Origin of the sequence: Acinetobacter sp. ANC 3929, from assembly GCF_000369405.1 — a bacterium.
Taxonomy (GTDB): Bacteria; Pseudomonadota; Gammaproteobacteria; order Pseudomonadales; family Moraxellaceae; genus Acinetobacter.
The window spans coordinates 57,672-115,342 of the sequence record NZ_KB850000.1 but is presented as its reverse complement, the minus strand read 5'-3'; the positions used below and the strand labels follow the sequence as shown (position 1 = coordinate 115,342).

At 38.0% G+C, this 57,671-nt stretch carries 54 protein-coding genes and 2 pseudogenes (2 of these 56 cut by a window edge); 22 read left to right on the top strand and 34 right to left on the bottom strand.

Features of this window, described 5'->3' with window-relative positions; all coding sequences use genetic code 11:
• The 4 genes from F909_RS07910 to def form a co-directional block, all read right to left on the bottom strand.
• On the bottom strand, positions 1-1,061 hold the 5' portion of the coding sequence (locus F909_RS07910; protein ID WP_005151706.1) for an SIR2 family protein. The gene continues 451 nt to the left of window position 1, outside the view; only the first 1,061 of its 1,512 coding nucleotides appear in the window; it begins with the start codon at positions 1,059-1,061; its stop codon lies beyond the left edge, outside the window.
• A 144-nt stretch (positions 1,062-1,205) separates the two neighbouring features.
• Positions 1,206-1,592: an endonuclease domain-containing protein gene (locus tag F909_RS07915; RefSeq protein ID WP_032878024.1), complete on the bottom strand. Its 387-nt coding sequence runs from the start codon at positions 1,590-1,592 to the stop codon at positions 1,206-1,208.
• A gap of 104 nt (positions 1,593-1,696) precedes the next feature.
• On the bottom strand, positions 1,697-2,974 hold the full coding sequence (locus tag F909_RS07920) for a glutaminase (protein ID WP_005151703.1): 1,278 nt from the start codon (positions 2,972-2,974) through the stop codon (positions 1,697-1,699).
• Between the two features lie 115 nt (positions 2,975-3,089).
• A complete protein-coding gene (gene def, locus F909_RS07925; protein WP_005151698.1) occupies positions 3,090-3,572 on the bottom strand; it encodes a peptide deformylase in 483 nt (160 codons plus the stop codon).
• Positions 3,573-3,704: 132 nt separating this feature from the next.
• Between def and F909_RS07930 the strand changes: the two genes are divergently transcribed.
• Complete coding sequence (locus F909_RS07930) at positions 3,705-3,908, top strand: hypothetical protein (RefSeq protein ID WP_032878021.1); 204 nt, start codon at positions 3,705-3,707, stop codon at positions 3,906-3,908.
• A 45-nt stretch (positions 3,909-3,953) separates the two neighbouring features.
• On the opposite strand, the gene F909_RS07935 is transcribed toward F909_RS07930, so the two are convergent.
• The gene (locus F909_RS07935) at positions 3,954-4,445 is read right to left on the bottom strand and encodes a DUF2505 family protein (RefSeq protein WP_005151696.1); all 492 of its coding nucleotides are present in this window, start codon (positions 4,443-4,445) and stop codon (positions 3,954-3,956) included.
• Between the two features lie 107 nt (positions 4,446-4,552).
• Positions 4,553-4,843, bottom strand: coding sequence for a hypothetical protein (locus F909_RS07940; RefSeq protein WP_005151695.1), 291 nt, complete (start codon positions 4,841-4,843; stop codon positions 4,553-4,555).
• Positions 4,844-5,092: 249 nt separating this feature from the next.
• On the opposite strand from F909_RS07940, the gene F909_RS07945 reads away from it, so the two are divergent.
• The 3 genes from F909_RS07945 to F909_RS07955 all read left to right on the top strand — a co-directional run bounded on the left by F909_RS07945 (position 5,093) and on the right by F909_RS07955 (position 7,517).
• Complete coding sequence (locus F909_RS07945) at positions 5,093-5,533, top strand: universal stress protein (RefSeq protein ID WP_004805552.1); 441 nt, start codon at positions 5,093-5,095, stop codon at positions 5,531-5,533.
• A gap of 237 nt (positions 5,534-5,770) precedes the next feature.
• Positions 5,771-7,012: an OmpP1/FadL family transporter gene (locus F909_RS07950; protein WP_005151694.1), complete on the top strand. Its 1,242-nt coding sequence runs from the start codon at positions 5,771-5,773 to the stop codon at positions 7,010-7,012.
• A gap of 136 nt (positions 7,013-7,148) precedes the next feature.
• Complete coding sequence (locus tag F909_RS07955; protein ID WP_005151691.1) at positions 7,149-7,517, top strand: hypothetical protein; 369 nt, start codon at positions 7,149-7,151, stop codon at positions 7,515-7,517.
• A 53-nt stretch (positions 7,518-7,570) separates the two neighbouring features.
• On the opposite strand, the gene F909_RS07960 is transcribed toward F909_RS07955, so the two are convergent.
• From F909_RS07960 to F909_RS07970, 3 genes are all read right to left on the bottom strand, one after another.
• Positions 7,571-8,734 carry an alanine racemase gene (locus F909_RS07960; RefSeq protein ID WP_032878168.1) on the bottom strand — a complete coding sequence of 388 codons (1,164 nt, stop codon included), beginning with the start codon at positions 8,732-8,734 and terminating at the stop codon, positions 7,571-7,573.
• A gap of 287 nt (positions 8,735-9,021) precedes the next feature.
• Positions 9,022-10,308, bottom strand: coding sequence for a D-arabinono-1,4-lactone oxidase (locus tag F909_RS07965; protein WP_005151687.1), 1,287 nt, complete (start codon positions 10,306-10,308; stop codon positions 9,022-9,024).
• Positions 10,305-12,053: a neutral/alkaline non-lysosomal ceramidase N-terminal domain-containing protein gene (locus tag F909_RS07970; RefSeq protein WP_005151685.1), complete on the bottom strand. Its 1,749-nt coding sequence runs from the start codon at positions 12,051-12,053 to the stop codon at positions 10,305-10,307. The genes F909_RS07965 and F909_RS07970 overlap by 4 nt, the downstream gene beginning before the upstream one ends.
• A gap of 65 nt (positions 12,054-12,118) precedes the next feature.
• Here F909_RS07970 and F909_RS07975 point away from each other — a divergent pair, with 65 nt between their 5' ends.
• On the top strand, positions 12,119-13,207 hold the full coding sequence (locus tag F909_RS07975) for an AraC family transcriptional regulator (protein ID WP_005151683.1): 1,089 nt from the start codon (positions 12,119-12,121) through the stop codon (positions 13,205-13,207).
• Positions 13,208-13,521: 314 nt separating this feature from the next.
• Here F909_RS07975 and tauD read toward each other — a convergent pair whose 3' ends face one another.
• Genes tauD through tauA form a run of 4 tightly spaced genes read right to left on the bottom strand, consistent with a single transcriptional unit; the run spans position 13,522 to position 17,100 of the window.
• Complete coding sequence (tauD, locus tag F909_RS07980) at positions 13,522-14,367, bottom strand: taurine dioxygenase (RefSeq protein WP_005151682.1); 846 nt, start codon at positions 14,365-14,367, stop codon at positions 13,522-13,524.
• 16 nt (positions 14,368-14,383) lie between these two features.
• Positions 14,384-15,262, bottom strand: coding sequence for a taurine ABC transporter permease TauC (tauC, locus tag F909_RS07985; protein WP_005151679.1), 879 nt, complete (start codon positions 15,260-15,262; stop codon positions 14,384-14,386).
• Entirely contained in the window at positions 15,259-16,050 is a 792-nt protein-coding gene (locus F909_RS07990; RefSeq protein WP_005151678.1) for a taurine ABC transporter ATP-binding protein, read from the bottom strand. Before F909_RS07990 ends, tauC begins: the two co-directional genes overlap by 4 nt.
• Before the next feature lie 9 nt (positions 16,051-16,059).
• On the bottom strand, positions 16,060-17,100 hold the full coding sequence (gene tauA / locus F909_RS07995; protein ID WP_171067317.1) for a taurine ABC transporter substrate-binding protein: 1,041 nt from the start codon (positions 17,098-17,100) through the stop codon (positions 16,060-16,062).
• A gap of 404 nt (positions 17,101-17,504) precedes the next feature.
• Here tauA and F909_RS08000 point away from each other — a divergent pair, with 404 nt between their 5' ends.
• From F909_RS08000 to F909_RS08015, 4 genes are all read left to right on the top strand, one after another.
• Positions 17,505-18,014, top strand: coding sequence for a rhodanese-like domain-containing protein (locus F909_RS08000; protein WP_005151673.1), 510 nt, complete (start codon positions 17,505-17,507; stop codon positions 18,012-18,014).
• Between the two features lie 62 nt (positions 18,015-18,076).
• Positions 18,077-19,015, top strand: a complete 939-nt coding sequence (gene epsC / locus F909_RS08005; RefSeq protein WP_005151672.1) for a serine O-acetyltransferase EpsC — start codon at positions 18,077-18,079, stop codon at positions 19,013-19,015.
• 235 nt (positions 19,016-19,250) lie between these two features.
• A complete protein-coding gene (locus F909_RS08010; protein WP_005151670.1) occupies positions 19,251-20,183 on the top strand; it encodes a family 2A encapsulin nanocompartment shell protein in 933 nt (310 codons plus the stop codon).
• The gene (locus F909_RS08015) at positions 20,158-22,110 is read left to right on the top strand and encodes a family 2A encapsulin nanocompartment cargo protein cysteine desulfurase (protein WP_005151669.1); all 1,953 of its coding nucleotides are present in this window, start codon (positions 20,158-20,160) and stop codon (positions 22,108-22,110) included. The genes F909_RS08010 and F909_RS08015 overlap by 26 nt, the downstream gene beginning before the upstream one ends.
• A 46-nt stretch (positions 22,111-22,156) precedes the next feature.
• On the opposite strand, the gene F909_RS08020 is transcribed toward F909_RS08015, so the two are convergent.
• Entirely contained in the window at positions 22,157-22,798 is a 642-nt protein-coding gene (locus tag F909_RS08020; RefSeq protein ID WP_005151663.1) for a LysE family translocator, read from the bottom strand.
• A gap of 93 nt (positions 22,799-22,891) precedes the next feature.
• Between F909_RS08020 and F909_RS08025 the strand changes: the two genes are divergently transcribed.
• From F909_RS08025 to F909_RS08045, 5 genes and pseudogenes are all read left to right on the top strand, one after another.
• Positions 22,892-23,836, top strand: coding sequence for a LysR family transcriptional regulator (locus F909_RS08025; RefSeq protein WP_005151661.1), 945 nt, complete (start codon positions 22,892-22,894; stop codon positions 23,834-23,836).
• 253 nt (positions 23,837-24,089) lie between these two features.
• Entirely contained in the window at positions 24,090-24,842 is a 753-nt protein-coding gene (locus F909_RS08030) for a GntR family transcriptional regulator (RefSeq protein ID WP_005151658.1), read from the top strand.
• 44 nt (positions 24,843-24,886) lie between these two features.
• Positions 24,887-25,876, top strand: a pseudogene (locus tag F909_RS08035) (fumarate reductase/succinate dehydrogenase flavoprotein subunit); the annotation flags it as partial.
• 690 nt (positions 25,877-26,566) lie between these two features.
• Positions 26,567-27,175: a sortase family protein gene (locus F909_RS08040; protein ID WP_005151654.1), complete on the top strand. Its 609-nt coding sequence runs from the start codon at positions 26,567-26,569 to the stop codon at positions 27,173-27,175.
• Between the two features lie 268 nt (positions 27,176-27,443).
• Complete coding sequence (locus F909_RS08045) at positions 27,444-27,641, top strand: hypothetical protein (protein ID WP_005151652.1); 198 nt, start codon at positions 27,444-27,446, stop codon at positions 27,639-27,641.
• Between the two features lie 311 nt (positions 27,642-27,952).
• Here the strand turns inward: F909_RS08045 and F909_RS08050 are convergent, their stop codons facing one another.
• From F909_RS08050 to F909_RS21745, 9 genes are all read right to left on the bottom strand, one after another.
• Positions 27,953-30,619 (bottom strand): hypothetical protein, encoded by a 2,667-nt coding sequence (locus tag F909_RS08050; protein ID WP_005151643.1) that lies wholly within the window; start codon positions 30,617-30,619, stop codon positions 27,953-27,955.
• A 1-nt stretch (position 30,620) separates the two neighbouring features.
• Entirely contained in the window at positions 30,621-31,490 is an 870-nt protein-coding gene (locus tag F909_RS08055; RefSeq protein ID WP_005151636.1) for a TRAFAC clade GTPase domain-containing protein, read from the bottom strand.
• Positions 31,490-32,503 carry a TRAFAC clade GTPase domain-containing protein gene (locus F909_RS08060; protein WP_005151633.1) on the bottom strand — a complete coding sequence of 338 codons (1,014 nt, stop codon included), beginning with the start codon at positions 32,501-32,503 and terminating at the stop codon, positions 31,490-31,492. Before F909_RS08060 ends, F909_RS08055 begins: the two co-directional genes overlap by 1 nt.
• The gene (locus tag F909_RS08065; RefSeq protein ID WP_005151631.1) at positions 32,500-33,672 is read right to left on the bottom strand and encodes a hypothetical protein; all 1,173 of its coding nucleotides are present in this window, start codon (positions 33,670-33,672) and stop codon (positions 32,500-32,502) included. The genes F909_RS08060 and F909_RS08065 overlap by 4 nt, the downstream gene beginning before the upstream one ends.
• A 19-nt stretch (positions 33,673-33,691) precedes the next feature.
• Positions 33,692-34,228: a hypothetical protein gene (locus tag F909_RS08070; RefSeq protein ID WP_005151629.1), complete on the bottom strand. Its 537-nt coding sequence runs from the start codon at positions 34,226-34,228 to the stop codon at positions 33,692-33,694.
• 162 nt (positions 34,229-34,390) lie between these two features.
• Entirely contained in the window at positions 34,391-34,801 is a 411-nt protein-coding gene (locus F909_RS08075; protein ID WP_005151626.1) for a hypothetical protein, read from the bottom strand.
• Positions 34,788-36,719, bottom strand: coding sequence for a hypothetical protein (locus F909_RS08080; protein WP_005151624.1), 1,932 nt, complete (start codon positions 36,717-36,719; stop codon positions 34,788-34,790). The genes F909_RS08075 and F909_RS08080 overlap by 14 nt, the downstream gene beginning before the upstream one ends.
• Positions 36,716-38,704 carry a hypothetical protein gene (locus F909_RS08085; RefSeq protein ID WP_005151622.1) on the bottom strand — a complete coding sequence of 663 codons (1,989 nt, stop codon included), beginning with the start codon at positions 38,702-38,704 and terminating at the stop codon, positions 36,716-36,718. The genes F909_RS08080 and F909_RS08085 overlap by 4 nt, the downstream gene beginning before the upstream one ends.
• The gene (locus F909_RS21745; RefSeq protein WP_005151619.1) at positions 38,691-40,250 is read right to left on the bottom strand and encodes a tyrosine-type recombinase/integrase; all 1,560 of its coding nucleotides are present in this window, start codon (positions 40,248-40,250) and stop codon (positions 38,691-38,693) included. The genes F909_RS08085 and F909_RS21745 overlap by 14 nt, the downstream gene beginning before the upstream one ends.
• On the opposite strand from F909_RS21745, the pseudogene F909_RS08095 reads away from it, so the two are divergent.
• The 8 genes and pseudogenes from F909_RS08095 to chrA form a co-directional block, all read left to right on the top strand.
• Positions 40,246-40,995 (top strand): annotated as a pseudogene (locus tag F909_RS08095) (fumarate reductase/succinate dehydrogenase flavoprotein subunit); the annotation flags it as partial. The gene F909_RS21745 and the pseudogene F909_RS08095 sit on opposite strands and share 5 nt — an antisense overlap.
• A gap of 10 nt (positions 40,996-41,005) precedes the next feature.
• Positions 41,006-41,251: a 4Fe-4S dicluster domain-containing protein gene (locus F909_RS08100; protein ID WP_005151614.1), complete on the top strand. Its 246-nt coding sequence runs from the start codon at positions 41,006-41,008 to the stop codon at positions 41,249-41,251.
• 10 nt (positions 41,252-41,261) lie between these two features.
• Positions 41,262-42,671, top strand: coding sequence for an ABC transporter substrate-binding protein (locus F909_RS08105; protein ID WP_005151612.1), 1,410 nt, complete (start codon positions 41,262-41,264; stop codon positions 42,669-42,671).
• Between the two features lie 173 nt (positions 42,672-42,844).
• On the top strand, positions 42,845-43,687 hold the full coding sequence (locus F909_RS08110; protein ID WP_005151611.1) for an ABC transporter permease: 843 nt from the start codon (positions 42,845-42,847) through the stop codon (positions 43,685-43,687).
• A gap of 1 nt (position 43,688) precedes the next feature.
• Positions 43,689-44,510 carry an ABC transporter ATP-binding protein gene (locus F909_RS08115; RefSeq protein ID WP_005151610.1) on the top strand — a complete coding sequence of 274 codons (822 nt, stop codon included), beginning with the start codon at positions 43,689-43,691 and terminating at the stop codon, positions 44,508-44,510.
• Positions 44,511-44,522: 12 nt separating this feature from the next.
• The gene (locus tag F909_RS08120; RefSeq protein WP_005151609.1) at positions 44,523-45,515 is read left to right on the top strand and encodes a HEAT repeat domain-containing protein; all 993 of its coding nucleotides are present in this window, start codon (positions 44,523-44,525) and stop codon (positions 45,513-45,515) included.
• On the top strand, positions 45,505-45,789 hold the full coding sequence (locus F909_RS08125) for a DUF971 domain-containing protein (RefSeq protein WP_005151608.1): 285 nt from the start codon (positions 45,505-45,507) through the stop codon (positions 45,787-45,789). The genes F909_RS08120 and F909_RS08125 overlap by 11 nt, the downstream gene beginning before the upstream one ends.
• A gap of 140 nt (positions 45,790-45,929) precedes the next feature.
• Positions 45,930-47,273 (top strand): chromate efflux transporter, encoded by a 1,344-nt coding sequence (gene chrA / locus F909_RS08130; protein WP_005151606.1) that lies wholly within the window; start codon positions 45,930-45,932, stop codon positions 47,271-47,273.
• A gap of 15 nt (positions 47,274-47,288) precedes the next feature.
• On the opposite strand, the gene F909_RS08135 is transcribed toward chrA, so the two are convergent.
• From F909_RS08135 to F909_RS08180, 11 genes are all read right to left on the bottom strand, one after another.
• The gene (locus F909_RS08135; protein WP_005151602.1) at positions 47,289-47,906 is read right to left on the bottom strand and encodes an ATP-binding cassette domain-containing protein; all 618 of its coding nucleotides are present in this window, start codon (positions 47,904-47,906) and stop codon (positions 47,289-47,291) included.
• Between the two features lies 1 nt (position 47,907).
• Positions 47,908-48,600 (bottom strand): molybdate ABC transporter permease subunit, encoded by a 693-nt coding sequence (gene modB / locus F909_RS08140; protein ID WP_032878017.1) that lies wholly within the window; start codon positions 48,598-48,600, stop codon positions 47,908-47,910.
• Positions 48,601-48,604: 4 nt separating this feature from the next.
• Complete coding sequence (gene modA / locus F909_RS08145) at positions 48,605-49,363, bottom strand: molybdate ABC transporter substrate-binding protein (RefSeq protein WP_416202069.1); 759 nt, start codon at positions 49,361-49,363, stop codon at positions 48,605-48,607.
• 469 nt (positions 49,364-49,832) lie between these two features.
• A complete protein-coding gene (locus F909_RS08150) occupies positions 49,833-50,243 on the bottom strand; it encodes a hypothetical protein (RefSeq protein WP_005151593.1) in 411 nt (136 codons plus the stop codon).
• Between the two features lie 257 nt (positions 50,244-50,500).
• Complete coding sequence (locus F909_RS08155; protein WP_005151592.1) at positions 50,501-50,899, bottom strand: NF045616 family extracytoplasmic (lipo)protein; 399 nt, start codon at positions 50,897-50,899, stop codon at positions 50,501-50,503.
• Positions 50,900-51,214: 315 nt separating this feature from the next.
• Entirely contained in the window at positions 51,215-51,364 is a 150-nt protein-coding gene (locus tag F909_RS21740) for a hypothetical protein (RefSeq protein ID WP_005151590.1), read from the bottom strand.
• Between the two features lie 185 nt (positions 51,365-51,549).
• Positions 51,550-51,813: a PAAR domain-containing protein gene (locus F909_RS08160; protein WP_005151588.1), complete on the bottom strand. Its 264-nt coding sequence runs from the start codon at positions 51,811-51,813 to the stop codon at positions 51,550-51,552.
• Positions 51,814-51,846: 33 nt separating this feature from the next.
• On the bottom strand, positions 51,847-52,614 hold the full coding sequence (locus tag F909_RS08165) for an OmpA family protein (RefSeq protein ID WP_005151586.1): 768 nt from the start codon (positions 52,612-52,614) through the stop codon (positions 51,847-51,849).
• Between the two features lie 2 nt (positions 52,615-52,616).
• On the bottom strand, positions 52,617-53,576 hold the full coding sequence (gene tagF, locus F909_RS08170) for a type VI secretion system-associated protein TagF (RefSeq protein ID WP_005151584.1): 960 nt from the start codon (positions 53,574-53,576) through the stop codon (positions 52,617-52,619).
• A 37-nt stretch (positions 53,577-53,613) separates the two neighbouring features.
• Positions 53,614-57,429, bottom strand: coding sequence for a type VI secretion system membrane subunit TssM (gene tssM, locus F909_RS08175; RefSeq protein ID WP_005151582.1), 3,816 nt, complete (start codon positions 57,427-57,429; stop codon positions 53,614-53,616).
• A gap of 28 nt (positions 57,430-57,457) precedes the next feature.
• A protein-coding gene (locus F909_RS08180; protein WP_005151574.1) for a hypothetical protein crosses the window boundary here: on the bottom strand, positions 57,458-57,671 show its 3' portion. Its footprint extends 1,211 nt past the window's final position; the window shows 214 of its 1,425 coding nt (coding positions 1,212-1,425); its start codon lies off the right edge, out of view; the stop codon is at positions 57,458-57,460.

Here is a 57,671-nt window from a genome sequence, read left to right as displayed (position 1 = left end):
GACTTTGACTTAGGAGAAATAGCTAATATTCTTTCTGAGTTTTTTAATTGATCAATATCCTCTGCAATACTAACTTTTATTGTACCACCTGAAGTTATATCCTTAACATTATCTAACACACGTCTAATTTCATAAGTTGATACTGGTAAGCTTAATGACTCTAAAGCACGGTATAATTCAATATAGTTATCTGTTTTAAGTTTATTTATTCGTAAAGGATAACCATGTACATCAATATCATGATCCAATATTTCTAAAGAATCTGACCCCTCTTGGTACTCCACAAGTAAAAAATTATTTCTTATTAATTCTGCTTGTTCTGAATTAAACTGCACATATTTAAAAATAGTACTTAGAATTTTTTTTATATTTGTATCGTTAACACTGTAACCTAGAAATACTATAGGATTATGAACAAACAGAGAAATTAATTGCGCTCGAATTAAATCATATCTCTGGTCAAAATCCGCATAGTCTTCCGTCGTAAAAACCAACTCTTCTGGATTATCTACACTTCCATGAATTTTATAAACTGAACCATAAGGATTACTTAATAATATATTATTTCCAACTAGCGGTTCAAAATCCGTAATATCTTCTATTAATTTATCGTAGTTTGTTGTGATTATTGAGGATATATTTTTTGATAGTAAATTAAATACTTCCAACTCATCACTCTTTCCATTTCTTTTATCTAAATCTTTTAATAATGAAGCTATATAAATTTTAAACTTATCAGAAGTAATACCTTCACTACTTTTACGGTAATATTCATCATTTATATCTTTGAACTTACCATTGCGATCTTCAGAAACTTGACGATTGAATTCCTCTTGTAAAAAAGAAGCTAATTGCATGAAATCATAGTTTCCTGATTTTCTATCGTAAACTCGCCCTTTTAGATCATAAAAAAACTCATTGTTTCCTTTTAATTCAAATGCAATTTTTTTTAGAAGTCCTTCCCACGAATATGAATTTTCAAGGTAACGTAAACTAAAACCTGTACCAATAAAGAGTACAGGATGATTTTTATAATTATTAATAAAATCAAATATATCCATAATTTCTACATAGCAATGCTTGTTGTATTTCTGATTTATAGCATTAAAAATAAAGAACTTCCATCATTTAAGCTGAAATTCCTCCCCAGCCCTCCTTTAAAAAGGAGGGAATAGCATGGATCCACGGTATACATCCTATTCGCACTAAAATTCCCTTTTATCAAAGGGAGATTCTAATTTTTTCTTAGCAATACAATAAATCTGCTCTACTACTGCATCAATCTCAGTCAAAATCTGATGATTAGTAAATCTTAAGGTAATCAATCCTAAATCACTCAAAGTATGATCTCGATTTTGATCAGCCTCTAACCCAAATTCGGTGTAATGTTGCCCACCATCACATTCAATGATCAAATTCACTGCTGGACAATAGAAATCCACAATAAAGTTTAGAATCGGTTTTTGTCGATAAAACTGTAATCCTAGAATCTGTTTACGTCTGATTCTTTGCCATAGCAGTTGCTCAGCATCAGTCATATTGTTCCGCAAATCACGTGATGGAAGTTTTAAGTTTTTATTATAAGGCTTCATCAATACTACTGCTTAAAACAGACGCTCAACCTGATCTAAGCATCTCTAGCACAAAATATAAACTCGATTTAGAGCCTATACCATTAAATATAGGCTCTTTACTCCTACAGCCCTTTATGCTTCTCAATTAAATCTTCAAGATTCTGATAAACATGCAACACGCGATCTTTATGCGTTCGCGCGTTATCCAAACGCTGCTCAGGGTCAACCAAAAGTAAGGTATGACCATCATCAATCAAGCGATCAATCCCTTCTAAAAACATACGTTTTCCGACATCATGAATCAAGGAAATCTGCGATAAATCAATCACAATAGCGCTTTTATCGACAGGCTCACATTGCAATGTCCGTAGCAACATTTCCGCTTCAGTAAATTTCAATACACCACGAAGTACATACACACTCAAAGATGCATCTTTTCCAGTTCGATAATGACTCTGCACAATCGTTTGTGCGGAAGGTGTGCCTTCCATCAAATGCAATCCCATATCACGGGAGAGCCGTTCCATGATATCGATGCCGCGTACACTATTGCCATGTTCATCGAGTCGAGGAGAAAAAGCCGCAATGCTGACCTGACCAGGTAACACACCCAAGATTCCACCAGCAACACCACTTTTGGCAGGTATGCCAACCGTTGTGAGCCAATCCCCCGCTGCATCGTACATCCCACAGCTCATCATCACGCTCAGGACTTGCCTTACCACCGCACGATTCAATAAGCGTTTTCCAGTTTTAGGATCGACCCCGCCATTGGCAAAAACGCTGCCCATCCGTACCAGATCTTTGACCGTCACCAAGATCGCGCATTGGCGAATATAGCCATTTACAATATCAACAGGATCTGACTCTAAAATGCCTACGGTGCGCAACATATATCCAATCGAGAGATTACGGTAAGCCGTTTTCACTTCAGATTCATATACCGCATCATCAAATTGCAGTTCACGTCCAGCCAGCTCACTCATAAACTGACGTAAAATTTCTGCGCCAGATACATCTTCTTTTGGTGGGATCAAAGAATGTGTGGTGATGGCCCCCGAATTAATCATCGGATTTTTAGGACGGCGATCTTTACCCAGTGAAATTTCATTAAAGGCCTCACCCGAAGGCTCAACGCCGACTTTTTCTAATACCGCATCAATACCAAGCTGTTGCAGTACATAGGCATACGTGAACGGTTTAGACATCGACTGAATGGTGAATTCAATTTCATCATCGCCAACAGAATAGATTTCACCATCCACGGTGGAGAGTGCCAATGCCAGTCGATTCGGATTGGCATTGGCTAACTCCGGAATATAATCAGCGAGATGCCCACTGTTATCGATATCACAGGCATCGATCACATGTGCCAAATAATCAGGAAGTGGAGTTTTCATGGTTATCTAGCCTTTGAATGTTTCAAGTTTTACTTTAGATACGTCTTATAGTACAGAGTACGAATCATATTAAAATTATAGCTTTTGTAATGATTTTATGAGCTTACAAACACAACTAACTCAAACGCTCAACAAATAAAATACCATCCAAATGATCCACCTCATGCTGCACAATCCGTGCTGGAAAGCCTTCAAAAGCTGTTTCAATCACTTCACCCTGTAAAGTGTAATAACGTACTTTTATCGCTTGCGCCCGTTCGACCTGTCCACGCTCATCTGGCACACTTAAACATCCTTCTTCACCGAAACAAGACTCTTGAGAAAATGCCAAAATCTCTGGATTGACCATCACCACTGCATCCATTTCAGGTGCATCGGGATAACGTGGATTGGGGCGTGATGCCACAATAATTAAGCGCTTTGAAATATAGACCTGTGGTGCTGCAATCCCAACCCCATTGCGCTCCAACATGGTTGCATGCATAGCGGAAGCCAGTTGCAATAACCACTCACTGTTAAATTCCCCGTTTGCGACAGCTGCCGCTTTAATTTTTAAAACTTCTTCACCACGTTGTGCTACAGGTAGAATTACACTCATCCCACGCCCTTATCGTTGTTTTGACCAAATAGTGAATATTATCGTATTGGATATTTTATCGCGTTACCATAATTTTCATTTAAGAATCTTGTCATAATATATTCGCGAAAAAAATAATGAATGGTAAAGCACATGAATGCAACCCAACTGTTTCTAGGCGTCATCTTTAGCTCCATTGGCTTAGGCTATTTTCTGTATGGCAAAAAGCAGAAAATGACTGTGCCGTTGGTGTGTGGTTTGATCTTGATGCTCTTTACCTATTTTATTGATAGCACGGCCATGATCAGTATTATTGGTGTCATCCTTTCAGTTGTTCCGTATTTTCTGCGCTTCTAAAAACAAAAAACTCCCCAAATGGAGAGTCTTTTATTTATTGAAAAATTAAAGGTGTTTCTTTAATTCATCTGCAACAATCTCGATTTCAAGCGTGCTGAATTTACGGATTTCACCTTCAGCATGCTTCTCTAACATACCGCCAATCAACGGCACTTTCACTTTAACCGTCCAGGTTAAAGAGATATTCACTTTTTCACTATCGCCTGTCACGCTACGCTCACCCTTCGCTTCCAAAGGCAGATTTGCACCCAATTCAACTGTAGAGGTTAAGTTTTTCAAATGCGTCACATCAGCACGTTTTAAGCGGAATGCATTCTTTAATAATTTTTTTGCCACCTCTGGAATATTCACATCCAGATTATATTCACGGCGTAAGGTATAAATATCACCCTGAATATTCGATTCGATAATTTCTAAGTTTTCCCCAGGAATACGTTTACACACTGCTTCATGCAATGAAGTATCCGCCACCAGTCTTGAAAAGTCCTCAATTGAAACACCATGAATTGTTTCATTAACCGTAAATTGATGTGCCATTTTTAAATGTCCATTTCGTTTTATTAGGATTTCATCATTGCGCAAAAGTATAGCATTCTCATTTACATCTCAAAATCTGATCAGACAAAAATGGATGACTGCTCGGATTAGTTATTTTTATTGTAATGATGACGCATGCCTAATTTGACCGTGACGCGTTCGGTTCGGCTGATATACAGATAATGATCACTATATTCAATCATCGCATAAAATTGTTCTGCCCCATCATCCAAACCTGTTGCTGACCATGTCGTCCCTTGAGGAAATTCATCTAACCACGCGGCTTTGTAAAAATCGGAGACCGAGTCAAACGCCAGATAATGTTCTGGATCAGCCATGATTTTAGCCGCCATCTGATCAAATTTTTGTTGTTTAAATGCCTCTAAACTCAATAACACAAAGTTTCCTTATTCATTCAAATACAGCTTAAATTTCATGATTCGATCTAAAGTTAATCTTAAGCCGAATTACAAAAATACAGTGATTTTCTTATCTCTCTATTTTGCTGAGGAATCTACTGTTTTTCTACATTATTTTCAGTTTTATCATCGCTTTTATGGATGCGCTGATTTGCTAGACCAGACTCGATATGTTATCAACTTGTTATGTTTTATATTTTTTACAACGATAAACTATAAGGAGTAAACATGTCTTATCAAAATATTTTAGTCCCTGTGGATGATTCTCCAATTTCCTATGCCGCAGTCGAACATGCACTTTCCCTAGCAAAATTATCAGGGGCAAAAGTGACCATTCTCAGCGTGGTTGCAGTTGATCCATTTGTTGGCGTAGATTTTTACCAAGTCGCACCTGCGATCACGGATCATTTTATGCAGGCCGAAGCACATGCCAAAACCCAGCTTCAAGATATCGCTCAATCTTTCGTACGTGATGGCATTCAAGTGACCACCAAAATTCATCATGGTGTAGCCAGTGAAGGTATTATCTTTGTTGCCGATGAAGTCGGTGCAGATTTGATTGTCATGGGTTCTCATGGGCGTACAGGGGTAAAACGTTTATTGCTGGGTAGTGTTGCCCGTGCCGTTTTAACCGAATCACATATTCCTGTGCTGATTGTGAAGCAATAACCGCTTGCTTTAATTCAAAAAACCTTGTGTCACGGCACAAGGTTTTTTATTGCCTAAAATTACGGATGTGACCGTTTCGCCCCCCATAATGAACATCTCCAACCCTATTCCACACTTGCAAAAGATGCTTCACTCAAGCATAGGCATTGCATTCACTTTCCGAAGAAAGCGAGAAAATGACCATCAATAAAAAGAGCGCTTTTAAGAATAAAACGACGTTTTGCAAGGATGATGAATATGAACCTCAATCGAATTTTGATCGGTATATGTGGAATATGTGCCAGTACGTTTAACCATGCTGCCGCACTGGACCAGTCAGGACAATCCATACTGCCTTTTCTGGAAAATGGCAATTATATCGAGGTCAGTGCCACAGCCGTTGATCCAGACATTTCGGGGAAAATTCGTAACCGTCCAGAACTGGTCAACGATCCGCAAAATCTCAATTCAGGCAATATGGGCAATAGCTTTCAATATTATGCTGCCGCGCTCAAGCTACAACTGACCGACCGAATCAGCTTTGGTCTGCTCTATGACCAACCTTTTGGTGCCGATATTACTTATCCGATGCAGTCGAATAATACCTTTTCGGACAATGAGTTTACTCAGCAAGGTACATCGGTCAATGTCGATACCGAAAGTATCAGCATGATTTTGGGTATCAGTCCTTTTAGCAATTTTCAACTGTATGGCGGTGCAGTCTATCAATCCGTCAAAGGTGATGTCGCTCTGCGTGGTAATTCATACAGTGAAGCCTTTAATGGTTATGATGCCAAATTTAAACAAGATCATGCTGTGGGTTGGTTAGCAGGTTTGAGTTATCAGATTCCAGATATTGCCTTAAAAGCCGCAGTCACCTATCGCTCCAAAATCGACCATGACATGCAAGTGACTGAGACCAAGTTCGGTCAACCTTTGGAAGCAACTACGCCAAGTAAAACCAAAATTTCGACCCCACAATCGGTGAATCTTGATTTTCAAACAGGTGTGTATAAAGACACACTACTCTATACCAATCTACGTTGGGTCAACTGGAAAGATTTTCATATTCGGCCGACTCAATTTGGCGCTGTTACAGAATACCTCACTGGCGTAATCAGTGATGGTGCATATACAGGTGGTTTTGATTTAGACAGCTACAAAAAAGATCAGTGGACGGTGAATGTCGGACTTGGACATCAGTTCACTGAGAAATGGAGTGCATTCACGGAAATCAGTTGGGATTCAGGTACAGGCGACCCTGCATCCACATTAAATCCAACTCAAGGCTCTTGGGGCGTGGGCGTAGGTGTTCAGTTCAATCCAGCATCCAACTACTTTATTGCAGGCGGAATTAAATACTTCTGGCTCGGTGATGTCGTTGCAGAAGATGGTACCTATTACATTCCTGTACCAGGGATTAAACCGATTGCTGAACAGGCCGACTTTAAAGATAACAGCGCCATCGGCTATGGTTTGAAAATTGGTTATCGTTTTTAATCAGTAAATTCGTTCAAGTAGGAACAGGGCTTCAAGTCTTGTTTCTACTTGGCGATCTCCTAGTATCAAATACATGAGTTAGATTAGAATCTCAGCAGCATTATTCTTATAACCCATTTGATCTCTAGGAAAACCAATGAAAAAAACATTGCTTGCCTTTTCTTTGCTTATATTGAGCCTATTCTTGCCGCTAGCGGTTTTTGCCAATTCAACTGATCCCAAAGAAAGTATGGATATTTTTATTGGCACTTTAACCATAAAAGATAAAAAAGCCATTTTGACGCGATGTGATATTGCAGCAAATGAATATGTTCTCAAAGATGCAGACTGGTCTCAGGAAAAGGCTGTATCACGCTTTTTATCTAAAGCGACAACACTCAAACAGCCGATTTATGCAGAAGTGATTGCGGCTTATAAAAGCGAAAAAGATACCAATGTTTTACTGGTCGATTCCATTGACAATCTGACTGAAGCGAAAAGCTGTCATTTGAGCGATTTATTTTAAAACTCAAAATACACGGCAGGCTTTTGGGTTGAATCTTGATGAGTAAAGCTCAATCACTCACTAAAAGTTTGCCATGACTCAAAAGCATGTTGGCTATACAGCTTTAACTCGGAAAACTGAGGAATAATCGCTTCACTTTGTGTGGGTCTTAAAAACACAAAATCATCGACCTGAATATCACAATCTTTCGGTACATTGACCAACTCCTGATTACTGCTACGCCCATACAACGCATGCGTATGTGCTTGATGAGGATAGACATAATCAGCCAACCAATAGCCCCCATAAATAAACAGCGCTTTGCATTTATGCGGCAATTTATCCAGTAAAGACATCGAAGGAAGCTGAGTAAACGGCAGGATTTTTAACACAGGTGCTGCGATCCATAAAGCAGGTGGTAATGCCCTTAAAAAATCACTGTCAAAATCACTCGGTTTGAGCAACATTGAACCAAAAGACAAATCATTACAGACACTTTCAGCGATATGGAAACTAAAGGTTGGACTGCCGCCACCATTAAAACAAAGTTCATCACTCCATAACGTGGGAAACTGTTGTTGAATCAACTTTTGGTAATTGGCATAGGTCTGCTGCGAGCTTTGATAAGCCAGTTCAGGTTTTTTAATGATGGCAGGAATTTTACTGACATGCGCATCATAGCCCATCAAACCTGAGAGTTTTAAATACTGCGGATATTGTTGAATCAGCTTTAATATTTCAGTCAGTTGCGCTGTCGATTGCACCCCACCACGATGTAAACCAACATCAATCTCAATATTCACATGCAGACAGAGAGAATAAAGCTGAGCAATGTCCAGATATTGCTGTAAGCGTTGTTTGGTATCAATCAGCCACTGAATATTGGCATTTGACCATTCTGCATGCTGTTCAAAAAATTGACGAACCGCTTGGGCAGGCATTGGTTTGCCTAACAGGATATCGGCTTCGGCAAAATTTTCTAAGATTGAAATAATATGCGGTTGATGGAACACCATAAAGCGTTGTGTATTGATCTGTTCAGATAACAGTTTGAGTAAATCTAAACTCGCTAAAGACTTCACCACTAAGCGTGCTTTTAAGTGTTTGGCATGAGCAAGACGAATTTGAACATGCTGGATATTTTGTTTTAAAGCCGCTTCATCGATGATCAGTTGCGGTGTTGCAATCCCCTGTTTTTTTAGGTCGAGATTGAGTTGCTTAAAATAATGATCCAACATGGCGATACCTTTTTTCAATCTAAGAAAATTTACTTGCAATTTGATACGCGAAAAAGTCATCTACAACCTGCATGGTATAAAAAAGATAATGTATCTGCGATAAAACCAAATAGGTACAAGTAGAAAACAGGTTTTGTAGATGACAATGCCTTTGCTTACTTTGGGCGAAACCAAAGTAAGGCGAGCCGCAGGCTTATCCTAAAATGGATAAAAACTCGGCAAGACTCCGTTAAGTTAATTATTTTTCAATAAATTAAATAAACATTTAAATCAAACCCAAGTTAAAACTAACCTAAAAACAATTTTTCCAGATAGGGATTTAAAAACTTGGCTTCTGGGTCAAGCTGCTGACGCAAAGCCATAAAATCATCCCACTTTGGATATAAAGCACGAAGCTGTGTCGTGGTCATATGATGCATTTTACCCCAATGCGGACGACCCTGATATTTCTGCAAGATTGGTTCAACCACATCAAATATCAAACGCGGATCTTGTTTATGATATTGATGCACCGAGATCGAAATCGAATCCTGCTGATAAAAAGGACTGAGCCAGATATCATCCCCCTTCACAAAGCGAAATTCGAGCGGAAAAAAAGTCGCAACCTTATTTGCTCTTAAGGCATGCAGCACTTCATCCAAACACTCAATCCCACGATCAACAGGAATCTGATATTCCATTTCATTGAACTTGGTATGACGAGGCGTTGGGAAAATTGTGCTCGACCAATCCACATAGCTCGTCGGTTTAACAAAGATTCCCAAAAGCTTCTGTAAATACGGATTTAATGAAGGAAACTTTTTGGTCAACTCAGAACATAACGTGAGTAAGGTATCATCGGAAGGAAAATTATCCTTACGTGGTAGAATCTCCTCATCAGTCTCATCCAGTGTTTTTAACATCAACTGCTTTTCATAAGAAAATACAAAGCATTCAATATGCCGATGCTGATGCTTCCATTGCTGAATATGCTGCATCATGTCCTCTACAGGACAAAGTTCAATATGCTCTTTTAACTTATAGCGCGGGCGATTCTGCATGGTGATCTGAGTCAAAATGCCCAAACTCCCCAAAGAAACCCGTCCTGCGGCAAAAATTTCAGGATGTTCAGTACGACTACATTTTAGGATTTCACCTGAAGCTGTAAGTAGCTCGAAAGCTTCAACATAAGCTGAAATACAATACAAATCTGCCCCTGTGCCATGTGTCCCTGTAGACACCGCACCCGCTAGACTTTGCTGATCAATATCGCCCTGATTCATCAGAGCTTGGTCAATTTGCTGCTGTTTTAAATGTTGATCTAAATCATACAAACGTGTGCCTGCATAGATACTGCTTTGACATCGATCAATATCAGTCGATGCAATTCCTGCAATATGATCCAGAGACAATAAAGTTGCATCTGTACATACCAATGGGGTGAATGAATGTCCTGCACCCACTACCCTTATTTTTTGATGTTCTCGCACAATGGTCTGTAATTCTTGGATATGGGCAGGTCGAAGAATCTGTTGCGGCTTGGCTTTTTGCAAGCCAGACCAATTTGACCAGATCCCTTGTTTTAAATCGCTCATACTGCCTCTCCTTGGCTGACGGCAGTTTTTAAATTGCCATGATTACTGCGTTTTGCGAGTTCTTGTTTTGCAATGGGTTGTGGTCGTGTCATTTCATCGTAATGACGTTTATGTTTTTCTAATACTAATTGTTCTGCTAAATCTTTGAATTTGCTTTGACAAGCTGCCAAGGTCCATTGCCCGAATAAGGTATGTCCACCCTCATACGCCTGTTGTTGATATTCTTCATAGGTGGTGACATAACCCATATAATCATTGCAGTATGAAGCGAACCAAACTTTTTCAATTGCAGTCTGTGCAGCAAGCGTCTGTTGAACTATAGCGATAACACGTTGCCCTGCAATAGTTGTAAATTCTCCTGGACAACATACCAATCCCAAAGACCCTAATCGCACAATTTGAAAGGGAACAACGCTCGGCACTAAAGGACTGTCTTGAATCGCACCCGCTTTGACTTGTCGATTCATCTCGGCAATCAATGGATCAAGAATACTGGGTGGAAAGCCAATCGGCTGGCCTAAAATCTTTTTAGCGCCTGCTTCCAATACAATCTGCTTTGGCCCTTGCGAAGCATACAGCTCCTGATCAGCAATAAAATCTGCTGAATTTGAATTTTTAAGTTTATGTTTACGCAGTTGATCCGCTAAAAACTGCATCCCGATAATTAATGGTTTGGGCGCACCTAAACCATCCACAGGCGTACCTGCAAAAAATGCCGTGCCATGACAAGGCTGACTGGTTTTTGCATCATGCTGTCCATATGCAAACGCTGCTGGAATTTCAATATTGCTCAAATCAACATAAGACAAAACGGCATCGATCTTGCCTTCAACTTTTTGCAAATTTTTAGGAATATTTGATTGTAAAGCTGTCAAAGCCAGTTCACTTTGATAACGTCCATTTTGTTGCGCGTATTGATATTCCTGCTCGCCTTTAATTTGATTACGAAGCTTGAGCTGATCTTTGCCATGAAAATGCGGTGATACATCCCCTGCGGTGGCTTGAGCAAAAAGCGTAACTGGATTTTGAATGCCTTGTTGAGTTAAAGCCTGCTCTGAAAATGCAGCTGCATAACCTTTATTATCGCCATCATAAGCTTTTAAGGTGTTTCCTAAACAGGTGGCATGTACCCCAAAAAAAGAAATAAAGGACTGCAGTTTTTGCTCACGATAGAAACCTATCAACTGCATTTCTCGGTTCAAGGCCAAATGCGTTTCAGCTTCGGTATGTATTCTCACTTCTGGATTTCGGTTATAGGCTTTAATTGAACGATTCCAAGCGACAGGTGTTTGTTCGGGAAAAAACTGTGTGCTGGTAAAAATTTCAGTATCTTGTTGTTCTGCAATGGCATGTTCAAGACTCAATATAATCGCTTCAACAATGGCATCTAAATGTTCAGGTACAAAACCCGGTGTCGGCATATTATACAAAGCCTCATGCGCGCAGCCACCTGGCCCTGAATGGGTGTGCGTTGCCATTAACACCAATTGATTCTCATCAAATGTCGAGCCCAATCTTTCAGTTAATTGCTCTACTGTTTGGCTACGCATAGCATGCGTAATACAGCCTAAATCAAGACAACACATCAACAGTCGATTGCCGTGTTGATCGACAATGCTCACACTACGGGCATATAAAGCCGTGCGCTGCTCATAGGCACGATGAGACCATTGCCCATAACCAAACATCGCATAGCCTTTCGGTGTGATTTTAATTTGCTGTTTATCCCAACCCACCTGATACATTGGCGCTTTCCTTTCTCAATTCTTTTTCTAACTGTGTTAAAGCATGTTGAAAGTTAATCAAAATTATGCGATACCCAACAGGGTTAAAGGAACTTTTATTTGGGGGGCAAAACGGACTTATGCCTAAACACAGCAGCTATAACAATGACCAACAACAATTTATTCCGCCCACCATTCTGGCGAGCCTAATCCACTACGCTGAACAACAGCAGTGGGATTATGCTGCATGGTTTCAAGATTCAGGTTTAGACATTGTACAAATACAGCAAACCCAAGGTGTGGTTCGTTTTAGTCTGCTTTGCGATGTCGTGCGGCAAGCCATGAACGCCTATCCACAACCCGACCTCGGCTTAAAACTTGGCAGTAGTGAAGGTTTGATTTCAATGGGAATTTTGGGTTTTGCCATGCAATCGTGCAAGACCGTGGCGGATGCTTTAGACATTGCGCTGCGTTACCATCGTATTTCTGGCAGCGTGCTTAATATCAATTTTAGTCTACAAACAGATATATGTGAGCTAGATGTGACTGAATCTCATCCATGTGCTGATTTGAAAGCCTTCTTTTATGATGAATTATTTAGCAGCATCATCACCTGTTTAAACGCGATGCTAGGCGATCATGATGATGTGATCAGTCTTGAACTCAGCTATTTCCCCAACCAATATCAAGAACAATATAAAACTATCTTTGGCTGCCCGATTCAATTTAACAGTCCTAAAAATATCATTCGCTTTAGCAGCAGCATGTTGCAACGTGGCTTAAAGAATTACAGCCAAGCCAACTATGCAACTGCCATCCAAATCTGTGAGCAGGCCCTAAAAGAAATTGATCAGCTCAATCAGGTGGGTTATGTACATTTACTCGATCATTTAATTGAACAACAATTACCTGAACGTTTCGAGATGCAGCAAGCTGCTGAACATTTACGTATCAGCGAACGCCATTTAAGACGGCAATTATTGTTAGAAGGCTTGAGTTTTCAACAAATTCGGCAAAATGTCCTAGAACGTAAGGCCAAGCAACTTATTAAACAGAACCTATCCATGAGTGAGATTAGCCTGCAATTGGGTTTTAGTGAGCTCCGCGAATTCCGACGTGCCTTTAAACGTTGGACGGGACAAGCCCCTTCGATTTATAAACAATATTTAGATTAAAGAAAAATAGAATATTCCTCGAAATTGGCTACGCGGAAAGGTCATCTGCAACCTGCGTGTTATCGACAAGATTTAAGAAATTTGTATCTCAATCAAAAATTATATGAGATGAAAGAATTGAACAGGTTTTGCAGATCTTACGCAGCTTCAATCGCAGCTCAGGTTTTGGTTACTTTTGCCGAAACAAAAGTAACTCCACCTGAAGGCTTATCCAAAAATAAGATGAGATCTCTATAAGATTCCACCGAAGGGATCAAACTATAAAATAAAAAAAGCTCAGGATTTTACCCAAGCTTTTTATCTAAAACTAAATATTAACTTGCTGCTTGATAAAACGGTACATCACCATTAATCGTAGCACGATGCATAATTCGATGCGCATCACCATAATCAAATAAAGCCTTATGCTGTGTACAACGATTATCCCAAATTGCCACATCACCCGCTTGCCACTGCCAGCGCAGATGGAACTGCTCATTGGTGGCATGGGCAAATAGATACTGCAACAACTCAGCACTTTCCGTCTCATCCAACTCATTAATGCGCGTGGTAAACCCTTCGCTCACGAACAAAATTGGCTGACCTGTGACTGGATGCGTTCTCACCACAGGGTGAATAACAGGTGGATTACGCTTAAAGGTTTCTTCCAGTTTTTTACGCTCAACATCATTATGCGCAAAGCGCTCAATCGGGAAAGACTGGCGAATATCATGCGTTGCGGTTAAGCCTTTCAACTTTTGCTGTAAATCTTGATCTAGCGCAGCAAATGCAGCCGCCCCACTCGACCATAACGTATCGCCACCTACAGGTGGTATCTTAATCGCTTGCAATACACAGCCCAATGGTGGCTTCTGGCTAAAGGTCACATCGGTATGCCAAAGCTCATTATCACGTAAGTCTTGTTTCCAACTATCCAATACAATGATTTCAGGTACATTTTCAACCGTTGGGAAAATTGGATGAATATGTAAAGAACCAAAACCACGAGCAAGCTCAGCTTGTGCCTGAGGTGCAAGCTGCTGATTGCGGAAGAAAATCACATGATGATCCAGCAAAGCCTGTTGAATTTGTTGTGTAGTATTTTCATCGGCCGTGTTTAAATCAACATCGTGAATAATTGCACCGATCGTTGGTTTAATCATTTCAATATTTAACGTCATCTTCTACTACTCACACTTATAACTGTTGGCCATACCAAGGAGATAATTGCTTCTGTAACCAACGCAAAAACAATTCAAAACTCACTGCGACAATCGCAATCACAATAATGCCAAGTACCACAGTATCAGTAATCAGAAACTGGGCTGCTGACTGTACCATAAAGCCAATACCTCGATCTGCCGCGACTAATTCTGATGCTACTAAGGTTGACCAACCCACACCTAAACCAATACGAATACCCGTTAAAATATGCGGTAATGCGGTCGGTAAAATCACATGCCAAAATACTTGTGACTGGCTCGCCCCTAATGATAAGGCGGCACGTTCACGATTGAGCTGATGGCTGAGTACACCATGGGTGCTACTGATAATCACAGGAGCAAGAATGGAAAAGAAAATCAAAAGCACTTTGGTGGTTTCGCCAATACCAAACCAGATCACCAATAAAGGTAAATACGCTAAAGGCGGAATCGGACGCAATAATTCAACCAATGGATCAAGTACCGCACGAACCCATTTGTTCAGCCCCATCCATAAACCTAAAGGCACACCAATCGCGATCGCAGCAACAAGTGCCAGCAAAACACGCGAAATACTCGCCGCCAAGTGCTGCCATAAAGTGGCTTTCATAAAGCCTTGCTGGCTGACTTCAAGGAACTTTTGCCATACCGCTTGTGGACTCGGCAGAAATAAACTTGGGACAATTTTTAATGCAGTGATTAAGTACCAAATGATCAAGACACTCAATACGCTCGATAAACTTAATACCAAGCTACGATGGCGAGCGATAAAAGACGCTACTGTATTTACAACTGATCCTGACTGCTTGTCAGATTGTTGATGCTCATCTGCCTTGCTTAGCTCATAGGCCGTATTTTTCGCTTGACCCGTCATACAGCCACCTCATGCCCTGCCAGTTTCTGCACCCGTAAACGTTCAAACAATTGTTCACGTAATTGAATAAATTTCGGATCTGATTTAATTGTACGAATCGATTCGCCCTGCTTATAGCGGTCAGCAAAATCCAGTTTTAAAGTTTCAACAATCTTGCCAGGTCGAGCAGTCATCAACACCAATTGATTACTCAACAATAAAGCTTCTTCGATGTCATGTGTGATCAAGAAGAACGACTTATTTTGCTCAATCCATAAATCCAGAACTAGCTGTTGCATGGTTTCACGAGTAAAAGCATCTAAGGCTGCAAAAGGCTCATCCAATAGGATAAAAGCTGCATGACTCACCAATGCACGTGCAATACCGACACGTTGTTTCATACCACCCGACAATTCCCAAATATTGGCTTGAGCGACATGGCTTAAACCCACAATTTTCAAGATTGCATCGACTTGCTGCTGAATCTCTCGTGATTTCAAACCTTTAAGCTGTAAAGCAAAACCAATATTTTCTGAGACATTTAACCACGGTAGTAAAGCATGATCTTGAAACACGACCGCACGGCGTGCGTCAGGAGCAGTCACCACTTCATGGTCCAGTTTAATCTGACCTGAGCTCGGTTTTTGGAAACCTGCCAAAATATTCAGCAATGTGGTTTTCCCACAACCAGACTCACCCAAAATCACAGTCAAAGTGCCTTCTTCAATCTTCAGATTAATATCTTGAAGGACAGGTACCGTCTGCTTTGGAAAAGTTAAATGAAGATGTTCTGCAGCTAATACGCTCATTTCGATCTCCTATGGCTGCAAGAAATTGGTGGTCACATTCTCTTGATAATCAGGCTTCACTTGATCGACCTTGCCCTGACTTTTTAAGAACGTTGCCGTATCAAAGATATTCTTGGCAAATTCACCCGCCAATGTTGTTTGCTGTTGCGGACGATCTAGATAAATATTTCCTGAAAGCAACAATGGAATGTCTTTTACATCTGAACCCGTCAATTGTGCGATTTTCTGAATATTGTCAGCATTCTGCTCAAAGGCTTTTGGATCTTGTTGGTACGCCTCAACCTGTTTCAAGCTGGTTTGTACGAATGCTTTTAAGAACTCAGGGTTTTTCTCGGCAAAGTCCTTACGTACCACCCAAAGATCATAGGTTGGTGCACCCCATTCACCGACTTGTTTAGAGTCTGTTAAAACATGACCACTGGCTTTGACTTTACTTAATGCAGGTTCCCAAACATAAGTTGCATCGATATCACCACGTTCCCAAGCTGCTGTGATTTCAGGTGGGCGTAAATTGATGATCTTGACTTGGTTATCCGCAATATTCCAATGCTTGAGTGCTGACAACAAGCTGTAATGCGTGGTTGAAACAAATGGTACGGCAATGGTTTTGCCAATCAAATCTTGAGGGTTTTTAATGCCTGATTTGTTACTCACCACCAATGCCTCTGAACCGCCTAATTTAGCCGTCACAAGAAACACTTCTATTGGTAAATCACGACTTGCTGCTGCAGCCAAAGGGCTAGAACCGATATTACCAATCACCACATCGCCCGAAGCCAATGCATTGACCACATCAGAACCTGCATCAAACTTACGCCATTGAATTGCTTGATTACTATTACGTTCATAATCACTATTTGCCTGCGCAACCTTGGTTGGATCAACACCTGTTTGATAGGCAATCACCACCGCTTTATTACTTTTAGATTGAGTTGGTGCAGCATCTTTTTGATTTTGATAGACAATAAAAGCAACAATCGCCACTAGGACGATCGCAGTAACAATTAGCGGCTTGGAGTTCTTGATGCCCATAATTAGATGATCTTTCAACAATATAGGCTTATGGTATGCGGCATGCTTTATGATTAAAAATAAGAAAAAGTGAGTTGCTTATTCCATTATTAGATAAGAATACAGAGTTGATCATTAATTGCTGCTTTTTTCGTCAGATCTAATTTTTGAGTTGTATCGTCTTAAAATCCCAAAGTTACTTTTTTAATATTTATGATTCTCGTTATTTGAAAAGTAAAATATTTAATATTGATAATTTCATCTTGAAATTAAATAAGCACATTCATTTTAAAACATAGTTTTAAACTATATTCCGAATAAGTTAATAAAAAGCTATTATTTATCAAAAATAGATATATAAATAAATTTTGCTTATTTTCCTGAATATAAAAACAGCCCTAAGATAAAAACATCATCCCGCTGATGTATAAAAGGTTATAAAAATGAATGCTCAATTTAATTCTACTGATATAGCAGAATCGACATCTACGATTCACGTTTTATCTACAGATCCACAAGAGATCTTACAACGTGCCCAGCACTATGCTGAAGAAAATGAACTTGATTTCACGGGCAGCATACCACCGACCGAAGCTTGGTATTTGGTTGAACAAGGTCATGCGGTTCTCGTCGATGTACGTACCAATGAAGAACGTAAGTTCGTCGGCTATGTGCCTGAAAGTATTCATGTTGCATGGGCAACTGGCACATCCTTTAACCGTAACCCACGTTTTTTAAAAGAACTGGATAGCAAAGTCGGCAAAGATAAGCCCATTTTATTGTTGTGCCGTAGCGGTAAACGTTCTGCTTTAGCAGCAACAGCAGCATTTAGTGCAGGTTTTGCACAAGTCTATAACGTGCTGGAAGGTTTTGAAGGTGATTTAAATGAACTGCAGCAGCGTAATCAAAGCAACGGCTGGCGCACACATCAGTTACCTTGGTTACAAGATTAATGCTGCTTTTTTAAACGAATATTTTACGATTTATTCAATACCTCGATTTGCAAGGAATTCACGTGAGCCAATGGAAAATACAGTCTGTCGTTGAAGGCTTGCAACAAGCGCGGCATGAATGGAGAGAGCGTCAACATCGTATCAAAGAATTTGGTGGACGCGAACTCCCTTCCAAAGAAGCACTCAAATCGATTTTAGATGACCTGTGCGGAATCCTCTTTCCGATGCGACTCGGACCCAGCGATCTGCGTCAAGAAACAGAAGATTACTATATTGCTTATACCCTTGACCGCGTACTCAATGAATTATTTTCACAGGTCAAGCTGGCTTTAAATTACGAAACCAAGAGTCGAGTCAAACAAATTCCTGTTTCCAGCAATGAGCGTCTGCTCTACGAGCAACAAGTTGCCTTGGCCCAAACCATCGTACAAGACTTTGCCAATACCTTGCCTGATATCCGTCGCTTGTTAGATGCTGATGTCTGTGCTGCTTATGAAGGTGATCCAGCCGCACATAGTGTTGACGAAGTCCTACTCTGTTACCCTGGTATTTTAGCGATTATCCATCATCGAGTGGCACATCAGCTCTATCACAGTGTTCCACTGCTTTCACGGATTATTTCTGAATTGGCGCACTCCGCCACAGGAATTGATATCCACCCAGGTGCCAAAATTGGTAAAGGTTTCTTTATTGATCATGGTACAGGTGTAGTGATTGGTGAAACCTCTGTAATTGGTGAATATGTACGTATTTATCAGGCCGTCACACTTGGTGCGAAACGTTTTGAACTGAATGAAGATGGTGCCTTGAAAAAAGATTATGCCCGTCACCCGATTGTTGAAGACCATGTAGTGATTTATGCAGGTGCGACAATTCTAGGTTGTATCACTATTGGTAAAGGCTCAATTATTGGTGGGAATGTGTGGCTCACCCATAGCGTTACAGCAGGCAGCCAGATTTTGCAGTCGCCAAGTGAGTCATTACATAATAGTAAAGTTTAAATGAATGAAGTATTTAAATGATTTTTAGGATAAATAAACGTATATTCAATACTTATATTTATTTCTTATAAATATATTCTTATGATTAATAAGCAAGTAATTCACGATTATTTATCTCATAATAATATTTTTAAAAATACTAAATATTGTCTAGTCTAGCGAAATAAATCATTAAACATTATTGCAATAAAACCAATTTTATTAACAAAGCCAAAGAAAACAGGAAAATTTATTCATGGCAAAAACCACAGATAAAGTCCAACTTGCGCTTGGGGATCATGCAGCTAGACAGCTTGCAAATGCCACCAAGACCGTTCCACAACTTTCGACTATTACCCCTCGTTGGCTCACGCATTTATTGCAATGGATTCCTGTTGAAGCAGGTATTTATCGCGTTAACCGTGTCAGCAATACCGATGATATCCAAGTCGCGTGTACACAACGCGATGAAGCTACTTTGCCACAAACTTTTGTGGATTATGATGCACAGCCACGTGAATATTTCTTAAATGGTGTTTCAACTGTTTTAGATATCCATACCCGTGTTGCCGATCTTTACAGCAGCCCACACGATCAGATTAAAGAACAATTACGTTTAACCATTGAAACCATTAAAGAGCGTCAGGAAAGCGAGCTGATCAATAACCCTGAATATGGTTTATTGGCAAGCGTAGCAGATGACCAACGTATCTCTACGTTGAATGGTCCACCAACACCCGATGACTTTGATGATTTACTTCGTAAAGTCTGGAAAGAACCAGGTTTCTTCCTTGCACATCCAGATGCCATTGCTGCATTCGGTCGTGAATGTACCCGTCGTGGAGTTCCACCACCAACTGTAAGTTTATTCGGTTCACAGTTCATCACATGGCGCGGTGTTCCGCTGATTCCATCGAATAAGATTCCTGTGGAAGATGGTAAAACCAAAATTTTGTTATTGCGTGTGGGTGAAAAACGCCAAGGTGTAGTTGGCTTATTCCAGCCGGGCTTGGCTGGTGAGCAATCTCCTGGTCTTTCCGTACGCTTCATGGGCATCAACCGCAATGCGATTGCGTCTTATCTGATTTCATTGTACTGCTCATTGGCCGTATTGACCGAGGATGCATTGGCTGTGCTCGAAGATGTGGAGGTGGACAAGTATCATGACTACCCAGTTAACTACAAGTAATTTAAACGGTAGTCCAACGGGTTCTGAAGTGGCCGGTGTTAGCCCACCGTCCAACTTCCCAGATGAAGCAACACTTTCACGGATTGCCTCTGAATTTTTTGCAGCCCTGCCAAGTTCTGGTAGTGGTCATTCTTCTGGTTTGAATTTGGACTTGCCGAATGTCGGTACGCCACCTCATCAAGCACAGCCTGCTGAACCTTTGGCGGCACTCAGTGGTCGTGCGCCCAATATTGCTTATGAAAAAAGTTTAAACCCTGAATATCCTGAGCATATTCCGAACTATCCTGACTACCCTGAGCGACGTGCGATCGCCTCTGCGCCAGTCGTGGGGGGTGCCAATTTACCACGTCCGCCCATTGAACCTAATTTTCCACAAGCGGTTCATAGTGCACCAAATGTACCTTTAGTTGAGCCATCTCGTCCTTCAACCAATGATGCTTCACCCTTTTATTTTTTAAATGATTTTACAGCCCCGAGTTCATCAAGTTCTGAATTTGATGCGGCCAACTTTGCCACGGCTCAATCATTTCAATTGCCTCATGGTGATGCGTTAAAAAGTTTGTTGCAGCAAGACTCTCAAACTTCTACTCAAGCAAAAAATAACGCCTCTTCAGGTTTTTACTTCTTGGATCTGCCACAACACAATGCTGGTTACGGCAATTATCAACCTTCACAACCACAGTTTGTTGCCAATGCCGCTCAGCCCTTGGATATTCAAGCGATCCGTCGTGACTTTCCGATTCTGCAAGAACGCGTCAATGGTCGTCCTTTGGTCTGGTTTGATAATGCAGCAACGACACAAAAGCCACAAAGCGTGATCGATCGTATTGCCTATTTTTATCAGCACGAAAATTCCAATATTCATCGTGCTGCACATGAACTGGCAGCACGAGCAACCGATGCTTATGAACATGCCCGCAATGTAGTGGCACGTTTTATAGGGGCAAAATCATCAAAAGAAATTATTTTTGTTCGTGGCACCACCGAAGGCATCAACCTGATTGCCAAGACATGGGGTGAACAAAATATTGGTGAAGGTGATGAGATCATTGTTTCGCATCTTGAACATCACGCTAATATCGTACCTTGGTTTCAATTGACCAAAAAAGTGGGTGCTAAATTGCGTGTCATTCCTGTGGATGATACTGGACAAATCATTTTGGAAGAACTACCAAAACTGATTAATGAGCGAACCAAACTTATTTCGATTACCCAAGTGTCCAATGCCCTTGGTACGGTCACACCTGTCGCTGAGGTGATCAAGATTGCCCATGCCAAAGGTGTACGCGTCTTGGTCGATGGTGCTCAATCTGTTTCGCATATGCCAACTGATGTCCAAGCGATTGATGCTGACTTCTTTGTGTTCTCAGGGCATAAAGTATTTGGACCGACAGGCATTGGTGCAGTTTATGCCAAACCTGAAATTCTGGAGACCATGCCCGTTTGGGAAGGTGGCGGCAATATGATTCAGGATGTGACCTTTGAACAGGTCATTTACCAACCTGCCCCAAATAAGTTTGAAGCAGGCACCGGTAATATTGCCGATGCCGTGGGTTTAGGCACTGCTTTGGAATATGTTGAACGCTTAGGCATTCATAATATTGCCCGTTATGAACATGACTTACTGGAGTATGGTCAGCATGCATTGAGTACGGTTTCCGGCTTAAGGCCCATTGGTACAGCCCGAAACAAAGCCAGTGTGATGTCCTTTACTCTAGATGGTTATTCCACTGAACAAGTCGGTAAAGCACTCAATCAACATGGCATTGCAGTACGTTCAGGGCATCATTGCGCTCAACCGATTCTACGTCGTTTTGGTGTGGAACAGACTGTACGTCCATCTTTGGCGTTTTATAATACCACCGAAGAAATTGATTTGCTGGTGTCGGTATTACATCAACTGACCAGAAACAAACGGAATGCCTAACCCCTCTTCAATAAAAAAGACTGCCTCAGCGCAGTCTTTTTTATGTTCAGGCAAATGCAACACTCCAAATCAATCGTATTGCAACTACCCCTAGAATAACCCCCATTACCCGTTCAAAATACACCCCAAACTCTAAAAAGCGTTTCCGTACAACAGGCTGAGCAAACATAATGCTGACCAAAATAAACCATACAGCATTGACTAAACACATCCAGATGCCATAACCAATTTGAACCTTTAACGGTGTGGTCGGGCTAACAATGGTAGTAAAAATTGCCAGAAAGAAAACGGTTGCTTTGGGATTCAGTGCATTGGTTAAAAAACCCATGTTAAAGGCCTTGATTAAGCTTGGTTTACCCATCACCTCGCCTGTCAAAATATCCAGATTGGTATTTGGCTGACTGCGTAAACATTGCCAACCTAGGTAAATCAAATAAATTGCACCTGCAACACGTAATAACGACATTAACCAGACACTTTGCTGAATCAAGACCCCAACACCCACCAAGGTATAAAATACATGCACCGAGATACCCACACCAATACCAATCGCGGTGATACAGCCAATCAAATAGCCATAGCGAACACTCTGTCTGACGGTAATAATAAAATCAGGTCCCGGTAAAACAACGGCCATAAAATGGATCAATGCCAAGGCCAGAAACTCATGTCCATACAACTGCCACATTTCATTTATCTCCACTTATGACTACAGGAAAAAGATTGTATTGCGATTTTTAAAGCGCGATAATCCAATCAAAATCCAAATAACTTTTGCGCTATGAGCACAAATCAAAGTCTGGTTCTATTAAATGAAATGGCAACTTTTGTAAAAGTTGTCGAAACGGAAAGCTTTTCTGAAACTGCACGTCAGCTCGGCTCAACCCCTTCTGCAGTCAGTCGTGCCATTGCCCGTTTAGAACGTGCGCTAGGCACACGCTTACTGCATCGCACCACTCGTAAACTGCGCTTAAGTGAAAGTGGCCAGCAAGTCTATGAACGCTGCTTGGATTTGGTCAATGCAGCGCAAGCGGTAATGGAAAGCTCAGGACAATTTCATATTGAACCACAAGGTATTATCCGAATCAGTGTGCCAAAGGCCGTTGGGCATTTTATGCTACACCCGCACTTACCTGAGTTCTTGGCACTGTATCCAAAAATTGATATTCAGTTGCTATTGGAAGACCGTTACATCGACTTGATCGATGATGGTGTAGATCTGGCGATTCGCATTACTGAACAGCCACCAGGTGGATTAATGGGACGTAAACTGATTGACATTGATCATTTGATTTGTGCCACGCCTGAATATTTGCAGAAAAATGGCATACCACAGCATCCACACGACTTAAAGCAGCATCAATGTATCTATTTGGGTGAACAACCGAATGATTCCAAATGGAAATTCCAGCAAGAGCAGAAATCCATTACTGTGCCAGTCCGTGGACGTTATGCTGCGAATCATACAGGTGTGCGTCTGAGTGCAGCCTTACAACATTTAGGCATTGCCAGTTTGCCTTACTTCGTAGCTCGACATGCTTTAGAACAAGGCACACTGGTTCAGGTCTTACCTGATTGGCATTTTAAGACCCATTATAGCGGTGGCGCATGGTTACTCTACCCGCCAACACGACATGTTCCACCAAAACTCAGTGTGTTCATTCAGTATCTGGCTGAAAAATTAGCCGCAGAACCTGTCCTGTTTCAGCAAAATAACCCAAGCTAAAACGATCACTTTCATTTATAAATCTAGTGATAATAGCAAACAATAAGATGATTTATAAAATTCTAACTAATTTATTTTTAATGTTTTACTCTTAAAAATATCGATAGATAAAACAGTAAAAAGCATCTTTATTTTTCAGCCTACGCAGATAGTAATGCACAAAAACAGATATTTTTTTCAGCATAAGTTATTTTTCTTCATTTTACATAATCGCTAATCTAACAACCAAGTTGTTATAACAAGTTTAAGTTCAATGAACCAACCAATTGTAAATAAAGTGAATGGTGAACGTCCGTTGTATGATCAAGTCTATCAGGCCCTGCTACAGCAGATCGTTGATGGAACCTATCAGATTCATCAGCAGTTGCCATCTGAAAAAGAACTGAGTGAATTATTTAATGTCAGCCGTATCACCATTCGTCAGGCATTAAATCAACTCCAGCTCGAACACCTTGTTTACAAGATTCAAGGCAAAGGCACTTTCGTTAGCGCACCGAAAACCTTTCAAAACATTTCCCAACTACAAGGCTTTGCAGAAGCCATGACCAATATGGGACATGAGGTATTTAACGTTGTAAAAGAGTTTCGCTTTATTCCTGCTACACCGCAAATTGCCTCGAAATTAAAACTTTCAGTCAACAGCACTGTGGTGGAGATTAAACGGATTCGCTTACTCAATCGTAAGCCGGTCTCATTTGAACTGACCTATTTACCCGAAGCGATTGGAACAGCATTACAACAGATCAACCTCTCCACTCGCGATGTATTTTTAGCGATTGAAGAGGATTTATCGATTGCCTTGGGACATGCCGATTTAAACATTGATGCCACGCTTGCAGATGAAGAGCTCAGTGCACTTTTGCAAGTCGATATCAATGCGCCACTGTTAAGAGTGGAGCGATTGACACACGATCATGCAGGACATCCAATCGATTTCGAATATCTCTATTTTTCAGGAGAGACCTTCCAATACCGTTTAAGAGTAGATCGAAAGCGAAATACCTAACGACCATTACTTTGTGAGTTAAGACTCACTCAAAAAGGCACAACATGAATACGATTACACTGGACTATGACATTGTCGTCATCGGTGGGGGGACGGCTGGCCCGATGGCAGCCATCAAAGCCAAAACAGCCAACCCCAACCTGAGAGTTTTATTGATTGAAAAAGCCAATGTGAAACGCAGCGGCGCAATTTCAATGGGCATGGACGGCCTGAATAATGCCGTGATTCCAGGCTATGCCACGCCTGAGCAATATACCAAGGAAATTACCATTGCCAATGATGGCATTGTTAACCAAGCCACGGTCTATGCCTATGCCAAACACAGTTTCACTACCATTCAACAGCTGGATCAATGGGGAGTAAAATTTGAAAAGGATGAAACGGGTGAATATGCCGTAAAAAAAGTCCATCACATGGGTGCTTATGTGCTGCCAATGCCTGAAGGTCATGACATTAAAAAAGTCTTGTATCGCCAACTCAAGCGTGCTCAGGTCAAAATTAATAACCGCATCGTCACCACTCGCCTGCTGAAAAATGCTGACGGAGCCATCAACGGTGTACTGGGTTTTGACTGTCGCAATGGTGACTTCTATGTGATCAAAACCAAGGCTGCGATTTTATGTTGTGGGGCCGCTGGACGTCTAGGCTTACCTGCATCTGGCTATTTGATGGGAACCTATGAAAATCCGACTAATGCGGGTGATGGTTATGCTATGGCTTACCATGCAGGTGCTGAACTTTCAAATCTGGAATGTTTCCAGATCAATCCGCTGATTAAAGATTATAACGGCCCTGCATGTGCCTATGTGACCGGTCCTTTGGGTGGTTATACCGCCAACAGCAAAGGTGAACGCTTTATTGAATGTGACTACTGGTCAGGCCAAATGATGTGGGAGTTTTATCAGGAACTGCAAAGTGGCAATGGCCCCGTGTTCCTGAAAATGGATCATTTGGCGGAAGAAACCATTCAAACCATTGAAGAGATTCTACATACCAATGAACGTCCAAGCCGTGGCCGTTTCCATGAAGGCCGCGCGCAGCACTCAATACTTTAAAATATAGAATAAATACGCAAACAATTGATTATTTTAAAATAAATTCATTTATTATAAATTCCACATATGGATTAAAAATATAGAATGAATATCGACATTTTGATCAAAAAAACAACTATAAAATTCCATATATGTTTTTAAATTCCCAAATTTTAGCCTTTAAATTAGCAAAATATTTGACTGGACGGCTGCTTAAAACTATCATTCCGTTGCTGACCTAAATTGTCAGTCGGTTTTGACAGGCCGTGGCGTATAGCGTACCAGATTCACACTTTGCTAAGTGTGGGTTATGTGCGAAACCCTCGTGTTCCCCCTTTGCGGTAGAACGAGAGGGGGACGCTTCGTGCGTGCTGGTTCTATATGCCCAGTCTGTCAACCCCCTCTTTGTTCTACCACCATCATTTGACAGTGATGTGGTAGAAACTTTATTCGCATATAGGAATTTATCATGTGTCATTCATCTTTTCTCATTTGTGTCCCACCACCTGCTCGGTCTCGTTATTTCAGCCAACGAGGAATAAAGAGCTAATTCTCAATTAACTGTATTAGACAAAATTTTTATACAAAACAATCTATAAGGTGGATGGCTAAGTCACGCCTATAAAAATATACCTTTTTGTCCCCTTGTGATTGTGAAGTATTACATTAAACACATGTGTGGGAATAACTATGACTGAATTAACGAAACCAAAAATCATTCCAATCGAAAACTACCCAAAAAAATCCAAATTATTTTTAAAATGTGTGGTCTTGCCAATTGTGATTTTTCTCATTGTCGCCAAAATTTTTTCCTTTGGCGCTTTCGCCTATATCTTCTTTGGCTTTGATCTATTCTGGTTTGTGATCATTTACTACCTATATCAATACGGAAATACCTACTTTGATGGGATGACCGAACAACTGAAACGTCAGGGTGAAACCTTTAATTATCAAAATCGTGGAGTCTGGATTAACAGTCAGGATAAGACCATCATCCTGTTTGATCAGCCCGATCAACGCCTAGTCAAATATCCTTTTGACTATATTACCTCTGTAGGCCATTACAATTTGGTCGAAGATCGCTTCAGAACCACAACTACAGTGATTAGTAACCCGATGATGGGAACACATATTAATCAGCGTGAGCATAGAACACCGATGAAGCGGGAGTTCCAAGTCAATATAGGGACAAGAGATCAATTCAAACCTAACTATAGCCTAAAAGTGCTATTCCCGTGGCGTAGTCCTCAAATGGCAAGTGAAATCCGCCAGTTACTCTCGGCTGATCATTATCAATAACAAATATTAGAAAGGTAGTAAAAGCGAGATGATTTCAAAAAAAAATTATGCCATCTGTCCACATGACGGGATGTTGCGGTTCGGGTGAACGATAATAGCTGTATTATCAAGGTCAATCGAACTTCACGTTATGACTATAATCTGCATGGTGAGGATTATTATACAAAATAGAAATAATAATCTTATAATATTGTGGTTATATTAATGCCTATCCTCCTATTTCTGGATATTAGGAATTGGAGGATATTTTACGAATTAGGATATGTCAGTGAATATTAAATTCATTAGAAATGATGATGATCTTACTAATGCTTTTATTCGCTTAGAAAGTATTTTTCAAGCAGATAAAGGTACACCTGAAGCTGATGAAATGGAGACTTTAGTCGCACTGATTGAAGCTTATGAAGATGAATATTACCCAGTCAAATGTAGACCCAAAAGTGATAGTGGCAAAAGCTTTACTTAGCACTGCTGATCAGCTCGGTCTGAAACAGGCACAGATTGCATCGGTGATTAAGGTGCATCGTATCTCGATTAGCCGCTTAAAGGTCAATCCTGTACTTGTGACCCTACATCTAAGCAAGGTGGGATGGTCTTATTCTAATCCGTGTTTATCACACAGTATATGTGCTAAGTGGTGGGAATTCAGAGTGGATTCATCACTTCATTAATTCCTATAAAAAAAGCGACTAGAGAGATTCCAATTGTGCAAGTTCAAAGCATGAGAGGCTTGATTACAGTCTTACAATTTTTGCGAACCATAAAGGATAATTAAAGTTAAATTTTGTTATAAAACTTCAATTCAAAATAAGCTTTCAGCATAACGAATAGCTTATATTGACTTGATGCACTTGAATAATCATAGGCCTTATTGATACCAAAATGCCTTTGGACACATTCGATAAAAAGCATACCATTAATACGTTTTTGATCAAAAACTTGATTAACAATCATTGCTGCAAAATTTCCAATAGTATCGCCATTTGGAAACCTTTTATAATCTAAATTACATTCACTACAAATGATCTCTAAATCTAACTTAGAACTAGTTATACGAATTAAACAACTCTGAAATGTATTTTTCCATTCAGAATAACCGACATTTATATCAACCATACCATCTGGATAACATGCTTCCAACTTATCCTCAAAATTCATATGATTGAGAAAGGTAACACTATGATAAGGTAATATTTTCTTATATTTATCTTTTTTACTTGCTTTAAATGCACTAATCAACTCTTTGAAGATATTCGGCTTTTTCTTAACATTTTGAACATACATCTCCATCTCTACTTTAGACATATACGATGAAAGTCTATGTAAGACTACTTCATGTTTTAGAGAATAAATGGTTGGTGGATTTTTCAAGTAATTCACTAAAGAACTACTAATAGCAATAGATGAATCTTTATACAAATAGTTATCTATCTCATAAAAAAGTACATCTTCAATTTCAGCAATAGGTTTATTGCTTTGAATACAAGCAATTGAGGTGGATTTAAGATAATTTTTAGAGCCGCTTTTACTCCAAATTAACTTTCGATTTCTACTACTTAAATTGTATAAATGAAGTCCAGAAACATTAGCCAAATTAATTAAAAAAACAGAAACATATTCAATAAAATTTTCATTTATTATATAAAACAAGATTCTATCAAAAAAGTTTTGGTCGAATACTTCATTTTTTTCATCAGCAGATAATTTTGGCAGAATAATTAGCCATAATTTTAAGACAAAGTGACATAGAGGCTCTTTAGACAAGTGTGATAAATTCTCTATTAAAAATTCCCAAAATGACTCAACAAAGATGAGATAGTCTTTTTCTGCATCATCTTTTAAAAAATTCAAATATAAGCTAATAAATTTACTTGTCCCCCAAGTACTTCGAATAATCCCCTTAAACCTATCAATATTTTCTTCATTTTCATATATTTCGTCTAGAATAAAAGGCAGCTCAATTTGATAACCATCCGCATTATGATGAACCAATAGTATAGAAAAAATTAAACTAAACTCAGACCAATTATTTTTATAGAAAACATCTTTTAAAAACAATAACTCATCTAACTTTAATTTTTTAGGATATAGAGTCACATTTTCAATTAAGCTATCTAAAACTTTCTCTCTAAATGGAGATAAAAAGCTAAACCAAAAAGTTAATCTATCATCACTTAAGTCTTGATAGAGAGTTAGAATCAAAGAATAAATACAATCTTTTTGACTCAAGTCTAAATCATTAACAATATCAACAATAATTTCTCTCACCCATGAGAATTTCATAGCATGAGCCAAAATCGACTTATTAAAACTCTGCCCTTTAGAGACTAACTCTTTAATTTTCACCTTTAGAGACTGTATGACTTGATTATCAATCAATTTATTTTTATCAGCAAAAATCCTTTGTAATTCAAAAAAGTTGGTTGCATGCTTAATCTCCTGCAACAATTTTTCAGAAATAATTTCATACTGGATATCAAAGAAATGTTTTGAAATATAATTATCGCAAAATAATTCATTTATATAATAGAGTGCGCTCATAAGATTAATTATCCTAACATTAACCTCATTACCACTATCAGCAACACTTAAACTATTGAGAAAACTAGATAAGAGATGAAATTCATTCAAACTCCCATTAAAATCTCTAAAAATCACATTAGGATTACCAACAGATAAATTTTCAAATGAATTAAAATAATTAATAGAAAACTGATTGTCTTTATTACTACCTAACGGTAATACTTTCCCCAGTCTTATATTCGTTTCCCATTGCGAAGTGAAATTTTCTGTAAAAATAAATCTAGTTACTTCTTTAAAAGAAATATCAATATACTTAATCAAACCTACCCAACTAAAATCTTTTCTTACAGTTGGAAGAAGTTTCATCCAAATTTCATTCAAAAGAGCTGTATATTCAATTAAGGTTTCCACCTCATCAACAGCTATAGGTATTATATTAGAACGCTTTTTAGAGTAAACATCACATATAGTTGAAATAATATTTTTTGACTTAAGAATTAATTCACTCCTAGAATGTTCATCTAAAAATGAAAAATTTGAATCATTTACAAAAATCGGGGAAGGCTGTTTAGCATCAGAAACTTCTCTTAGGTAAATGGCATCTTGAGTAAGAAATTTTAAGATACAGGAAATGTCATTTATTTTTTCTATATTTTCACTATCTAAAAATATCATGAAAGTTATATAACTTGTACGTCCATCGACTGGTAATATCTGAGTACATCCAATAGCAAATTTATTCAGTGAGTCAAACCATTTACCACTAATTAAAGGTATCTTAGGAAAATTACTAGGAATATAGAAAAAGTTTTTTAGATCAGTTTTCTGCTTTTGCTCTAAAATTAAAGAACTATTTCTATACTGATGTCCTTTAATTCTAGCACTGTCATCAGAATAAATACATGCCCAGTCTAAATACATCTTAATTACCAAGTCTTTTAAACATCCAAATAAATGGAATACTTAGGTCATAATTTTTAATAGTCGGGTTATCATTCGTAACTACCCATGACTGTTTCTGTAAGTTTCTTAAAAACTTCTGTCTTGCGTCTGAAATCTTCTTTGAAGGGTCTTCGGGATACTTATCTCTAACACGTAAACTCTCTGCTAAACTACCCAATGGACTAGCGCCATAAACCTGAATATACTCCTTATCCCAATTACTCATAATAAAATTATAAAACCATGGTAATACGCTTTCCAACCGATCTTCGGGTGTAATATTTATGCTAGTTTTATCTAGTTTATCCCAAAAATTCATGATTATGACTAATGGGATTTTTTTTACTTCTTTTCTTGATATTTTTTTAAGCAAAGCTACTTGTTGAAAAAATCTAATATAATTAAAATCACTACCTACTATATTTTCAGCATCCTTTTTTTCAAATTTTTTAGTTTCAACCTGCTGCTCGCATGGTTTTGCTAAATCATAAACTTCATCTTTATCAACTGGAATCATTAAAACAATTCCTTTTGAATTTATGATTCGTTCATTCCACTCTATCGTCCAATTTGCATGTTGAGTAATATCTAAAAATTCCTCGCCATTGTATTCTGGTAATTCAATATTAATTTCTTGGTTTTCAAATTTTAAATCCCAAGTACCGCTTTTATAGTCACTTTGAGTTCTATCTACTACAAAACCCTCAAATATATCTTGATCTAGAAGCATACTTGGTGTTTTAATTTGTTTTACTGCTGAATCAGCTAAAGTCCACTTATAGGCCAACATTCTAAGAAAATTTGACTTTCCAGATGCAGGTTCGCCTAAAATTAGAATTTCATATTTCATTAAATCCACTCTTTTAATTCTGAATAAACATCTTGAACATTATATTTAACAAGATTTAAATCTTCGTGGGTATTTTTCCCTGTTTGCGCAGCCAAACATGTGGTTACTATTTCACCAACCCCTACAGGAAACTCACCTTGTTTTGCCGTAATACTTATAGTCTTAATGTGTTTTAATATATTTTTGAATCTATCGAAAAAATATTGATTCACTTGTTCATGATATTGATAAACTTTTTTATTATTTTGGACAAGATCATATTTAGTTTCAATGAATATAATATCAACATTAGGGTTGTATTTTGCAATTATTTCTGAAACTCTATCTATAAATATTGTATGATTATCTTTTGAAAGCCATAACATATCCGTGTAGTATTCTGAGCTATCTAAGCAAATCAGTAGTATTTTTGCTTCTGTAATCCACTGAACAATACGTTGATATTCCTGACTTTGCTCATCAGGATTGCCAATTAGGCTAGAAAAGATTTCTCCAGCTGTATCACCAAGAAAAAGATCTGAACCTTTTCCATTGTGTTTTGCTAGAAGATGTAAATATCGGGTTCCAGGCCTATCAATTGTCCTTTCAGGATGCTGTGGTGTCTCACCATGGGCATAGTGTGTTAAGTCTATTAATTGATTCCATGCATTTAACGTGGACGATCCCATAAATCCTAGATCAGCTTCATTTCCCATTCGCAATGCATAAATTATTGAAGTTAATAAACTAGTCTTACCCACATTTGGTAAACCTATGAATGTTGCAATACTTGGCTCAGCCTCAAGGCTAAAAAACTTAATTTGATCATAGTTAATATGAGTATTGCATACTAAAATCTCTTTAAGATCAATATCCTTAGATTGACTATCTTCATTTTCCTCTATGTTTTCATCATTTGATACTTCATAGAAATCCTCACAATCTTCATGCGTGTTTCCTATATGACATGGAGGTATGTCCTCACATGAATTTTTTACAGGGCAGTCAGGGTTTTTACACGTATATAATGTCATTTAACCAACCCTAATTTTAAACTTTGAACTAATGACAGCATCTGTAAACTAAATGCTGGAACTGAAACTTCTAGATCTATATCACAGAATTTTTCCAATATACTGAGAATATATCTAATGTTATCTATCTCAGGTAGTACATTGAATTCGTCTTTCTCGATTTCTTTGAATGTGCTTAATATAACTTTCTCTTTTAGAACTTCTGGAAAGCACTTATATATCGACTCTAATAATAAGGCTTTAACCTTATCAGGTAATGGTAGTATTAAGGGTGAGTTTAAAGATTCAATTGAACACAAATCTAAAACCATAAATGCAGAACTTAAAAATGGATTTTCTATCAGCTTGTAAGAATAAAAATTTTGGTTAGGATACTTTTTTGTATGGCTTACATTTAACCACCACAATAAATCCTGTTCAATATCATATTGATTTTGTTTATTTATTATTTGTTGATAAAAATTTTTAGAGATATTTCTGAAAGAAGATAGAGCATTATACATTTCTATGATATTTGCACTACTTGCTTCTATATTTTCATTTTGAATTTGTTCAACGGGATGGCCTTCATCAGATTCCTCATCTGGATTTACGATATCCTGTAATTCAAAAAGATTTTCTATTTTAGGTGCAACTAGATTAGCATCTTTCCAGTCCTCAGAAATTATCTCTTCATGGAACTTCAGAAGAATATCGATAAAATCTTGACTAAATTCATTTTCTTCATTTCTTTTAGGATTATAAAAGCTGATAAACTTGATACTTTCACTGAGTATGAGTAGTTTACTAATATCAGTTTTTTCTAGAATTTCATTCTCAAATAGCTTAGTTATAGCTAATAATAAAATATTATTAGCAAATAATTTTGGCTTCTCACCAAAATCTGACATTCCTTGGAAAAGTAATGGGTTATTACTACTTATCTCATCAAAAACTTCACTTTTTACTTTTTCTATCAATAACTTATCTTTCGGAACATAAATTATTGAAAATATAATTTCAATTAATTCAGAAGGTGCCTTAGAAAAGATTTGATTTGAATAATCTTTAGCAAAACTAACAATGATATTTGTATCATCTGTAGTTAATTCTTTCTTCCCCACCCATTTTAATAAAATTTCACGTTGAATTTTTTCAGAAATATTTTTACAAACCGTCAAGATTTCCATAAATTTTATTCTCTTATTTTCAAGATACAGAAGAAATTAATTGTGATACTACTTGTAGCCAAGCTGCCCCCCCGGCTATAGCAATCATTTCTCCCGCCTTATTAGCAAATGATTGCTTGAAAGACTGACTAATAGGATCAGCATTCCTATTATCCAAGATATTTGGCTGAATATTTTCTGTTAATGCAACTGTCACTGCTGCGGCTGCATGTTCTGTTGGAATTCCATTTAAAAGGGCTATAGAACTTTGATCCTGATCATCAATAAAACTTTTAGCATTTACAAGTACATTGTCTGATATGAGATTCTTAAGCTCACTAAGCAAAACTTTATTAAATGGATAAATTTCAAGTGCAACTAGAATCAATTTTATTGGTTCAACTGCACCAGCCTCTATTTTACGAAATAAATCACCCCATCTAACATTAGCATCATGAGTGTCCGAGATCATTGAGGCTTTGCCTCCTGCCTCTACCCACAAGTTTTTAGTTTCTTGATAAGAAGAAAAATTTTCTTTAACAAATTCTTTAGTAATATTTTGAAATATTCTTTCCATTTCTTACACTTAATCAAAAATTTAACTTACTAAAAGATATGGGTTGTAAATAGGTTTTTCAAGGCATTTTTTAAATTTTTATTTTTATAAATTTAAGCTAAACCATTAGTACGCTTTAACTATCGTACTATTGTCATAAGGTACAATCAAATTCATTCAAAATTATCTATCTTTCATATTGATAATATTATTATTGGATCTTAATATTCTTTGCATTTCAAGTTTAAGTTCTTCAAGCTCAAAAACCGTTGATGCCAGTTGTTCCATCAATACATTATTAATCTGTACTACTTCCTCATATTTAGCTCTATAATTATCTTTTATACGAATAGATTCCGCTAATTTATGCTGTGGGGAATTCCGTTTAAATTTGGATTCTTGTTCTGCCTTTGCATTAAGAATAGCTTCTTTCAATGCTCTAATCTCAGGAGTATCACCCTTAATAGCACCTCGACCTCGACCTGCTTCTAGTGCAACAGCATCAAAACTAATTCTTTTACCTTCATTAATTAAATGCTTGAGAGCGGCATAGTAAGCTTTTGTCGCTTTTGAAAGTCTATTATCTTGCTGCATTTCTACTCTCCAATGCTTGCTTACGTTTTCTCAACAAAATGTTAATTTGATTAATTTCAGCACTTAAGTGAATCGCAAATGGACTATCTTCAGGAATAGATTTTAACTGAATTTGAAAATTTCTAAGAGCAATTCTCAATGCTTTATCTGTTCGATCAGAGAATATTGCATCTTTGCAAGCAATACACGAAGTTATTGTAAGTTCTGAAATTTCATCACAACTACCAATCCTTGCACACCCACCAAGAGGAGTGCGTCTATAACTCATTTTTCCTTCTTTAATATCTTTTAAAGCAGCTTTTTCATCCTCTAAGAATATTGGTGTAGATTCACCATTTTTAGCATTTTGTAATCTAGTACCTTCAGCTCCATAAAGTGGATCAATAGCATCTAGTACATCTTCTTTAAAGTTCAAGTATTGGTCTATTGCAAGTTCTTCAATAAATGAATCAACTAAGTCATTATCAAATAAATTAACTGAATTCATTGCATTATTTGCATAATAGAGCGTCATATCACGCTTAATATGTTTCAACTGGCCCTTCAATGCAGGTAGATTAACTATGCCACTTCGGGCAGCATATACTGTTAATGAGCGACGAAATTGATGAGCCGTAAATGGAAAGTCTGATCCAATTTCTATGTCATATTTTTCAATACTGACCAAAGATGATGTGGTCAGCTCAAGCTCTCTCATTGAGTTGGCATCAATTTTTGAATTAAAATTCAATGCATCTAATGATTTTTTTACAGCTAATGTAGAAAACATAGGATAATCATAAAGAGCTTTTAAATACCGCCTATTTCTTCTCGAAGAAAAAGATATAAGAGGCACTTTCTCATAATTAATAGAATTCAAATTTACATCGATGGACTTTAGATATGCTTTTGTTATTGCTTGTAAAATTTCAATAGCAGTTTGAACTTGTGAAGAAGTAATCCATGTAGATTTAACAGGGCCAGATTGTGTTAATTTAGAAGTATAGCCTGTTAATGTATAAATGGAATTATTATTTAACTCAATTACTTCTAGGCAATTAAACGGAAGTAATAAGGCTTCACCATGTCGCATTCCTGAAAACATAATTATCTTTGTTAGCGCTAAACTTATGATTCTATATAAATGACTGACAAGAATATTTCGGTTAGTAATATTGTATTTTAAACAGTAATTTTCAATATTTTTTTTATATACAGAATCCATGAAGTCAACTTTAAAAACTTTAAGAAAGTAGACATCTAACAAAGGTTGCAAATTTTCTTTTGAAAAAGATAAATGATCATCTATAAAAACATTTAGTTTAAAATACATTTCTGATGGAATTACAAGATGCTGTTTTATTGGACTATCTTTCAACATTAATCTTAAATTTTGAATATATTTATTTTGATCACTCGTAAGTGTAAAATCATGATTTTTAAAAACCACAGATAACGCAGACATTTTCTTAAACAAATGAAGTAATGAAGCACAACGTCTTCGCTCAAGAAATGAAATTTGTTTGAATATCATTTTCATTAAAAAATTATTTTTAGACATACCTGATAAAGATACATTACAATCAATAGCAGTATAAAACAACAATCTTAAGTTAGAGAGATATGATGATATTATAGTTTGCATTGAAACTGATCTAGATGTATTTAAGTTACAATAAAGCAAACCATATAAAATCAACTTATATTCGTATAGCACTTTATTTTTTAATTCCTTATTTTCAATAAAATCAAAAGTATTAAAAAATATATGTTTTCTATGATTTGGAGAATATATATAACATGAAAAGTCCCACATGGTATCCTTAAACCGTGAAAGTATATTCCCTTCTTTATCATATGATACAGGTGTATCTGCAATAGGATAGGATGTAGCATAGGCTTCATCAAATAAAGCTATTTTATTTGCTAATATATTCATGCCAATTCGCCTATCTCAACCAATAGATTTAAATGATTGTCCCAATATTCATCTAAAAAACCTTCACTTACTTCATTCCAAACATCATTAATTAAATCATCAAGAGAGGATTCTTTTAATATCATAAACTTTAGAATTTCATCGATGCGATATATAATTCTTTGTTGTTCATCTTTTATTTGAGTATTATATTCAAGAATAAATTTAAATGATAGGATTTTCTTAATATCAGTCCTATTTAAGTGGAGAACATAGCTATCGCAATACAAACAGCTTTTGGGGTTTCCACATATTGGTAAGGGAGTCTCATTATTGAAGCCCTCTATTAGCTCAGGTTTTCCATTAGAACAATTACCAACAAAGGTGTTAATCTCATTATCAGACTCAACTTTAATAGGAATTAAATTAAGGTGTTTACGGCCTTTAAATATAACTGTATTATCAAACTCTTTAAAATAATTATTAAATTGAGTTGCGACTTCTTTAAAACTTGCTTTTGAATATGATTCACTAGAAATTTGAGGGGTATTACCTAATTTTTGTGATGTCATCAATGAACTATTAGTAGAGTTGAAATAGCTATTCCCTACGTTACTTCTTAGTTCCTTATTAGTAGCTGTAGAAATTCCAAAAAGCATCTTAAAGATTTTGTTAAAATGATCAAAGGCTTGGGAATCTATCTTCATAACAAGTTTATAACTAGTAGCATTATTCATCACAGGTAGCTTAATAAATAACAATTTCTTAAATTCTTCTGGCATATCACTATAAAAAGTATTAATTTTATCTCTTAATTTCATATATTTATTAAATACTTCCTGAAATTTCAATCCAAACTCTAATGCAACGACTTTGCCACCTGCTCTGTTTTTTTTCCCATAAACACGTTTACCTTTTTCATTTCCAATTGTTGTTGAACCATCCTTCATCAAGTTATATAATACAGACTCATTTGCGCCAGACGTTGATATAAATAGTTTTGCAAAGATGATCATACAAAAATTTGCCATAATAACTTTTGGGCCACATTCTTTAAATTGTAAAGAATTCAGTCTTTCAATTCCTTTTATCTTTTCGTGATAACGCTTTCTATTAATTCTTTTTTTCAAAGCCCCATCATAATATTCGAAATTTTCAAAATACTTATCCATATTTCTATTAAATCTATCTATAGAAACTATTTTATTATCTTCATATAATAATTTAAGAAAAAAATCTTGACTTTTATTTACAAAATTTAGATCAATATAAATTTTTTTTAAATTATGATGCTCTAAATCAATAACACAGGGTAAATCATTTTCATTAAGTATGTGATCTGACATCACATTAAAAACATCCAATAAAATCTTTACTTTTTTATTAACACCTGCATCTATTTCATCTTTGTTTAAAGGTTTTTCTAATTTTATAACATTAATTCTTTTAACAAGTGCATAGAAATGATTTATATTAGTTTTAGTGCATGCAGATAAAAACTTCGCAAGAATATCTTGCTTCTGTCTATGATGGTCTGCATTAATAACCACAGAGCTTGCTTTCTTTATTGCAAGATCATTAAATAAATATTTTGAATATCCTATATATATCTTTTCAGCATCTTGGATATTACTAAAAACATAATCACTGTAATTTTTATTTAAATAACCAAAAATTGGGTTTGATTCCTTATAGAAATAAAGAATGGTTTTTTTTGATTTTCTTATACTCAATAAATCTTCTAATAAAAACTTAACTCCAACTACACGGTCTAAATCAAAAGAATTTAAATCAACTAAACAACCTACATTACCTCGGTCTGTTTTTGTTTTAGAATAACACCATGACCCAAAATCCATATGAGTTAATCGATTGTTTTGTTCAAAAGATAAAACTATTTTTGAAATTTCATTAATATTTGTATCATATATTTTATTGATACTTTCTTCTGAATCAATAGAAATAATATTTACATCTCTTTTAGTATATAAATCACTCAAGGTCATCTAAAAAACTTCCAAATAAGTCTGTTTCCAATTTATCTTGAGCCTCACTAAATTTTTCAGTAATCTCTCGATAATCTAAATAGCTAAGAGTTGTATTAATATTACTATGGCCCATAATCTCTTTTAGCTTTAATAAACACTGATCGTTTTTATAGCCACTATTAAGCAAGAAACGTAGATTATTCATTCCAAAAGTTGCCCTAAGATCGTGAAACCTAAAGGGAACATAGTGATGATGATCTTCATAAATTCTAGCTAATAGCTCATCTAAATTCTTTCTAACAGCTTCTCCTCTCCGAAGTGGCAATTGCTTACGATCTGGATCATTCTTAATATCTATGATCTCTGAAATACTAGTGTAATATGGTAAGCCTGACTTAGTTGTGAAAACATAACCTTGATCGGTAGTACTATAATAATTTTTTAATGCTCTTTCACGCCAAGCTTCTGAATTAATATAATTTTCAAGGATAAGTATTAATCGAACAGGTACAATTAAACATAAATCTTTATTTCTTTTAGTATCTACACCAGTTTTTCCACCAACATATAATTTGTAATTCTTGTTTATCGCATCTTTTTTTGCTTTATTAATTAGTGATTTAATATGATAAACTCTCAATGTGCAAATAGTCTGTATTCTTGCTCCTGTCATTAGTGAGAATATGCACATTAATTGAAGTTGTCTATTTCCAAATTTTTTTAGATATTCTATAAATATTTTCTGTTGTTCTATAGTTAATGGCCGTAAGTTCCCATCATCTTTAATATAATCATATACCTGATTTTTCCTGGGTTTGGTAATTGCAAGATTTGAACTACGAATAATCTTTTGAAATTCGATACCAATTTTATTATTAAGAGTTATTTTTTTAATAATTCTTTCATATGGTTCATTATCAAAATTTGCAGATGTAATAAACCCGTTTTCTAACAATCGGTCATAGAAGTCAACCATTCTATTGACTCTTCGGCTTGCTGTAGAGCGGTTGCACCTACATTCATATACTTCATTAAGCAAATAATTTCGATATTGGTAACTTACTCTATTTCTATTTAATTTTGGAAAATAAAAAAAATCTAAATTTCGTTTGGTCACAAACTTATAATAATCAAGTAAGTCCATTGCAATAGCTTTTAGTGTACTACCTGTTAAGTCTGAACTTACCAACATATATGAAATAAGATACAAATTCGCTAGTTCCCACATCTTACCATTTTCTTGAATAACAACAGGGAATTGAGCAACATAATCATTGATATAATAGTTATATTGGTTATCTATATCTTGGCTAGCATCATAAAAATTATATTTACCACTTTTTGCATATTCTTCAATACTCATATTCTCAGAAGATACAAGACGCTTTAACTTGAACTTTGGAATGTAGCGTATATGAGGTTCTATTGTGACTAGACTTTTTTCTTGCACCCCTTTCATCTTATAACTACACCATTCTTTAAATAGAAAACTATCATAACATTCATTCCATATAGCTTTAAGTGTAGTTTCTGTATTTACATGGGTAAAGTGTAGAGTAGGCACAGATTACCGCCAAGATATGGTGGAAATGCAGATTTCAGAAATTGGCTTCTGTAGTGGGCACAGTGCATCTGGGGTATGGGTCAATGAAAAAGCAGAAACCTCTGTCAAGGGTTTATATAGCGCAGGCGATATGGCAGCCGTTCCACATAACTATATGTTGGGCGCCTTTACCTATGGCTGGTTTGCTGGGGTCAATGCCGCTGAATATGTTGTAAAACAAGCCGACTCAGAACTAAATACTGATGAAATAGAGGTCGAAAAAGCCCGTATTTTTGCGCCCTTACAACGTCCAGAAGGATTGTCCTCGGAACAAGTTGAATACAAGTTACGTCGTATGGTCAACGACTATTTACAGCCCCCGAAAACCCGACAAAAAATTGAAATAGCGCTAAAGCGCTTCGAAGAAATTAAAACCGATATTGCGCAGATCAATGCCAGCCATCCACATGAATTGATGCGCGTTGCTGAAGTCGCTGTGATTCGGGACTGCGCTGAAATGGCGGCACGTGCTTCGCTATTTCGTGAAGAAAGTCGTTGGGGCCTGTATCACTATCGCGCAGATTGCCCAGAAAAAAATGATCGGGACTGGTTCTGTCATGCCCATCTGAAAAAAGATCAGCACGGCAATATGGTCAGCTTCAAAAAAGCAGTTGAGCCTTATTTCATCCCAATTGAGGAGGATGAAGCCAACGCTTACAACCTGTTGCGTATTCAAAAGAAATTAGTCGCTGAAACAGTCGAATAGGGAACATCACATGGCTTTTATTTTTAAAGAAATTGCCCACCGCACTGCAGCACCTGTGTTGGTGGATGAAGATAAATGTATTGCCGACAAAGGCTGTACTGTCTGTGTCGATGTTTGTCCAATGGACTTATTGGCGATTCATCCGACCAGCAACAAAGCCTATATGCAGTTTGATGAATGCTGGTATTGCATGCCATGCGAGAAGGACTGCCCGACCGATGCCATTCAGGTCAACATTCCATATTTACTTAAATGAGGGGAACAACATGAGACTCAACAATTTGGCCAAAAGCCTAATTCTGAGCGGTAGCTTACTCGCGGTATTCAGCTCAGCACAGGCAGAAAATATTCGTATTGCGATTGGGACTCAAGACACCACCATCAACTGTGCCACAGGTGGCTTACTGATTCGTGAATTGAATTTATTACCTAAATATTTACCCAAAACAGGCAAATATAAAGATGCTAAATACGATATCGTCTGGAAAAACTTTACATCTGGCGCACCATTGACCAGTGAAATGGTGGCAGGCCGTTTAGATATTGGCGCAATGGCAGACTTCCCAGCAGTCAATAACAATGTCGCTTTTAAAAAGACAGGCAAAGAAAGTATATTCCTCAGTGTGCTCTCCGGCAGCACCACTGGTAGTGGTAACGGCATTGTAGTTCCGCTGGATTCTGACGTTAACTCTATCCAAGATCTAAAAGGCAAAACCATTTCTGTTCCTTTTGCTTCAACCGCGCATGGTCTATTACTGCGTGCCATTGCTGGGCAAGGTTGGGATCCAAAAAAGGATGTCAAAATTATTGCCCAAGCCCCTGAAGTGGCAGGCCCAGCACTAAAAAGCAATAAGATTGATGCACATGCTGATTTTGTTCCTTTTGCCGAATTATTTCCTTACCAAGGTTTTGCCCGAAAAATCTATGACGGTGCACAGGCGAAAACCCCAACCTTCCATGGTTCTTTAGCCAATAAATCCTATGCGCAAGAATATCCTGAAATTATTCAGGCCTATTTACGCGCGACGATTGAAGCCGATCAATTGATTCGCAAAGAACCAGAAAAATATAGTGAACTGATTGCAGCTAAAACAGGGATTCCTGCCGAAGTGGTGTATTTATTTCATGGACCACTCGGCGTCCAAACCCGTGACCTGACCTGGAAACCTGAATATAAGCAAGCCACTCAAACTGCAGTCGATACTTTAAAATATCTGGGACGAGATGATGTTGATATCAATGTAAATCAATTCATTGACGATCAATACATCAAAAAAGCGTTCCAAAGTGCAGGACTGAATTATGCACAACAACTGAAAAACTATGCTCAGTCTTCTCTTATTGCCAAAGATGCCCTGACTCAAAAACCGATTCAAAATTTTGATCGGGTTACACAAATTTGGGTGAAAGGTGAAGCTAAAGTACGTAGTTATGCTACACCTGAAACAGCGTTTTCAGATTTAAATAAATTAAAGCAGAGCGGTAAAAACATTCGTGTGGTCTACAACCAAGACCGTAATTTAAAAATCAAATTACTCGCGAATCTGGCTTGGTATGCCACCGATAAAAACGGTCAGATCAGTGCATTCTTACTGCGTGGAGATGCCAACAATTGGGCCAAAACACATGGCGGCAAAGTCTATGACTTTAATAATGCCCAAAAGCTGGTGAAGTAATCTGACAATCCCCTTTGCGGAGCTATAACCGCTCCTTACACACCTTTTCCAAGGGTGGGAAGCGAAGCTTCACAAGTCCACGAATTTAAAGACTTCATTATTTCGCGGTGTTCCCTCTTCTTTAGGAGAGGGTTAGGGAGAGGTTAACTTTAAGAAATTCAGGAGAAAACAATATGAATAGTTTAGCGGACATCCAAGCAATCTCCCCCAAGGCAATCCGCCCTGTGCTGATATTCTCAAAAAGCCGAGTGGTCTCGTACTTATTGAGTGCTTTATCACTGCTAATAAGTCTTATATTTTGGCAATTGGCCTCGCAGTACCATTTAAATTTAGGACTAATCAACTTCGCGAATGTACCTTCACCACGAGATGTTATTCAATCGCTGCTTGCTTTTGCTGAACTTGATACAGCACTTGCCCATGTCAAAGCCAGTATTACTCGGGTTTTGATTGGTTTTTTACTCGCATCAGTGATCGGTGTCATTTTGGGATTATTGATTGGTTATTCTAAAACGTTGGCTGCCCTGTTGATGCCCCCCCTAGAAATCTTGCGCCCAATTCCTGCGGTGGCATGGATTCCCTTGGCGATTTTGATGTTCCCTTCTTCAGAAGCATCGATGATTTTCATTACTTTTTTAGGCGCACTATTCCCAATCTTGCTCAATACCATTCACGGCGTTGAGGCTGTTGACCAACGCCTGATTGCATCTGCAAAAAGTCTAGGCGCAGGCCAGATTGCCATTTTACGCGAAGTGATTATTCCTGGTTCTTTACCGAGTATCACCACTGGTTTAGCCATTGGCATGGGGACTTGCTGGTTCTGTCTGGTAACGGCTGAAATGATCTCTGGTCAATTAGGCATTGGCTATTTCACTTGGGAGTCTTTCACCTTGCAAAACTATGCCGACATTATTGTAGGCATGCTATTAATCGGTGCATTAGGCATGTTCAGCAGTGCTTTTCTGCGCTATCTCGGTAAAAAGCTTACCCCTTGGTATCAGTTAAGGAAGGCATAATATGAGTCAGTACGGTCATATCTATTTACACAGTATCAATCTGCACCTTGGGCAAGACAAACAACGTTTTCAGGCCTTAGATCATGTCTCTTTTGATATTCAAGCAGGTGAATTTGTCTGTTTGCTCGGACCTTCTGGTTGTGGCAAATCAACACTGCTTGGCGCACTGGCAGGCCATTTGCCAATCAGCTCAGGCACCATGCTGCTGGATCAAAAAGTCATTGAGAAACCCTCATCTGATCGTGGTTTAGTGTTTCAGCAGCACACCCTATTTCCATGGAAAAGTGTGCTAGAAAATGTTTGCTTTGGCTTAAAAATGAAAGGCATCTCTAAAGCCCAACGCTTATATCAAGCCCAGCAAATGATTGAACTGGTCGGCTTAAAAGGGTTTGAACATAAATATCCCGCTGAATTGTCAGGCGGAATGCAACAACGGGTTGAAATTGCACGTGTGCTGATCAATCAACCTCGTGTACTGCTCATGGATGAACCTTTTGGTGCACTGGATGCCCAAACCCGTTTAAAGATGCAGGAACTGCTGCTTGAAATCTGGCAAAGCATTCAAACTTCAGTGTTATTCATTACCCACGATATTGATGAAGCTTTATTTCTGGCAGATCGTGTCTTGATCATGAGTCATCGTCCGGGACGTATTATTGAAGAAATCAAACTGGATTTCCGCCGCCCAAGACATGTTGATCTGGTCACATCGACTGAATTTACCCAAATTAAAAAGCATTGCATTCAAGTATTAAAGCACGCCACTCAAACTGAACTGAGTCGCTTGAATCCACTTGGTTTAAATCAGAAAGTCGCTGTTTAGGAATAATAAAATATGAGTCTAAATTACCCAATCCTTGCGGATATCGATGAGGATTATGCTGATTATCTTCGTCAACTGAATCAGGACGACGAAAATATCCGCTTTGTCGCAATTATGAATATTGCCGATGAGGAACAAACAGAATTATTGCCTTGGTTGCAGCATGCTGTTTTACATGATCCCGCAAGCAAAGTACGCGAGCGAGCTGCCAACCGTTTAGAAGGTTGGGAGGATGCAACTTCTTTGCATACGTTGGCTCAAGCTTTAAATGATCAACATGAAAATGTGCGTATCGCTGCAGCACAAAGTCTCAGTGAGATTAAACATACAGAATCTGCTGATCATCTGGCAAACTACTTGCAGCATCAGGATGACTTTGTGATTGCCTCCATCTTAAGAGCACTTAAAGAATTGCGCGCTGAACCATTATTTGGTGCCATCCTTAAGCATGTTCAACATGCCAATCCTCTCGTACGTAAAGAAGCTGTGAGCACCCTAAGTTGGTTGCAGAAACAGGAAGGCTTGGCAACACTGGCACAGATCGCACAGTATGATGTTGATACAGAAATTCGTCGTATTGCGACAGGTGCTTTAGCGGCTAGCCAAGCTTTAACACCCGAAATTTTATCTGCCTTACACAGTTCTCTCACAGCCGAGGCATGGCAACTTCGTGTCGAAGCCGCCTTGACCATCGGTAAATTAAAAGCGATCGAATTAGAAAAACCTCTTTTAGAGCAACTGGATGACACTTATTGGCAAGTTCGAATTGCAGTTACTCGCAGTTTAGGTTTACTCAAATCCAAAGCGGCAATTGTAAAACTACAAAAAAATTTCCAGCATGACATCAGCAACTTACGAAAAGAAGTCGCGATTGCCTTAGGCGAAATTGGTGGGGAATCAGCTCAAAATATTTTATTACAACATGCGGAAGACCCTGATCCAGAAGTCCGTAAATCGATTCGTATTGGACTGGCACTCATTCAGGAGAAACTCGATGCCGCTTGAACCCAATCAGCTCAAAGTTGATACCGATCAACAACGCCTGTTTTTGATGTGGGATGACGGTACGCAAAAGGACTTTAGCCATGCTCAGCTCAGAGCTAGCTGTCCTTGCGTTTTTTGTCGAGCTAAACGTCTACGACAACAAGATGTTCATTATCCAGATCATGTCGCAATCTCAGCCATCTATTCCCAAGGTTACGGGATTCAAATTTGTTTTGATGATGGACATGATAAAGGGATTTTCCCTTGGGCTTTTTTAAAAGAATTAAATGGTTAAAAAAATTTCAAAATGATGAAGTCGATCTATACATCGCATTTTTTCATCATTTTGAATTATTAAGCCACTACAATTGCTAAGCTCAATTGTAATCATCCCCTATGATACAACGATAAAAATAAAACGCTTTGGAAACCACCATGCCACAGTCTGAGTCAGATATAACGCCCCCAATTCAATCAGTTCCATTTTGGCAAGCTTTTCTGTTCTGGTTGAAATTAGGATGTATTAGCTTTGGTGGCCCTGCCGGTCAAATTGCAGTGATGCATCAGGAACTGGTGGAACAAAAACGCTGGATTTCTGAGAAAAGATTCTTGCATGCACTAAATTACTGCATGCTACTTCCAGGTCCCGAAGCACAACAACTCGCGACTTATATTGGCTGGCTCATGCATCGAACCAAGGGTGGTTTGATTGCAGGGATTCTATTTGTGCTGCCCTCTTTATTTATCTTAATTGCGCTGTCATGGATTTACGTGAAATTTGGAGACGTCCCCATCATTGCAGGACTGTTTTATGGGATCAAACCAGCGGTCACAGCCATTGTATTCCATGCAACCTATCGTATAGGTAGCCGAACGCTCAAAAATTCATTTCTTTGGTTAATTGCAGCAGCAGCTTTTATTGCTATCTTTGTTTTTAATGTCCCTTTCCCTTTGATCGTATTCGCTGCCGCGCTTACGGGATATTTACTGAGCAAGAAAAAACCAGATTTATTTACCCATCAAGCTGCGCATCAAAATAACCAAAAAAATTATGGCACGGCATTGATTGATGATAATACGCCTGCCCATGCAATTTTTCGTTGGACAAACCTGATTAAAATCATGGTCATTGCAGCCTTGCTCTGGTTGATTCCAATCACGCTTTTAACCCTAAGCCTCGGTTGGCAACATGGCTATACACAAATGGCATGGTTCTTTACCAAAGCGGCATTACTGACCTTTGGGGGTGCTTATGCAGTTCTGCCCTATGTTTACCAAGGTGCAGTCAATCATTATGCATGGCTCAGCCCAACTCAAATGATTGATGGGTTGGCACTCGGTGAAAGTACCCCCGGTCCATTAATTATGGTGGTTGCTTTTGTAGGCTTTTTGGGTGCTTATAACCATGCATTATTGGGCGCTGATCAACTATTTTTAGCAGGTGCAATTGGTGCGGTGATTGTCACTTGGTTTACCTTTTTATTTTCCTTTGTATTTATTTTCGCAGGTGCACCAATGATTGAGTCCACACATAATGAACTGAAATTTACTGCACCACTCACTGCGATTACTGCGGCTGTAGTTGGCGTTATTTTAAATCTGGCTTTGTTCTTTAGTTATCATGTGTTGTGGCCGCAGGGTTTTGATCATGCCTTTAATTACGAAGCAGCCTTAATTACAGTAGGAGCACTGATTGCCTTATTTAAATTTCAGCTCAACGTATTGTATGTAATTTTTGCTTCAGCCTTTTGTGGCCTCATCTTATATATCCGTGTTTAAACGGCTCTGAATAATTTATAAATACCAGATTTCATCCGTGAGTTGTTCAATCTCTGAATAATCATGACTCACATACAGCATTGGAATCTTGATCTCCAGCTGAATACGTTGAAAAAAAGGAATAATCTCTGCTTTATGTGCCGTGTCCAGTGCAGAAAGTGGTTCATCCAAAAGCAGCAATTGTGGTGAGTACAACAAGGCACGTCCTAAAGCCACCCGCTGTTTTTCTCCCCCTGATAGCTTAATCGGCATACGTTCAGTCAGATGTCCCAATTTGAGCAGCTCAATTATATAGTCAAGCTCAAACTGACGTTGCTGTGGTGCAATATGCTTAAAGCCAAACAGCAAATTCTGTTTGACATTTTTATGTGGGAACAGCTGTGCATCCTGAAAGACCAAGCCGATCCGACGCTGTTGAGTGCTGAGATGAATATTCTCTATCTGATTAAACCAAGTCTGATTCTGGATTTTAATCCAACCAGCTTGTGGACGGATTAAACCCGCAATACTATGTAAAATCGTAGTTTTTCCTGAGCCAGACGCACCAAATAAACCAATCACAGACTGATCAGATTGAAAGCGTTGATCCAGACAAAATTGCCCTTGTTGCAACTGTATATGACAATCAATCATGCTAAATGTACCCGCGCTTGTTTTTTTGATAACGATTGAACCACTGCGCAAACCATAGCGCAAAGAAAGCCACAGACAAGGACAAGATAATCAATCGCCACACCGCTGCTTCAGTATCGGGTTGTTGCATTAAACTATACATTGCCAACGGTAAAGTACGGGTCTCACCAGCAATATTGCCGACAAAGGTAATGGTTGCACCAAACTCACCTAAACTTCGGCAAAAACATAAAATAGCACCGACCAAAATACCGCTACTAGCGAGCGGTAATGTCACCTGCATAAAAGCTCCAAAGGAAGATGCACCTAAAGTTTTCGCAGCCAGTTCCAAGCGTTGATCGACCAGTTCAATCGCCAATCGAATCGATTGCACTAACAAAGGAAATCCCATTACTGCAGAGGCCAATAAAGCTCCTTTCCAATTAAAGGCAAACTCCAAACCAAACGGCGCAAGATACTGGCCCAATACCCCACGATTACCAAATAATTGCAGTAATAAATAACCCGGAACTACAGGTGGTAAAACCAAAGGTAAAAACACCAGTGTTTCAAACAATGATTTACCCCAAAATTCTTTACGTGCCAAAACCCAAGCGACCAGCGTTGCCGGAATAAGGCTAAACAGCAAACACGCTGCCGCCACTTTGCATGACAGCTTTAACACTTCGATTTCTTCAGGGCTCAAGATCATCATTCAGTTACTGCAACACACTAAAGCCATATTTCTTAAATACTGCCTTTGCCTGCCCACTTTGCAAAAACTTATAGAACTTGACTGAATCTGCATTTTTCTTGATCAGACCCACAGGATAGATAATCGGTGGATGAGTATTTTCTGGGAAGATTCCTGCAACTACGACATCTTTGCTGATTGCCGCATCTGTCGCATAAACGATCCCAACCTGACATTCACCACGGGCCACGAAGTTTAAAGCCGCACGGACATCCTCCGTTTCAACTAGTCGTAGGTTAACTTTTTCCCACCAACCCAACGCGGTCAACGCCTGTTTAGCATATTTCCCGACAGGCACACTCTTGGTATCACCTGTACACAGCTTGCCTTGAATCACTTTGCTTGGATCAAAACTTTTATCCATTTTTAATTTAATCGGACGATCTTTAGGCGTAATCATAACTAAACGATTGCCTAATAAATTGATACGATCTGCTGGCACAACCAACTGCTTATTCTGTAAATAATCCATCCATTGCACATCAGCTGAGATAAACACATCTGCCGGCGCGCCTGCCTCAATCTGTTTGGCTAAAGTTGAGGAACCTGCATATGAAGTTTTGACTTCAATTTTATTTTTTTGTTCATAGATGGTCTCAAGTTCATTCACTGCATTGGTCAAGCTGGCCGCTGCGTAAATAGTGATGGTACTCCCCGCAAACGCATGCGTATGGATAAATAAACTGGTGGCTAAAACTGCACAGTATTGATAGGTCTTTTTCATCGTTATTGACATTATTCTGTCCTCAAATTTCGATATGTTTCCAAAAATATATCGCTTAATAAAGATACACTAAAAATAACAATTCGCTAGTCTTGTTCTTCTTAATCATTCATCTGTTTGTAATGCTATCAAGTATCGATACGGTATATGTTGCAATCAGTATTTTTGGATGCAAAAACAAAAAAACGTCTATTCAAACATTAAGTTAATGATGCTGAATAGACGTCGTCTATCTTGAGTGGATGACAAGAGTTGTTATCTTAGAAATGAAGCCGAGTAGGCTATTACTCTGCATCTAAATAAATGATACCTATATCAAATTTATTATAGCAATAAAAACTAGATTCACCATTTATCCAACTTTATTGAGAAAAATATTCAAATACTCCAATCAGAAACAGAATCCACCCCTTACTGTAAACAAATTATTAAATTAACCCAATAGAGAAAACCCAAAATAAATTACAATTCATTTTGGATTAAGATAAACTTTCCCAATATTAACTGTAGTTTCCTTATTTGGATTGATCGCATTTTGATCTTGTACAAATTTATCAACCTGAAATATAACTGGTTCATAATTTGGAAAATCAATAAATATACTTAACGGTTGATTCCAATTTCTATAATCAGGCTTACTTATACGATAAGTATATATAATAGGTTTAGTTTTAAATTTTCCAACATTATTTGTTTTTACAAAATTATAAGTATCATTTCCAGAAGCATAGCTTACATATCCTTCAAGATTTCGCAAAGGTTCTTTTGTGATAGCATTATATAAATATCCTTCAGCACTTGGTGCTAAATATACTGTCTGCCTAGTACAAGCTGCCAATAAAAAAACAATTGAAAATATAAAAAACTTCAAATAACTCATAATAGTCCTTTTGAATTTTAACTCTTGATAAATTAATCAAGCATCTTATATCTTAATCAGTTATGCTTACATATTACTTAATGCGCGTTTTATTAAATTAATCAGCAAATAAATAATTAAAAAAACACCCACAAATTTCTTTAGCCGAGTCAATATATTTTATATCTATCCGACCATTATCCTCTAGAAAAATACTTTTATGATAAATTCTATTTATTTAACAAACCAATTAAAAAATTAGTTAGATACATTATAAATTAATTACAAGTTGATTTTCCTGGCTCAAGATATTTAACCTCTAGCTTATTACCTTTATCCATAACACAAATACTTGTACGAAAGCTTTTATTTGTATCTAAAACAATTTCATAAGCAATATTACGTTCAATTTCGTTTAATGGTATTGTAACGCAATTTTTTTCGTCTATAGGCAGAGGGGCATTGCTGTATAGCTTTTCATAAGTACTTTTAAAGCCTTTATTGTAGTCAATCTTACCTAAGTAAATAAGGAAGTTATTATCGATACCATAATAGGTTTTAGAGTTATTCGTAAATACGCATAAATTATCCTGATTAAGTTTTACCTCAAGATTCTTACTTTGCGGATTACATCCAGTTAAGCAGGCAATAAAAATAAATAAAGTATATTTATTCATATTTAAAATCTAAAAGAAAATCAATATTTACTACCACTCACAACCCTCCCCACTTTATTTACATTTAACAATTTCATTTTTAGAAAAATTTAACTTAGAATCACGTCCCGACAAGCATGAATAATTTATAAATTCAAATTGTCTCAAATATTTACCTTTTTTAACCTCTAGTCTAATTTGTGTCTCCAAACTTTTATATTTTACTTTCAATGGGTCAAAACAGTAAATATACTTACTTTGTTTATTAGATAAATTTTTTAAACTTTCGCCATATATATCAACTGATAGTTTTTCATCAAAAATATTTTCTTTATACTAAAATGAACTATCTAATAGCCCAAAATCATTAGCTGCTTTCATATCACTTGTTTTTAAAGCACAAATCTTACTACCATAAAATTCATATTTAAAATCTTCCACTTTCTTTTCTTTGCAACCCCAAAGAAAAGTCAATAACAAGATCATAGAAGCTCGTTTCAAAACAATATAAGTCTCATTCGACAAATAAAAGAATTCAAGCAACTAACTACTTTCTCGGACACACCCATAGATGCTTTTACCTATGATATCAATTTTAATAATTCAACCAATTTATTAAGTTATAGTAAAAATTAAAGCCCGTTGAGACATCAAAGAGCTTTAAAATTTATTTAGCCTCTAACCGCCAAACTCTGCTTCGGCAACAACTTGCAACCACATGATAAAGGATCATTCACACGTGCTGCGGCCTTGCCCATGACTTGCATATATGGGTCACCCGCCACAATCGTAGCAACCGTTTTATGCTTTGGACAGGTCGCCTTGTCTCCCACACAGGCAATCGGAATACCCTCAATCAAAAAGCTACTGTTTCCACTAATGACTTGTCCACCGCCCGTGGTTGGACAACCAACAACAATATAGGGTGTTGCCATAATCACATCCCTCGCCTGTAGGTATTTAAACTGTTAAAGCACTTCAAATTCAATTCGACGGTTTTTACGACGTCCATCTGCTGTTGCATTATCAGCAACGGGTTGGCTAGAACCCTTACCTTCCGTACTCAAACGGTCGGCAGCGATACTTTTACCGACCAGATAACTTTGTACCGCTGCAGCACGCTGCTGACTTAACACCGTATTTTTATTGGCATCACCAGAGCTATCGGTATGGCCAATAATTTTGACTTTCTTGCCGCCAACCTTATTTAATGCCACCGCCATTTCATCGAGAATCTGTTGCCCCGCCGTGGTCAGGATTGCACTGCCTGATTCAAATTCAATGATTCGGTTCTTTAATGCATCATCAATAATTTTTTGCTCTGCCTGATTTACCGAAAGCTGTGCGTTAAAGCGATAAGGCTGCTGTACTAAAGATTGAAAACTGGTTGTAGTCGGTTGAATTTGACTTGGATCAGTCATTTTCCCAGTTAAATCAACCTGAGTTCCTTTAACACGTAACTGCCCTTGTGAAATTTTTTTAAGATCTGGGGTAATGACACGGGTGACTGAATCACTCCAACCATTCGGCGCTGAAACTGGTCGAACCTGAATTTTATCGACCACTTGATCTGCACCATAGACAGACTGCATCTTGGCCAAGATTGCCTGCTTACTCGCATCATTTGGAACAACACCTTCCACAACAATTGGCGCAGCATTTGTAATATTGCTCTGACCTAAAACAATTAAGCCAAACAATAAACTCGCCCATATAGATTTCGGATTATTTCTCATATTTATTCATCTAAAAAAGTTTGTCTAAACAGTTTTAAACCTTGATTGAGGCTTAACTGACGCTGACAAAGTAATTGTTCTAATGTCGCAAGGCCTGCATTTTGCTCAAGATAAGCATCGATCCATTGTGCTTGGATCAATGATACCCAATGCTCACTCTGCATGTTTTGAGTAAAGATATCGCTGAGTGCCATGATATCGGCACCTTGAAAACCGATGAATAGAATTGGCTCATCGCGATGTAAAATACCAATCAAAATTTCAGTATTGTTAATCCCTAAGAATCGCCCAATCATACCAACCCAGAAAGCCGCTATTTCATAGCAATACATGTGATTATTGATGGGTAAAATCAACACTTTATTTAAACGGCTGGTGCCATTTTTTAAGATCGGCTGTAGCAATAGCCCTAGACCAATCATACTTTGTGCAAGTTCATAGACATTGATTTTCATCAATTGTGCAAATGAGTGCATGGTATGATTTTCATAGAAACCATTAGATTCTGTTACAGTGAATAGTTGCACAACATTCGGCAGGTTATTCAACTTCTCCAACATAATATTGGTATCACGAATACTTCGAAGTACCCGATTACGTTGGAATAAATCAACCAAAACCGACTTGTAGTAATAAGGTGCCAATAACAGATTTTGAAAGGGCTGTTCAACTTCAAGTAATTGACTGAGCACCATTGGAAATGCTCGGCCTGAGCTGTCTTGGCTGGCAATTAGGTTTGCAGCCAAAAACATCGGCTCAGCAGGATTGGCAATAAAGAAATCCAATGCAGGTAAAGACTCATAACGTTGCTTAAAATCTGGCGCGCGCATAGCATGCTCAAGTGCTTCCGTAATCCACTGATCAAGTACCTGAATCAATGCATACTGCCCTTTGGATTTTAGAAAGTCACCGCGTGCGGGTGTCTTTCCATAATACAAAGGTGTGGTTTTTACTTGCTGCATCCAAGCCCCTCCTGCTGTTCCGTGATTATCCCTAACATTACGGCGTTGCTCCTTGAGCAGGTGCTGCTGCCTGTGCTTGAGGTGCAGTAGCTGCCGCACCCGCAGGCATTGCTTGAGCAGACACTACACGTACCGCCTTCTCAGTCACCACTTTATCCACCAACTGTAAACCTGAATAACCACGGCTTGAACCAATATTGCCAGAGCTGTTACCACTGATTAATCTGAAATTCACTTTCAATGCTAAAGATGGTTCAGTTTTGCTGGTCCATGTCATTTCAAAGCTACCATTTTGTTCTTTGCGTTGTGCTGCATCGATCAAACGGTTGATACCATACTCACCTGGCTCTTCAAAAATCGTATGGGTTTTACCTTCTAAATCCACTGCGGTAATACGTGCACCAGGAATTGCACCTTGGTTCGGCCATACGAAGTTCACCCATTGTTGAATACCGTTTTCAAACACCATACGTTGACCATCAATATCAATGGTGTATGACAAGTACTGTGGATTCGGTAATGGGTAGAACTGGAAGTTCGATTGATTGGATACAGGTGCAGCCGCAGGTTGATCTAGGCTGCCTGTCGCCATGCCATTGATTGGTGCTACATATTGCTGGAATGCCATCACAAATTGTGGATTTAAACTAATACCTAAGTCTTTCCATGTCTTCGAAGTCAAGACATAACCACGGCGAATCACAAACGGATCTAAAGCTTCTTTTACAAAGCGTGCAATGCTACCAGTCTCACCAAAAATTTGACCAATTTCACTACTGGTTGCCTGTAAAGTTACACTCGAATTGAATGGATATTTTTGACTTAAATTAGTTTTAAATGGTTGGTAAGCTTGGATTCCCCACAACTTATTCAACTCATCTTGGGTTGGCACAATCAAGCTTGCAAAAGATTGTGTTAATGGTGTCATCAACAGTTTTTGTAATACCTGTTGATCTGTATCCTTGAGCCCCACCATCATTTTTTCATCAACATATTTCTGCGTAAGGTTAAATACAGATGTTTGATCATTAATAGTTTGTTTCACCAAGGCCATCGCACTTGGGCCAATCTCGCCAGCTGTTTTGAGATCATTGAACTTACTACGCACTTGCGCAAGGTTGTTCATGTACTCATCAAATAATGACTTATCTTGTAAATCATCACGCTTACGCACCAACTGATAGAACATTTGATATTCTTGTGAAATCGCACCTTGCGCTTTATTCACCGCCTGAGCTGCGGCTTTATCATCTGAATTATTCAAGACTTTACGTTTAAACCATGCCACAAAACCTTTTTCAGGTACTGCCAGTTCAGCCTGTACAATTGGATTATCCCAGTTGGTTTCGATCGCAATGCGTTGTAATAAAGTACGAATTGGTGAGTTTTGCGGCTCGCCCAAAACATCAATACTTTTCACTTGCTGAGCAAACTGATCCGCTTTGGCATAATAAATACCATTCAGGAACTTTTTCCATTCTGCCACATATTCTTGCTTGTACAGCGCAACCAATTGCTTACGGATTTGTTCCGGGCTGCCAGAGAAAGTAAGGTCATCAGATTGACGACTATTCAGTACCCAATCTTTACTATCCGTCGGTTTATTCGCTGCTTCTTCAATTGCTTTCTCTACATACTCATCCCAAGCTTTTTGTGTAAACACACCTGGTAAAGCATAACTACCAAGAACAATATTACGGTTTTGTTCCCCCACAATTTGTCCAACCGTTACCGCAGGGAAACGTACTGCTGCACGCATCTTAATTTCGTTATACACACGATCACGTGCAGGCATACCACGAATTACAGACAGTAAAACTTGGCGCGTTTGATCGACCACTTGTGCATCAGTTTCCAATACAGGGAAGCCTTCTTGATTCGCCAGAGTCATGGCATAAGAAAGGATCTTCTCTGCATCCTGAATCATTTCACCACGCGGCATTTGTCCACGATTGGCATCCAACCAAGAACGCCAAAAACGTGAAACTTGGTCACTTAAATGACTGGTATCCATATATTCATGATTACTCATCATCAAGTACGCTTTCAATGCGTTATACGCATCTTGCGGATTCGCATCTGACGGTTCTAAATATTGCTGAGTCTTGGCAACTTGCTTGATCTCGACATTGACATGATTGGCTTTTAAAGTCGCTTCATTATTTTTGACACGTTGTAGATATTGCGCAATATTTTGTTGTGTTGGGGTCAAGACGATCTGCTTAATGCCTTTAAGGTATTCTGCTTTTAAGCTTTCACGTAATTGATTGCCTTGATAGAGGCCGAAACTGAATTTTAATGGACGATTTTCATTAAACTCATCTAGCTGTTGCAAACGTTCTTGTAAAATCAACAACGCTTCAAGTTGAGTTGATAATTGTTGTCCTGAAGTTTTCTCTAAGTGCACCACTTTATCTAAATCAGCCTGAACATCCGCAATCAATTGTTGATTGTTACGATATGACCAGACCCATACACCCAATACCAAAGAAACACCCACCAAGGCTGCAATAAAAGCAATATAACGCTGACGTTTTTTCGCAGGGTTGATGTGTTGTTTGACCAGATCCTTATCTCGCAAAATCACATTGGAGAATAGACCTTGTAAGAAATAACCATGATTCGGTGCAATGGATTGCACCGTACTATCTTGTCCATTGCCTTGAATTTGCTGAAGTTGGAATTCTTGGGCAATATTTTCCGTCATTGGGCTTTCAATTACACCCTCTTGCAATGCACTGGTAAAATAAAAACCACGGAAAACAGGTTGGAACTGATATGGATTGTCTTCAAACAATGTACCAATAAAGCTTTTTAAGGCTGGTTTTAATGTTTTAAATTCCAATGGGAATGTCATGACACTCGGAGAAATATTCTGCGAATGGCGACGACTCAAATGCGTGGTACTCACACTCTTTAAACCGTCATAAAGCAAGCTGTAATGTTTGTCGAATAATTCTACTGCATTTTGAGATGAGTTTTGCTCATAAGGCAGTGTTGCACCCCATGCCTGATTATATTCTTGTGATTCATAACAATCGAAAAACTCGGTAAAACCTGCGATCAGATCCATTTTCGAAAAGACCAAATACACAGGTACAACCACTTCAAGCTTTTCAGTTAGATCTTGAATGCGGGCACGCAGATTTTTCGCCAATTTTAATGAGTTTTCAGGGCTTTGGCTAATTAACTCAGCAATACTAACAATCAGAATCAAACCATTGACTGGTGCTTTAGAGCGGTTTTTCTTCAAAATATTTAAAAAGCCTAACCATTCAGAATGATCTTCTGAATAAACCGAATAGCGACCTGCAGTATCAAGTAAAATCCCTTCAGTAGAAAAAAACCAGTCACAGTTACGTGTGCCACTTAAACCTGCTGAAACCATCTTTTGATGGGTTTCTTCAAATGGAAATTTCAAACCAGAATTATAAATTGCAGAACTCTTTCCAGCTGCAGGATTACCAATCACCATATACCATGGTAATTCGTATAAGGCTGCATTGCCTTTTTTATCTCCCAATTTAGATTTACGAATCAGTTGAATCGATTCTTTCATCTGCTGTTGGATTAACTGTAATTCGGCTTTATCTTTGTGTTGACCATATTCAGCTTGGCTGTCTTGCTCAATCGCATTGGCAAGTTCTTCACCTTGTTCCGCGTGACGTTTTCTTTGAATCAGCCAATAAATGCCGTAGACAATTAAGCCCAAAGCATATGTTGCTGCCAATGCCCAAAAGATATGACGTGGAATAGACGAATATGAAGAAATCAGTGCCACGAATAAAGACAAAGCAATAATTGCTTTAGGATTCGTGATGTACTGCCAAAGATAACCTAAAATGATATACATTGAGTTCTCGAATTCTTAATAAAGTTAATCAATTAGCAATTGCTACGCTGTCCTGATCTAGTTCGACCTCAGGAAACGCTTGAATAAATGCTTGTAAATTTTGTCCATAAACAAAAGCAACTTGTTGCTCAGGAAGATGTGCCCCCAACATCAATCCAAAAAGTTTTGCAATGTTTTGGGTATGTCCTAAAATAGGTTTGCAATATAAATAATGGTGCGGTTCTACTGGGCTTTGGGTAAAG

Excerpts from the sequence above, each read along its gene's own strand:
- F909_RS07915 (WP_032878024.1), bottom strand. The coding sequence starts at position 1,592 with ATGAAGCCTTATAATAAAAACTTAAAACTTCCATCACGTGATTTGCGG.
- F909_RS07920 (WP_005151703.1), bottom strand. The coding sequence starts at position 2,974 with ATGAAAACTCCACTTCCTGATTATTTGGCACATGTGATCGATGCCTGT.
- def (WP_005151698.1), bottom strand. The coding sequence starts at position 3,572 with ATGAGTGTAATTCTACCTGTAGCACAACGTGGTGAAGAAGTTTTAAAA.
- F909_RS07930 (WP_032878021.1), top strand. The coding sequence starts at position 3,705 with ATGAATGCAACCCAACTGTTTCTAGGCGTCATCTTTAGCTCCATTGGC.
- F909_RS07935 (WP_005151696.1), bottom strand. The coding sequence starts at position 4,445 with ATGGCACATCAATTTACGGTTAATGAAACAATTCATGGTGTTTCAATT.
- F909_RS07945 (WP_004805552.1), top strand. The coding sequence starts at position 5,093 with ATGTCTTATCAAAATATTTTAGTCCCTGTGGATGATTCTCCAATTTCC.
- F909_RS07950 (WP_005151694.1), top strand. The coding sequence starts at position 5,771 with ATGAACCTCAATCGAATTTTGATCGGTATATGTGGAATATGTGCCAGT.
- F909_RS07955 (WP_005151691.1), top strand. The coding sequence starts at position 7,149 with ATGAAAAAAACATTGCTTGCCTTTTCTTTGCTTATATTGAGCCTATTC.
- F909_RS07960 (WP_032878168.1), bottom strand. The coding sequence starts at position 8,734 with ATGTTGGATCATTATTTTAAGCAACTCAATCTCGACCTAAAAAAACAG.
- F909_RS07965 (WP_005151687.1), bottom strand. The coding sequence starts at position 10,308 with ATGAGCGATTTAAAACAAGGGATCTGGTCAAATTGGTCTGGCTTGCAA.
- F909_RS07970 (WP_005151685.1), bottom strand. The coding sequence starts at position 12,053 with ATGTATCAGGTGGGTTGGGATAAACAGCAAATTAAAATCACACCGAAA.
- F909_RS07975 (WP_005151683.1), top strand. The coding sequence starts at position 12,119 with ATGCGATACCCAACAGGGTTAAAGGAACTTTTATTTGGGGGGCAAAAC.
- tauD (WP_005151682.1), bottom strand. The coding sequence starts at position 14,367 with ATGACGTTAAATATTGAAATGATTAAACCAACGATCGGTGCAATTATT.
- tauC (WP_005151679.1), bottom strand. The coding sequence starts at position 15,262 with ATGACGGGTCAAGCGAAAAATACGGCCTATGAGCTAAGCAAGGCAGAT.
- F909_RS07990 (WP_005151678.1), bottom strand. The coding sequence starts at position 16,050 with ATGAGCGTATTAGCTGCAGAACATCTTCATTTAACTTTTCCAAAGCAG.
- F909_RS08000 (WP_005151673.1), top strand. The coding sequence starts at position 17,505 with ATGAATGCTCAATTTAATTCTACTGATATAGCAGAATCGACATCTACG.
- F909_RS08010 (WP_005151670.1), top strand. The coding sequence starts at position 19,251 with ATGGCAAAAACCACAGATAAAGTCCAACTTGCGCTTGGGGATCATGCA.
- F909_RS08015 (WP_005151669.1), top strand. The coding sequence starts at position 20,158 with ATGACTACCCAGTTAACTACAAGTAATTTAAACGGTAGTCCAACGGGT.
- F909_RS08020 (WP_005151663.1), bottom strand. The coding sequence starts at position 22,798 with ATGTGGCAGTTGTATGGACATGAGTTTCTGGCCTTGGCATTGATCCAT.
- F909_RS08025 (WP_005151661.1), top strand. The coding sequence starts at position 22,892 with ATGAGCACAAATCAAAGTCTGGTTCTATTAAATGAAATGGCAACTTTT.
- F909_RS08030 (WP_005151658.1), top strand. The coding sequence starts at position 24,090 with ATGAACCAACCAATTGTAAATAAAGTGAATGGTGAACGTCCGTTGTAT.
- F909_RS08040 (WP_005151654.1), top strand. The coding sequence starts at position 26,567 with ATGACTGAATTAACGAAACCAAAAATCATTCCAATCGAAAACTACCCA.
- F909_RS08050 (WP_005151643.1), bottom strand. The coding sequence starts at position 30,619 with ATGTATTTAGACTGGGCATGTATTTATTCTGATGACAGTGCTAGAATT.
- F909_RS08055 (WP_005151636.1), bottom strand. The coding sequence starts at position 31,490 with ATGAAATATGAAATTCTAATTTTAGGCGAACCTGCATCTGGAAAGTCA.
- F909_RS08060 (WP_005151633.1), bottom strand. The coding sequence starts at position 32,503 with ATGACATTATATACGTGTAAAAACCCTGACTGCCCTGTAAAAAATTCA.
- F909_RS08065 (WP_005151631.1), bottom strand. The coding sequence starts at position 33,672 with ATGGAAATCTTGACGGTTTGTAAAAATATTTCTGAAAAAATTCAACGT.
- F909_RS08070 (WP_005151629.1), bottom strand. The coding sequence starts at position 34,228 with ATGGAAAGAATATTTCAAAATATTACTAAAGAATTTGTTAAAGAAAAT.
- F909_RS08075 (WP_005151626.1), bottom strand. The coding sequence starts at position 34,801 with ATGCAGCAAGATAATAGACTTTCAAAAGCGACAAAAGCTTACTATGCC.
- F909_RS08080 (WP_005151624.1), bottom strand. The coding sequence starts at position 36,719 with ATGAATATATTAGCAAATAAAATAGCTTTATTTGATGAAGCCTATGCT.
- F909_RS08085 (WP_005151622.1), bottom strand. The coding sequence starts at position 38,704 with ATGACCTTGAGTGATTTATATACTAAAAGAGATGTAAATATTATTTCT.
- F909_RS08100 (WP_005151614.1), top strand. The coding sequence starts at position 41,006 with ATGGCTTTTATTTTTAAAGAAATTGCCCACCGCACTGCAGCACCTGTG.
- F909_RS08105 (WP_005151612.1), top strand. The coding sequence starts at position 41,262 with ATGAGACTCAACAATTTGGCCAAAAGCCTAATTCTGAGCGGTAGCTTA.
- F909_RS08110 (WP_005151611.1), top strand. The coding sequence starts at position 42,845 with ATGAATAGTTTAGCGGACATCCAAGCAATCTCCCCCAAGGCAATCCGC.
- F909_RS08115 (WP_005151610.1), top strand. The coding sequence starts at position 43,689 with ATGAGTCAGTACGGTCATATCTATTTACACAGTATCAATCTGCACCTT.
- F909_RS08120 (WP_005151609.1), top strand. The coding sequence starts at position 44,523 with ATGAGTCTAAATTACCCAATCCTTGCGGATATCGATGAGGATTATGCT.
- F909_RS08125 (WP_005151608.1), top strand. The coding sequence starts at position 45,505 with ATGCCGCTTGAACCCAATCAGCTCAAAGTTGATACCGATCAACAACGC.
- chrA (WP_005151606.1), top strand. The coding sequence starts at position 45,930 with ATGCCACAGTCTGAGTCAGATATAACGCCCCCAATTCAATCAGTTCCA.
- F909_RS08135 (WP_005151602.1), bottom strand. The coding sequence starts at position 47,906 with ATGATTGATTGTCATATACAGTTGCAACAAGGGCAATTTTGTCTGGAT.
- modB (WP_032878017.1), bottom strand. The coding sequence starts at position 48,600 with ATGATGATCTTGAGCCCTGAAGAAATCGAAGTGTTAAAGCTGTCATGC.
- modA (WP_416202069.1), bottom strand. The coding sequence starts at position 49,363 with ATGAAAAAGACCTATCAATACTGTGCAGTTTTAGCCACCAGTTTATTT.
- F909_RS08150 (WP_005151593.1), bottom strand. The coding sequence starts at position 50,243 with ATGAGTTATTTGAAGTTTTTTATATTTTCAATTGTTTTTTTATTGGCA.
- F909_RS08155 (WP_005151592.1), bottom strand. The coding sequence starts at position 50,899 with ATGAATAAATATACTTTATTTATTTTTATTGCCTGCTTAACTGGATGT.
- F909_RS21740 (WP_005151590.1), bottom strand. The coding sequence starts at position 51,364 with ATGATCTTGTTATTGACTTTTCTTTGGGGTTGCAAAGAAAAGAAAGTG.
- F909_RS08160 (WP_005151588.1), bottom strand. The coding sequence starts at position 51,813 with ATGGCAACACCCTATATTGTTGTTGGTTGTCCAACCACGGGCGGTGGA.
- F909_RS08165 (WP_005151586.1), bottom strand. The coding sequence starts at position 52,614 with ATGAGAAATAATCCGAAATCTATATGGGCGAGTTTATTGTTTGGCTTA.
- tagF (WP_005151584.1), bottom strand. The coding sequence starts at position 53,576 with ATGCAGCAAGTAAAAACCACACCTTTGTATTATGGAAAGACACCCGCA.
- tssM (WP_005151582.1), bottom strand. The coding sequence starts at position 57,429 with ATGTATATCATTTTAGGTTATCTTTGGCAGTACATCACGAATCCTAAA.